Origin of the sequence: Motilimonas pumila (assembly GCF_003596335.1) — a bacterium.
In the GTDB taxonomy this organism is placed as follows: Bacteria; Pseudomonadota; Gammaproteobacteria; order Enterobacterales; family CBDFNC01; genus Motilimonas; species Motilimonas pumila.
This window is the reverse complement of the sequence record NZ_QZCH01000028.1, coordinates 1-55262: the sequence shown is the minus strand read 5'-3', so window position 1 is coordinate 55262 and position 55262 is coordinate 1. Positions and strand designations below refer to the sequence as shown.

General features: G+C 47.2%; 42 protein-coding genes and 1 pseudogene. 18 read left to right on the top strand and 25 right to left on the bottom strand.

Features of this window, described 5'->3' with window-relative positions:
* Nucleotides 1-74: 74 nt before the first annotated feature.
* The 6 genes from D1Z90_RS17135 to D1Z90_RS17110 all read right to left on the bottom strand — a co-directional run bounded on the left by D1Z90_RS17135 (nucleotide 75) and on the right by D1Z90_RS17110 (nucleotide 18320).
* Nucleotides 75-560 carry a hypothetical protein gene (locus D1Z90_RS17135; RefSeq protein ID WP_119912018.1) on the bottom strand — a complete coding sequence of 162 codons (486 nt, stop codon included), beginning with the start codon at nucleotides 558-560 and terminating at the stop codon, nucleotides 75-77.
* A gap of 379 nt (nucleotides 561-939) precedes the next feature.
* Entirely contained in the window at nucleotides 940-2475 is a 1536-nt protein-coding gene (locus tag D1Z90_RS17130) for a PfaD family polyunsaturated fatty acid/polyketide biosynthesis protein (protein WP_119912017.1), read from the bottom strand.
* A 5-nt stretch (nucleotides 2476-2480) separates the two neighbouring features.
* A complete protein-coding gene (locus D1Z90_RS17125; protein WP_119912016.1) occupies nucleotides 2481-7844 on the bottom strand; it encodes a hotdog fold thioesterase in 5364 nt (1787 codons plus the stop codon).
* A complete protein-coding gene (locus D1Z90_RS17120) occupies nucleotides 7841-9913 on the bottom strand; it encodes a PfaB family protein (RefSeq protein ID WP_119912015.1) in 2073 nt (690 codons plus the stop codon). Before D1Z90_RS17120 ends, D1Z90_RS17125 begins: the two co-directional genes overlap by 4 nt.
* Nucleotides 9914-10037: 124 nt before the next feature.
* Nucleotides 10038-17534, bottom strand: coding sequence for a type I polyketide synthase (locus D1Z90_RS17115; RefSeq protein ID WP_119912014.1), 7497 nt, complete (start codon nucleotides 17532-17534; stop codon nucleotides 10038-10040).
* A gap of 42 nt (nucleotides 17535-17576) precedes the next feature.
* Nucleotides 17577-18320, bottom strand: coding sequence for a phage terminase small subunit-related protein (locus tag D1Z90_RS17110; protein WP_119912013.1), 744 nt, complete (start codon nucleotides 18318-18320; stop codon nucleotides 17577-17579).
* A gap of 208 nt (nucleotides 18321-18528) precedes the next feature.
* Between D1Z90_RS17110 and D1Z90_RS17105 the strand changes: the two genes are divergently transcribed.
* A complete protein-coding gene (locus tag D1Z90_RS17105) occupies nucleotides 18529-19326 on the top strand; it encodes a 4'-phosphopantetheinyl transferase family protein (RefSeq protein ID WP_147378790.1) in 798 nt (265 codons plus the stop codon).
* 102 nt (nucleotides 19327-19428) lie between these two features.
* Here D1Z90_RS17105 and D1Z90_RS17100 read toward each other — a convergent pair whose 3' ends face one another.
* The gene (locus D1Z90_RS17100; protein WP_119912019.1) at nucleotides 19429-19845 is read right to left on the bottom strand and encodes a thioesterase family protein; all 417 of its coding nucleotides are present in this window, start codon (nucleotides 19843-19845) and stop codon (nucleotides 19429-19431) included.
* A gap of 238 nt (nucleotides 19846-20083) precedes the next feature.
* Between D1Z90_RS17100 and D1Z90_RS17095 the strand changes: the two genes are divergently transcribed.
* Genes D1Z90_RS17095 through D1Z90_RS17080 form a run of 4 tightly spaced genes read left to right on the top strand, consistent with a single transcriptional unit; the run spans nucleotide 20084 to nucleotide 24670 of the window.
* Nucleotides 20084-21133: a 3-oxoacyl-ACP synthase III gene (locus D1Z90_RS17095; protein ID WP_119912011.1), complete on the top strand. Its 1050-nt coding sequence runs from the start codon at nucleotides 20084-20086 to the stop codon at nucleotides 21131-21133.
* Complete coding sequence (locus D1Z90_RS17090; RefSeq protein WP_119912010.1) at nucleotides 21133-22017, top strand: alpha/beta fold hydrolase; 885 nt, start codon at nucleotides 21133-21135, stop codon at nucleotides 22015-22017. Before D1Z90_RS17095 ends, D1Z90_RS17090 begins: the two co-directional genes overlap by 1 nt.
* Nucleotides 22017-23678, top strand: a complete 1662-nt coding sequence (locus D1Z90_RS17085) for a fatty acid CoA ligase family protein (RefSeq protein WP_119912009.1) — start codon at nucleotides 22017-22019, stop codon at nucleotides 23676-23678. Before D1Z90_RS17090 ends, D1Z90_RS17085 begins: the two co-directional genes overlap by 1 nt.
* Nucleotides 23675-24670 carry an NAD-dependent epimerase/dehydratase family protein gene (locus D1Z90_RS17080; protein WP_119912008.1) on the top strand — a complete coding sequence of 332 codons (996 nt, stop codon included), beginning with the start codon at nucleotides 23675-23677 and terminating at the stop codon, nucleotides 24668-24670. Before D1Z90_RS17085 ends, D1Z90_RS17080 begins: the two co-directional genes overlap by 4 nt.
* An 86-nt stretch (nucleotides 24671-24756) precedes the next feature.
* Here the strand turns inward: D1Z90_RS17080 and D1Z90_RS17075 are convergent, their stop codons facing one another.
* Nucleotides 24757-25245, bottom strand: coding sequence for a hypothetical protein (locus D1Z90_RS17075; RefSeq protein WP_119912007.1), 489 nt, complete (start codon nucleotides 25243-25245; stop codon nucleotides 24757-24759).
* A gap of 270 nt (nucleotides 25246-25515) precedes the next feature.
* On the opposite strand from D1Z90_RS17075, the gene ccoN reads away from it, so the two are divergent.
* The 11 genes from ccoN to ttcA all read left to right on the top strand — a co-directional run bounded on the left by ccoN (nucleotide 25516) and on the right by ttcA (nucleotide 35470).
* Nucleotides 25516-26943, top strand: a complete 1428-nt coding sequence (gene ccoN / locus D1Z90_RS17070; protein WP_119912006.1) for a cytochrome-c oxidase, cbb3-type subunit I — start codon at nucleotides 25516-25518, stop codon at nucleotides 26941-26943.
* A gap of 12 nt (nucleotides 26944-26955) precedes the next feature.
* The gene (gene ccoO / locus D1Z90_RS17065; RefSeq protein WP_119912005.1) at nucleotides 26956-27558 is read left to right on the top strand and encodes a cytochrome-c oxidase, cbb3-type subunit II; all 603 of its coding nucleotides are present in this window, start codon (nucleotides 26956-26958) and stop codon (nucleotides 27556-27558) included.
* 11 nt (nucleotides 27559-27569) lie between these two features.
* Entirely contained in the window at nucleotides 27570-27755 is a 186-nt protein-coding gene (locus tag D1Z90_RS17060; RefSeq protein WP_119912004.1) for a cbb3-type cytochrome oxidase subunit 3, read from the top strand.
* Nucleotides 27755-28729: a cytochrome-c oxidase, cbb3-type subunit III gene (gene ccoP / locus D1Z90_RS17055; protein WP_119912003.1), complete on the top strand. Its 975-nt coding sequence runs from the start codon at nucleotides 27755-27757 to the stop codon at nucleotides 28727-28729. Before D1Z90_RS17060 ends, ccoP begins: the two co-directional genes overlap by 1 nt.
* Nucleotides 28730-28818: 89 nt before the next feature.
* Nucleotides 28819-29301: a FixH family protein gene (locus D1Z90_RS17050; protein WP_158587176.1), complete on the top strand. Its 483-nt coding sequence runs from the start codon at nucleotides 28819-28821 to the stop codon at nucleotides 29299-29301.
* Nucleotides 29288-31681 carry a heavy metal translocating P-type ATPase gene (locus D1Z90_RS17045; RefSeq protein WP_119912001.1) on the top strand — a complete coding sequence of 798 codons (2394 nt, stop codon included), beginning with the start codon at nucleotides 29288-29290 and terminating at the stop codon, nucleotides 31679-31681. The genes D1Z90_RS17050 and D1Z90_RS17045 overlap by 14 nt, the downstream gene beginning before the upstream one ends.
* Nucleotides 31678-31875 (top strand): cbb3-type cytochrome oxidase assembly protein CcoS, encoded by a 198-nt coding sequence (ccoS, locus tag D1Z90_RS17040; RefSeq protein WP_119912000.1) that lies wholly within the window; start codon nucleotides 31678-31680, stop codon nucleotides 31873-31875. The genes D1Z90_RS17045 and ccoS overlap by 4 nt, the downstream gene beginning before the upstream one ends.
* Nucleotides 31865-32566 carry a sulfite exporter TauE/SafE family protein gene (locus tag D1Z90_RS17035; RefSeq protein ID WP_119911999.1) on the top strand — a complete coding sequence of 234 codons (702 nt, stop codon included), beginning with the start codon at nucleotides 31865-31867 and terminating at the stop codon, nucleotides 32564-32566. Before ccoS ends, D1Z90_RS17035 begins: the two co-directional genes overlap by 11 nt.
* A gap of 64 nt (nucleotides 32567-32630) precedes the next feature.
* On the top strand, nucleotides 32631-33380 hold the full coding sequence (gene fnr / locus D1Z90_RS17030; protein WP_119911998.1) for a fumarate/nitrate reduction transcriptional regulator Fnr: 750 nt from the start codon (nucleotides 32631-32633) through the stop codon (nucleotides 33378-33380).
* 108 nt (nucleotides 33381-33488) lie between these two features.
* On the top strand, nucleotides 33489-34424 hold the full coding sequence (gene uspE / locus D1Z90_RS17025; RefSeq protein ID WP_119911997.1) for a universal stress protein UspE: 936 nt from the start codon (nucleotides 33489-33491) through the stop codon (nucleotides 34422-34424).
* A 122-nt stretch (nucleotides 34425-34546) separates the two neighbouring features.
* Entirely contained in the window at nucleotides 34547-35470 is a 924-nt protein-coding gene (gene ttcA / locus D1Z90_RS17020) for a tRNA 2-thiocytidine(32) synthetase TtcA (RefSeq protein ID WP_119911996.1), read from the top strand.
* A 100-nt stretch (nucleotides 35471-35570) separates the two neighbouring features.
* Here ttcA and D1Z90_RS17015 read toward each other — a convergent pair whose 3' ends face one another.
* From D1Z90_RS17015 to D1Z90_RS16960, 12 genes are all read right to left on the bottom strand, one after another.
* Nucleotides 35571-36212 (bottom strand): DUF2987 domain-containing protein, encoded by a 642-nt coding sequence (locus D1Z90_RS17015; RefSeq protein WP_158587175.1) that lies wholly within the window; start codon nucleotides 36210-36212, stop codon nucleotides 35571-35573.
* Nucleotides 36205-37056, bottom strand: coding sequence for a hypothetical protein (locus tag D1Z90_RS17010; protein WP_119911994.1), 852 nt, complete (start codon nucleotides 37054-37056; stop codon nucleotides 36205-36207). The genes D1Z90_RS17015 and D1Z90_RS17010 overlap by 8 nt, the downstream gene beginning before the upstream one ends.
* A 71-nt stretch (nucleotides 37057-37127) precedes the next feature.
* Nucleotides 37128-37844, bottom strand: a complete 717-nt coding sequence (gene cobB, locus D1Z90_RS17005; RefSeq protein WP_119911993.1) for a Sir2 family NAD+-dependent deacetylase — start codon at nucleotides 37842-37844, stop codon at nucleotides 37128-37130.
* Between the two features lie 184 nt (nucleotides 37845-38028).
* On the bottom strand, nucleotides 38029-38325 hold the full coding sequence (gene ihfA, locus D1Z90_RS17000) for an integration host factor subunit alpha (protein ID WP_119911992.1): 297 nt from the start codon (nucleotides 38323-38325) through the stop codon (nucleotides 38029-38031).
* Nucleotides 38326-38328: 3 nt separating this feature from the next.
* Nucleotides 38329-40716 (bottom strand): phenylalanine--tRNA ligase subunit beta, encoded by a 2388-nt coding sequence (pheT, locus tag D1Z90_RS16995; RefSeq protein WP_119911991.1) that lies wholly within the window; start codon nucleotides 40714-40716, stop codon nucleotides 38329-38331.
* 15 nt (nucleotides 40717-40731) lie between these two features.
* Nucleotides 40732-41712, bottom strand: coding sequence for a phenylalanine--tRNA ligase subunit alpha (pheS, locus tag D1Z90_RS16990; protein WP_119911990.1), 981 nt, complete (start codon nucleotides 41710-41712; stop codon nucleotides 40732-40734).
* Nucleotides 41713-41909: 197 nt separating this feature from the next.
* Complete coding sequence (locus D1Z90_RS16985; protein ID WP_119911989.1) at nucleotides 41910-44819, bottom strand: EAL domain-containing protein; 2910 nt, start codon at nucleotides 44817-44819, stop codon at nucleotides 41910-41912.
* A 128-nt stretch (nucleotides 44820-44947) separates the two neighbouring features.
* A complete protein-coding gene (gene rplT / locus D1Z90_RS16980; RefSeq protein WP_119911988.1) occupies nucleotides 44948-45307 on the bottom strand; it encodes a 50S ribosomal protein L20 in 360 nt (119 codons plus the stop codon).
* Between the two features lie 14 nt (nucleotides 45308-45321).
* Nucleotides 45322-45519, bottom strand: a complete 198-nt coding sequence (gene rpmI / locus D1Z90_RS16975; protein WP_119911987.1) for a 50S ribosomal protein L35 — start codon at nucleotides 45517-45519, stop codon at nucleotides 45322-45324.
* Between the two features lie 99 nt (nucleotides 45520-45618).
* A complete protein-coding gene (gene infC / locus D1Z90_RS16970) occupies nucleotides 45619-46161 on the bottom strand; it encodes a translation initiation factor IF-3 (protein ID WP_119911986.1) in 543 nt (180 codons plus the stop codon).
* 3 nt (nucleotides 46162-46164) lie between these two features.
* Nucleotides 46165-48090, bottom strand: a complete 1926-nt coding sequence (thrS, locus tag D1Z90_RS16965; protein WP_119911985.1) for a threonine--tRNA ligase — start codon at nucleotides 48088-48090, stop codon at nucleotides 46165-46167.
* Between the two features lie 160 nt (nucleotides 48091-48250).
* Nucleotides 48251-49945 carry a flagellar assembly protein A gene (locus tag D1Z90_RS16960; RefSeq protein WP_119911984.1) on the bottom strand — a complete coding sequence of 565 codons (1695 nt, stop codon included), beginning with the start codon at nucleotides 49943-49945 and terminating at the stop codon, nucleotides 48251-48253.
* Between the two features lie 155 nt (nucleotides 49946-50100).
* Here D1Z90_RS16960 and D1Z90_RS16955 point away from each other — a divergent pair, with 155 nt between their 5' ends.
* A complete protein-coding gene (locus D1Z90_RS16955) occupies nucleotides 50101-50505 on the top strand; it encodes a LexA family protein (RefSeq protein WP_119911983.1) in 405 nt (134 codons plus the stop codon).
* A 66-nt stretch (nucleotides 50506-50571) separates the two neighbouring features.
* Nucleotides 50572-51828: a Y-family DNA polymerase gene (locus D1Z90_RS16950; protein ID WP_119911982.1), complete on the top strand. Its 1257-nt coding sequence runs from the start codon at nucleotides 50572-50574 to the stop codon at nucleotides 51826-51828.
* Between the two features lie 143 nt (nucleotides 51829-51971).
* On the opposite strand, the gene D1Z90_RS16945 is transcribed toward D1Z90_RS16950, so the two are convergent.
* From D1Z90_RS16945 to D1Z90_RS21365, 5 genes and pseudogenes are all read right to left on the bottom strand, one after another.
* Nucleotides 51972-52478 carry a GNAT family N-acetyltransferase gene (locus D1Z90_RS16945; RefSeq protein WP_119911981.1) on the bottom strand — a complete coding sequence of 169 codons (507 nt, stop codon included), beginning with the start codon at nucleotides 52476-52478 and terminating at the stop codon, nucleotides 51972-51974.
* Nucleotides 52479-52604: 126 nt separating this feature from the next.
* Nucleotides 52605-53177: an elongation factor P-like protein EfpL gene (gene efpL, locus D1Z90_RS16940; protein ID WP_119911980.1), complete on the bottom strand. Its 573-nt coding sequence runs from the start codon at nucleotides 53175-53177 to the stop codon at nucleotides 52605-52607.
* Nucleotides 53178-53427: 250 nt separating this feature from the next.
* A complete protein-coding gene (locus D1Z90_RS16935) occupies nucleotides 53428-54408 on the bottom strand; it encodes a hypothetical protein (protein ID WP_119911979.1) in 981 nt (326 codons plus the stop codon).
* A gap of 38 nt (nucleotides 54409-54446) precedes the next feature.
* The gene (locus D1Z90_RS16930; RefSeq protein ID WP_119911702.1) at nucleotides 54447-54731 is read right to left on the bottom strand and encodes a type VI secretion system PAAR protein; all 285 of its coding nucleotides are present in this window, start codon (nucleotides 54729-54731) and stop codon (nucleotides 54447-54449) included.
* 22 nt (nucleotides 54732-54753) lie between these two features.
* Nucleotides 54754-55262: pseudogene (locus tag D1Z90_RS21365) on the bottom strand (hypothetical protein); the annotation flags it as partial.

Below are 55262 nucleotides of genomic sequence, written 5' to 3'. Positions count from 1 at the left end.
TTCAATGCTGCGGAATGGAGCGTTATGGGAAGCGCCAAAAGTGGTAAATTAACTATTGACGCCATAGTCTCTTGTTATGTTTCTGGCTCACTTTGAGCAAGATAAGTAATAACTACAAAACCGTCATGCTCAACAAAAAACAATACAGCTTCACACCCATTCTCATTTATGTACTCTAATAAAGTGTGTTTTTGGCTAATTAATCTATTCCAGGATCCACTTTCGTTCTCAGCTGTAGAAATTAGCCCATAGTGCTCAACTAAATTCCAATCAAGGTTATATAATTGCTCTTTATTAAGTTCACTTAGCTGATCATAGATAAAAGATTTAAAGAGGGTTTCAATGAAATTATAATCAACAACCTTCTGATTTTTAAATGTTCCTTTTTCTTTAATATAGTTGATTTGCTCTTCAATAATTATTTCTAAGCATTCACCATTTTTTGAAAAAATCGTGGCATCGAAATTACGATTTGGAATTCCAATAGAGCATCTCAGTGCATTGTAAAATCCACTTAATTCGTATCCATGAAACAATACTGACTGATTAATAGAATCCATGTAACAGAACACTCCAAAGAAACATAACAGCTTATTAGCGAGCATTCCGTCTATACACAAACCATGTTGACTGAAATTTTCACGCCTATTGCTAAAAAATGCATATAAATTTAACAGTTTAGGTTAATCGCTACAAACGCTGACGGCAAATTTTGTGGGGGAAAGCGAGAAAAGGTATTAAACGAGCATAAAGTTCTCGTTTAACACACAGGGGCAGAATCTTAACGCAATACTTTTCAATACCTTAGATAAGCACCATGTATTATTCGAGAATGGTATTAACGAGAATAAGCGAAGTAAATGTTTAAATCTTCATTATAACTGTATATGCATACAGTTATAATGATCATGTTAGAAGGTTAATAATTCGCGTGGTGAGTTAACTAATCTGGTACTGATTCAAGCGGCCTTCGCAATTCACTCCTTGGCTCTTGAGTAGTTGTATCCGCTGTAAATATGCCGCGCCATTAAGCAATTCACTTACAACGTGAACCACTTTTCTGTTCTGGTATTGTGCCAATGCACTGCCTTGCGTCCACGCATTAAATGCGCCGAGGGCTGGGCCTGCCCAGATTTGGTAGTCCATCTCTCGACCAACTTCGCCTTGGTTGGACCAACGGCTTGAAAGACCCAAATACCAGCGGAAAATCAGCGCCATTTTGCGTTTGCCGTTATTCTCCGCCCGCGTTATCTGCTTAGGGTCACGAGTATTAAAGTGGGCTACGGTATCTTGCCAAATTTGCGCTAACGGTTTTTTGAACACTTGGCTTTCCAGTTTTTCACGCTCTGCTTGAGGAATGGCATCAATGCTGTCGTATTGCATATACAAGTCATACAGTTTTTGCGCGCGCATCGGGAATAAAGTGCCTCGCTTAACAACTTGTAACTTGACGCCCATTTCAAACATATCAGCCGCGGGAGCCATGGTCACGTCTGCCATCTCCGTGGTTGCCAGTAGTTTTTTTGTATGCTCACTGGCTCCAGCTTCGATGCACGCTTGGTTAATTGAGCCTGTCACAATAAAGTCCGCACCCATTGCAAACGTCGCTAATGCCGCGCTGGGCGTACCAATACCTCCACCAGCACCCACTCTGACCTTTTTGCTGAATTGATATGCCTGTTGCTTTGCATCTCGCAGCTGCATTAAGGTGGGAAGTAAGGTAACCAAAGGGCGGTTATCAGTATGGCCACCTGAATCCGCTTCTGCGGTAATGTCATCGGCCATGGGCACTTGGCTAGCAAGTTTGGCTTGTAGCGCGCTAATTTGACCTTTTGCCACCAGCGCTTGAAGCATTTTTTCTGGCGCAGGAGATAAGAACTTATCCGCCACTTCCGTACGTGATACCTTGGCTATCACTTTGTTGCCAATGATAATGTTGCCTTGGTTGTCTTGACTGAGCCCCGCAGCACGATAGCGCACTATGTGTTCAGTAAGGCCCAAAAAAGCCGATGCCTCTACCGTGTGAACGCCTTTATCTAAATAAAGCTCTACGCAGCCTTGTTCGAGCGCTGGCTCACTTGGGCTGTGAATAAGGTTAAACGCATAAGGGCCGCTCGGAAGCGCTTGCTGTATGGTATCGATGGCTTTAGCCACTCGCGCTGGCACTAAGCCTGCCGCACCAAAAGAAGCTAAAAAACCGGCTTTTCCTAAGGCAATAACCATTTCTTCCGAGGCAATGCCGTTGGCCATGGCACCAGCGTAGTAAGCATACTGCACACCATGATCTGCTTTAAAAGCATTTGAACCGAGATCCTTGGCGTCACAGGCGGGGGCAAATGCCTTGATGTTTTCGGCTTTCGCTTTTGCAATATCATGGCTCAAGGTTAATTGCGCGTTATCACTTAACACAAAGCACGCTTGTTGCATTTGACTTAATGTTTGTTGGTGTTGGGGGTTATCATTCAATCTATTCATGTCTATTAAGCCTCGGTTTCGGTCTGCGCCGACTCTATTGCAATGGCAACGTCTGTTACTTCATAAATTCTTAAGCCGTCTTTTGATAGATCGGCATTGGCGATGAGCACAAAGTGATCATCGTGTTGTTGTATATCTGTAATGTGCACGTTCAAACTCATGGACTTATTCAGTGGGTTAATTTGACCACGGTATTTCCACTTAATGTTCGATAAAATTTGGCTAAACCTTGGTGCCGGCAATGATTGCCCTAGCCCACGTTGCAATGCATACACTTGCATAACTTCAATAATGGCTTCAACGCCAAGCGAGCCAGGCATAACTGGATCTTGATGAAAGTGGAACTGGAAGAACCAATCGGTCGGGTCAATTTGGCGTTCAGCATGCAAATACCCCAGCCCATGGCTCCCCCCCTCTGGGATCATAACCACCTTGTCGACAAAGTTTAATCTGCCCCCCGCTAAACGGTAATGAGGTTGCTGTTCGCTGGCTTGAAAGAGTGCATGGTTAGCATCGGTTAAATCAATGATTTGTTGCGGTAATTGGCTTTGCTGGTTGGCCGGCTGCAAATACCAAGGCTGCTGTGCTTGACCATTGTCTAAGCCCAGCTGATGAGTTAACGCCGCTTCTTTAAAGTATCCAAACACCGCTGAGCCTTTGTAGAAAGGTTCACCATCAGTCGACAGTACAAACTCAAAGGACTGAATGATATTGCTGCCGGCAATCACGGTAGACAATAGTAGCGATTCATTGGTAATGGTTTTGCCGGCCAGGTTCACCTTGCGCAGTAACTCTCCTTGACCGTCTAAGTTTCTAAAAAACAGCTCAGTACCAGGAAAGCCCAGGGTCGTGCCCATGTAACCTGAGATAAAGCCATTAGGCTGGAGCGATATTTCCATCAGCACGGAATAAGGCATAAGCTGGTCAAAGCTGTTTTCGTTAAAATACCAAGCACCGGTGGGCACGTCATATTCCGCCACACAGCTTGCGGTATTTTTTAAATCTCCGCGCTGGCCTTGTACGTCAATTACCCGAGTAGTTAATTGCAAATCACCACAAGGGGTACGTGGGGGGATCAAACCATCGTAAATGCGAAACTCTTCGCCAAAGCAGTTACATATGTCGCCAGTAGCAAATTCGAATAAATGATAAGGCGTAAACGGCAAGGTGTCTGGCACGCGGTTTTCATGGCTCATTGGCGCGGCAACGTGTTGCAGCGGTGTCACGCCTTTTATTTTCGCGGCTTGCGTATCAGGCACTTGTGCCATCAAAGGCGCAAGTCCAGGCAGGCGTTTCGGTTTGCCTTTAATGGTCACGCCAAGATTTTTAAAGTCCACCACGACTTTACCATTGAGTAGAATGTCGATATCCGCTTTCGCATAAGGCATGGGGCTTGTGCCAATTTCAGTAACTTGCATGCGATATACTAAAGTGCCAGTTTGTGGCAATACTTGGCCGCGACAGCGTACTTTCTGCGGCGCCCCCGCTAAAGGCTGGAATCGCCCTTCGTCGACCAAGGTATGTAAGCCTAAATACATCATGTAAAATTGTAATAGCTGACCACAGCCTTCCGCCATTAAAGAGCCAGCCATGACTTGATCATCTTTAAAGTGACACGGGAAATACCAATGGTCAGGCGCTAATTGCTTCTCGCCGACGAGTTCTCCCAAGCCCCACGCGCCGCCATTCACTTGGATGTTTTTCACTTGCTCTATCATTAAAAACTTGTCTGATGAAAAACACAGTGAAGACCCAGTATCGGTGGCATATTCGTCCCCAAAACAGCGATGAACGTCGCCGCTAATGAGGTGGCGAATTTGCGATGTGTCAAACGACGTGGCAGAGTGGCTTAACAGTGGCGTAAACTGCGTTTTATTGATCTTAGCCAAGGCGTCCAATTCATCTTGTGTTTTTATCACGCCTTTGCCATCAGCCAACTCTTGGTCGGTGAAAAAGCCGGCGCAACCGCCGTCCATTTTCAAAATCATTTCATCCCCCACAAAACACTCATAGGAGAAGAAAAACAATAAGGTGTCACCGTTCCGGGCAAAATGATTAATGCTAATGTCATAGCGCAGCGTTTCACCGCCTTTAGGTAAGTCACCCAGGAAAGTTAAGGTGCAATCTAGCAACCGGTAAACGCGCTCACCTTTGTTTTCAAAATCAATGCCCAAATAACTGATAAGCATTAAATCACACTGGCCAGACTCAACCGCAACAGCCCAAGGAATTTGACCGTCCACCAAATACGGCGCATCAACTGGAATGTCATATTCTGTGGTCATGGTTGAAGGCCGATATTGGTTTATCTCGGCGTCAAGTTTGGTCACCCTTGTAACCAGCAAGTAGTCAGTAGTGGGCAACCTCACGCGACGAGCATAACTGTCGATAATGGCATAGTCTGGGCCAAATACCTTGGCAATGCTGCCCTCAGAGTACTCGACTAAATCATCGTAGTCCCAGATCACTTGGCGTGGCTTAGGGACAGCTTGGCCGCTGCGGCTATTAGCGCCAAGCCAATGCCTGCACTGGCTGTCTTGTAACTGCTGCGCAAACACGCTCAGCGCTTCGCCACTGTCATGAGTTGGCTTATTTTGCTTGCGGGATGACAATAACAAAGCCGCTCCTTGTTCAATAATGGTTTGAGTGATGGCTGGGCCGCCTAATTGCACGGATTTAATCAAGCCTTGTGGCGCCATTTTGGCGCTGCTAATCGGTTTGCTTATCTTGGCGCTGCGCAGCGAAATATGGCTTTCACAACCGTCAACTGCTAATTGATGCACCGCGCCCATCAGGCCATTTGCCTTTGACGCTGGCAAAGCCGTTTCCCTTTGTAATTGAATAATAATATTGAGCAAGCTGGCCATGCCTGAGGCAGCATAGGTGTGCCCCAGCAAAGTGCTGATGTCATGGCGCTGGGACGAGGGCAACATTTGCTTCACGCTCTGGGTGATGCGTTGCTGCGCATCGTGATTATCGGCGCCTGCCACATCAATAAAATCGGGCTGTTGGCGGCTATCTTGGTAAAGCGCTGTCAGTAGCGGGCTAATGGCCGCGTCATTTGACGTCGAATCAGCTTTAAAGCGCAGGCCGTCAATCACCGCATAAGCCGCCGTCTCAGCAGTCAACTTGTCTTCATTTTCAGCATGACATGCTCGGGTCAATACTAGGGCCCCAGCGCCCTCGCCTACGCAGCCGTGGTAAGCCAGTCCGCGTTGCGCCGCCAGCTCTTGACGTAACAAGTAATTCTCGGCGCTGCCGGCTAAATCGACAGCGGCCACAACTACAGCATCCACTTCGCCATTGGTCAGCAGGTCCTGCGCAACTTGCAACGTATTAAACACCGCGTGCTCTTCAGCAGAGATGGTAAAAGCAGGCCCAGAGAAATCCCACAAAGACGACACTCGCGAAGCCATGATGTTACCAATAAAGCTGGTGTATTGGTTAAGTTTGGCTGCGCCAAGAACGCTATCCATGGCCATGCGTTGCAATGCTTGCTGTTCTTTTTCGGTTAACGAAATACCGGCTTTGGCTAGGCTGTTAGGTACTTGAGTTTGCAAGTTTACCCGGCCTCGAAATTGGTGGGTTTCAGCTTCGGCCGACATGGCCACCAATACGGCAACATTGCTACTGGCAGCAAGAGCGGCATCGCGAATGGCTTGGTCTGCCACTTTCATCAATAAAAGTTGCTGAGGAATTAAACGGTCATCTTCATTAGGCGGCACTTTAAAACGCATAAAGTCCAGCTCAAAGTGATCAATAAACCCACCGGTTATCGTCTTACCAGCATGATATTGCGGCGCCAATATCTGTTCTAAGCCTTTCCAGCGTTGCGCCGGTAATGGCCTTAACAAGGACGTATTGCTTTGCACCGCTTGTTGTAAACTTTGCAGGTTTTGCGCACCGGAAAAATGAGCACTGGCGCCAATGACATTCATCGCACACGGGGCCGCAAAAGCAGCAGCGGGTTGCTTGTGGTTACTGTCATGGCGCTCGCCTGACTGCTCATCATAAGCACGAATCAACAAATGGGCATTACAACCGCCAAAACCGAAGGCCGACACGCCTGCTAGCTTGTCACCTTGTGGCCATGGCGTATGCTGGGTTAATAATTGCTTTTCACCCCAACTGTTGTCCGCTGACGCAATGGCTTGCTGAATGCCTATGCTGGCCGGGATGCTGCCATGCTGCATCGCCATCACGGTTTTTAATATGCTTGGCATGCCTGCTGCGGTAAGTAAATGGCCAATATTGCCTTTTACCGAGCCAATTTTTGGGCTTTCTGCCGCGCTACCAAAAAATTGCGCCATGGAGTTAAGTTCAACTTTATCTCCTAACGGCGTCCCCGTGGCATGGCATTCAACGTATTGTACTTGGCTTTTATCAATCGCCGCTTCTTGATAAGCACGTTGATAGGCCAGCACTTGGCCTTTTGAATTTGGACTCAATACAAATTGGCCGCGGCCATCATTCGACAAACCTACGCCCTCAATGGTGGCGTAAATACGATCATTGTTTGCTTGAGCATCTTCAAGGCGCTTTAAAACCAACACTCCCGCGCCTTCACCGGCAAACAATCCTTGGCTTTGAGTATCAAACGGCGCCGACACGCCGTTTTCGGGATACGCTTGGAAAATCGAAAAGCCCATGTTGATAAAAAACGGATCTGAGCCTGACACCGCCGCCGCTAACATTATGTCGCTGCGACCCGCTTTTAGCGCATCACAAGCCAGTTTGACGCTGTATAACGACGACGCACACGCCGCATCTAGCGCGTAGTGACCTTGGCCTAAACCAAGGGCTTTTGCCACTAAACTGGCACCATAACCTGAAATCAGACCATTTTCTGGCCCGGCTGCGCGAAGCTGCTGAAAGTTATCCAGCGAAAACTTGTCGGATTCAATACAACCTTGCTGTTGCAGTACATGGGCAAGTCCTGCACTGACAGCTTGATGATACAAGGGCAAATACAGGTCATTTGAACGCTGTGTTGGGAAAGACAGTGCCCCAAGTACTAGCCCTGCTTGCGCCAATACGCGGTGTTGTAAGCCGATGTTAGCGTCCGCCAAAGCTTGCTGGCACACTTGAATAAGCCATTGCTGGTGACAATCTAACTGCTGCAACTGGTCGGCCGAAATGCCATAAGGGTGCGATTGCAGCGTAAAGTCTTCTATGTAGCCTCCGCGATGGCAATAGTGTTTATCGTTATCCCCTTTGTTGCCATCAAAATCATGGGGCTGGGCGTCTTGGCGCTCAGGCTTCACTTCACTGCGGTTATCTTGCTGGCGGGATAAGTTTTGCCAAAACTGCTCTGGCGTGTCACTGCCGGGGAATAAATTGGCTATCCCCACAATCGCAATTGCGGTCATTGCTGGTCCTGTTGTAATAAATAATTGGGAAATAAGACGCGAGTATCTGGCTTAAAGCCGTGGCACAAAAGTGCTGCAAACAACCCGAGATAATGCATGTGTTCACTGCGTTTTAACGCATCGAATGCCAACGCTAGGTGTGGTTTGGCGGCTAAAATTTTACCAATGTGACTGGTACAAGCTTGCCCCGGTCCTATCTCAATAAAATGCCGGCTGCCGGCGTCATAAGCCTGTTGAATGAGCCTAGCAAAATCGAGCGACTGGCAAAAACCGGTAGCCACGGCATCACCAATGGCCTTCGCTATACTGGCCTCACCATACACCAACTGGGATGACGATGACTCATGATGAGCACTTGAAAAATACTGGGTTTGACTAAGCAACCGCGGAGCTTCGTCTGAGGTGGCTAAGGTAAACAAGTCACTGATGTCTTGATGAGACAGCTGCGCCACTGGCGTGTGCATCGCGGTCACAAAAGGTATCTTAATGCCGCGAAGGTTATACTGGCCCATGATACTTTGGCATTGGGTATTGTCTCCGACGAGTACCCCGTTATCACCGTGGCTAATGGCTAACCAAGCGCGTGGAAAATCATTCGCAACTTGCTCAAAGTCAGCCCGAGATAGGCGCACAGCATAACTGCCCCACTCTATGTCCGTTTGTTGCCATAACGTTTGTGCATTGGTCAAAGAGCCCGTAATGCCATGACGAAAAATATAAGATTGTTGCAGTTTTTGCGCCAATAACTCAGGCGTTTGCCAGCAGCCACTGCTAGCCCACATACTTACCTCACCCATGCTGTAACCCAGAGCGGCATCTTTTGGCAGCTTTAAGCCTTGTTGCCAAACCTGACTAACGAGCCAACTTGCGCCAACACCGGCCACAGCTAACTCCGTCAGCGTCATAGCATCGCCGCGCCTTAGCGCATCATGGGCTAACAAGGGTTTTAACTGGCCATGCTTATCCAGTCTTTGGTAAATCGCAGGAAAAAAGCGAGCAAGCTGCTGAAACTGTGTGGCGTGGCTGGTGCCCACACCTGGGTAGACCAAACAGCTCGTACCCTGGGGGATGGGTTTTGCTAACTGGTAACACGAGCCAAGCTGCGTTTTGAAAAAGTTTTGCTGCGGATCTTGCTTGAATTTACTAATTAACCATTGAATTTCTTGGTTAAACTGCGTGCTATTTGGCTGCCAAATGATAATAGCTTTACAGCCACTTTGCTGTTGCCAATGCGCCAGACTGGCTGGCGTCACACTAAAGGAGTCCCAAGCTTCGTTTTGAGCGAGGGATAACTGACGGTATAAATCAACGGGCGTGTCAGCGACAAAAAGCGCCATTTTATGTTGACCATCAAGTAAAGGCTGATGGTTTGGCGTAAGGTTGCCTTCACTCAATAACCATTGATCGACTTTGATGCACCGGGCAACCTCATGCGAGCTAAACCAGTAATCGCCATCGACAAAACGCTGCTTTAACGCCAATAAACTCAGTAACATGGCTTGATGAAAAGGCTCAGAAAATGTTTGGGCTTGTGACAGTAATACACCATCAGTTTTCGCTAGCCATTTGCAAAAAAAGCGTTTTTTGTCTGCCAATGCTTGTGGCATGGCCATTATCTCTAGCTCAAGCGCGGCGCCGGTTAAACCAAAAGTCACGGATGCTACTTGCTGCTTGTCTGGCGACACTGGCGAAAAACTGAGTGGCAACACACACACATTACTTGTCATGGCATTTTGCTGGCAATGTCGAAATAGATGATCGGGTGACAAAATACGCTCAGCGCCCGCGGCTAATAGCTCAGTTTCAAGCTTGGCGACGCCTTCTTCAATTGCCACATCCAGTTCGCTATGGCGAGCGTCTGCAAAGGAGCTGCCACAGCGCAATACCAGCATATTTGCGCTCGGCTGCCACGACTGTAATGAGCGACCATGGTGCTCAAACAGCTGTATTTCTTGTAGGATCTCAGTCAGGTTGAGCGCCGCAGAGTGCTCCAGTGACCACGCTCGCCACCCCCCCGTACAAGGCAAAATAATTTTTGCCGACACTAAGGCTAAATTAACCCACGCCATTACTGCTGGCCCTGAGGTGCAAGGCGCTCACAGCCATTATTGCAGGCTATGAACGCATCGATTTCTGGCAAACTCGACCATAAACACCGGCAGTGATGAGGGTTGAAAAGCTTCTGGGCTGCAATCAAACCTTCACCACCGTTTGCTTGGCCTTGGGTTGACTTATTTGGTCTTGCATTAAGACCACTTTGGCGTGTTTCATCACCAATAAAGCTTGCCCTTTAGGCGTTAACAAGCGGATATCTGCAATCACCTCAAATTGATTGTGCTGTTTGATACGTGTAACCAGCACGCATTCCGCGCCAGAAGCCACATAATCCGTTAGGCCAACAACATCTTTCGCCTGCGGCGCGTAAAGTATCTCACCGCAACCGGCTGGCAAGCTTTGCTTGCCAAGCTGGCGATAAACCCAAACCAACAAGCTTTGGTACATGGCATCTTCTGCCAACACGCTAGCACTGGTTGCGGTCATGTCTTGGCTGAATTGTCCAAAAAAGTCAGCGCTTAGGTTTGCAACAGACATGCTTTGGATTAACACATCTTGATCGCAACAAAGATCTTGCTGTAATAAGCAAAACTCCCCCTGATGAAACAAGCTTCCGTCTTGATAACAAGTACTTGGCTGTCCCTGTGCTAACCAAGCCGTTACTTGCGCTTCACTTTCACCGTCTTGCACTATCTCCGCCATTTCTGCGTATTGGTTTGCAGTGTTAGCAGCTGCCGTGTTCACGGGCACCCTGACATGCAGCACCGCGCCATAATGCAGGCGTTCGCGGTTATTCTCTTGCGAGCTTATGCGGGCTTTAATTTGCCAGTGCGTACCACCTTGGCTTAACACTTCAAAAGCTAAGGTTAACCTCACCGAGTCTGCCTCAGGAGTGAACACTATACCTTTGTAAAGCTGATAGTCCACCACCTGCTGACAAGACGCCGCCGGCAACAGTTGAGTAATGCCTTGGCGCATCCACGCGGTCGCGACCACAGTCGGAAGCACCGCATTCCCCGCGATCCGGTGCAGCTGTAAAAAGCCATTTTCAGCCAGGTTCAGCGTCTTATTAAGACGCTGAGCCAGAGACTTTTTTACCTTCGCAATCTCCTCTGCTTGAGAAGTTTGACCCGCCATGTCAGTGCCAACAATTACCTGAACCTGCTTAGCGTCACCGGCCAGCATTTGCTGCCTAAAGAGTTGCGCACCGCCCGTAACGGGGATCACATAGACACCGCGCTGTTCAAACATGCGTTTCAGCTCAGGCGTGACCATGCCACCGTCCCACGGGCCCCAGTTAAAGCTTAACACCCGGCATTGCGGCCGATCTTGGCCTAACGTTATAGCCGTTTTATTGAGCACCTCGTTAGCCATGGCATAATCAGACTGACCTTTATTGCCATAAAACCCGGCAGCGGATGAAAACACCGCGATGTGGCTTAATTGGCAGTCTTTGGTGGCGTGCAGCAAGGCTTGCAGACCTGAAACCTTGGTCGCAAACACCCGCTGATAATCTTCTAGCTGTTTGTTTTCAATCAATCCATCAGCCAATACGCCAGCTCCGTGCACCAAGGCTGTAATGGCACCTTGAGTTTGTTGCACGCTCGCGACTAGCTCAGTTAATGCCGCTTCATCGGTCACATCAACCGCCGCATAATGAGCCCGGCCACCCGCCTCGGTGATAGCTTCAATGCCCTGATTAATCTCAAGTTGCGATAAAATCGGTGCGATCATTTTCGATAAACTGGCGGGGGTTGGTTTTTCCCCTTGCTGTTGACAATAAGCCAGCGCAGCACTTTGCAACGAGGCTTTATCGTTCAAGCCTTGAGCCCATGAAGGGATCGCGACAGCTGCAGAGCGACCTAACAAAATAAAACTGGCTTTGCTGTGCGCCGCAAGCTCAGCAACGCAAGCATTCGTCACGCCCTTAGCACCGCCACTCACCAACACCACATCTTGGCAGCTAAGCGGAAAGTGACTTAAAGTATGATCAGAAGACTCATGGCTTGCTTGCGCCACAATGGCCATCCGCTCACCTTGATGGTACGCCACTTCTGCTGCCTCTTGCTGTGGTGCGAGTAGCTCTGCGACAACAGTCTGAGCGAAGCTTGGCTTATCCGAGCCGGCAATATCCAGTGCTCGGCAAACTGCTTCAGGCCATTCTTGCGCTAGGGTTTTGGTTAAACCTGCAAACGCGGCGCTGTACTGCAGCCCTTGGCTCAAACCTTGACGCAAGCCAAAACCACCGTCCAGCTCGCCGGCGCTAAGATATCGGCTTCCAGCTTGAGATAAACGCGGTTGTAAGTGCTTGGCAAATAATAACGCCATTGCTGTTACTTGCAGTAAAGCGGACGCTGGCAGCTCACTGTCGAATAACTGAACAAAAGCCAATGGTTCTACATTCGTTGCTAGCCAGTGCTGACAAAACTCAGCGATACTGGCTTCGTTGTCGTCGACTAAAATATGGCGCGTAATATCACTACTGACGGTTGAAGCCGCACAAATATGATCCGGTAACACCACTAACTCTGGTTGCAGTCCCTGTTGTAATAACTTCTCAGCAACCAATCCACCGCAGCGGCCGTCGTCGAAAATGATAACTTGGCCCTGATAAGCCTGACCACCCCTAAGCGGGGCAAGTGGTCTCATCAGGGCATATTGAAAAGGGACGTCGGTGCCCTCCTGCCCGCTTGCTGGCGCTATATTACTATTGTCAACGCCGCTCGCCGCGTTTGAGTTCGCGGCTAATTGGGCTTCCATATAATGGATAATTTCACCCAAAGTCCGTAGCTCAGCTAAATCTTCAGGGTTAAGGGCGGGCAAACTTGGCAATGTGTCTTGCACCGTACCAAGAATTTCAACGCGCTTGATGGAATCAATGCCCAGATCTGCTTCAAGATCCATGGTTAACTCAAGCATTTCTGCCGGGTATCCGGTTTTATCGGCGACCACACTTAGCATGGCTTGTTGAATTTCTGCCGCCGCTGGCACTAGGGTTTGAGTATTGATCACAGCTTCGCTTTGCGTGCTCGCAACATCATTACTCTGGGGTAATTGTGCATTCATGTATTGCACTATCTCGGCCAATGTTCTCAGTTCCGCTAAATCTTCCGGGTTTAAAGCGGGTAAAGCCGGTAATTGATCTTGCACTGTGCCTAAGATTTCGACCCGTTTGATAGAGTCGATGCCTAAATCGGCTTCCAAATCCATGGTAAGTTCAAGCATCTCTGTTGGATATCCGGTCTTGTCTGCCACTACTTCCAGCATGGCCTGCTGAACTTGCGCCGGCGTTAGCCCCCCACTGTTTTCGGTCGCCGAAGAAGCAACGCTAGGCGCTGCATCTTGGCTAAATTGTGCGTTCATGTATTGCACAATTTCGCCGAGGGTTCTTAACTCGGCCAAGTCCTCGGGGTTGAGCGCTGGCAACGCAGGTAATTGATCTTGTACCGTGCCTAATATCTCAACGCGTTTGATAGAATCAATGCCCAAATCGGCCTCAAGATCCATCGTCAGTTCTAACATTTCAGCAGGGTAACCGGTTTTATCTGCCACCACTTGTAGCATTACTTGCTGCACTTGCTGCGCGCTTTGCTCAACATTTGCCGCTTGTGCTTGTTGTGGCAACGCACTCGCTGCTAACTGGCCATCTTGCTGGTTAATGTAATCGACAATTTCACCTAAAGTACGAAGCTCGGCCAAGTCCTCTGGGTTTAGCGCAGGAAGCTGTGGCAGTTGATCTTGCACTGTGCCCAGTATTTCGACGCGTTTAATCGAGTCGATGCCTAGATCTGCTTCTAAATCCATTGACAGCTCAAGCATTTCCGATGGGTAACCGGTTTTATCCGCCACCACACTCATCATTACGCTTTGTACGCTCACGGAAGCAGTAGCAGTAGCCGCATTGACGGCCGCCTCAGCTTGAGGTTGCGACGCGGGGCTTAGTTGGCTTTGCATGTATGCCACAATTTCAGCCAGGGTTCTTAACTCAGCCAAATCTTCCGGATTCAGTGCCGGCAGCTGCGGTAAGTTGTCTTGTACCGTACCCAAAATTTCAACGCGTTTAATCGAGTCGATACCAAGATCAGCTTCTAAGTCCATGCCAAGCTCAAGCATTTCAGCGGGGTAGCCCGTCTTCTCAGCCACCACACTCAACATGACTTGCTGAACTTGCTCGCTGCTCAGTGCGGAATTTGCCGCTGTGGATGCTGAGGCAAGTGCCTGCTCTGCAGTGTCATTCACGCTTGGGTAATCAATGGACGTAGCGTCAAACGTATTGCTCGCAGTCGACGCCATCGGCGACTCATTGGCAACAAGAGGCTCTTCCGCGCGAGTTGATGGCGCCAAGCTAGCTTGTGGTTGTGGTTGAGCCATTTGTGATGGCGCTTGCGGTGATGGCTGTAGACCAGGTTGCACTTGCGACTGAACTGCTGTTGCCGGGGCGATGTTTGCCGTCGGTGTTTGGCCGGCCATAAGCTGCAGCAGTTGCTGGCTAAGCTGTGCATTTTGTTGAATAAAGTTTTGTTGCAGTTCAATCGACTGGTTTTGCTGCTGTTGGAACATCGCCATGCTTTGTGCCAAAGCGGTTTGTTGCTGTTGGAGTAGCTGGGCGAGTTCAGACGGTGGGTTCACTGCAGATGGCGCATGTTGGCTCATAGCTTGAGGCTCACTTAGTGGTGTTGAGTCGTTGTGTGTGGCTGTTACAGGAACATGTTTAACGACTTCTTTAATAATTTCTTTTTCAATAATTTGCGGCTCGGACACGGTAACGTGACCTTGCTGTAAGGCTTGTTGCATTTTGTCTTTAGTCGCAGGGCTCAGGTAGTTTTGCCCGCCCAGCGAAATGGTCAAAGGGGAGCCTTTTGCTTTAACTGGCTTAGCGGCCAGTTGATAACGGTCAAAATCGCTCAGCTCAATACCTAATACAGCCAGCTCAATCAAGGCTTGTTTTAGCTGGCTGTCACTGTCTTGTTTGGCATTACCATTAACGGCAACTGTGACCACGTCTTGATATTTCAAGGTGTCTTTTATCAAGCGCGACAGAATACTTTTTGGGCCAAACTCAACAAATACTCGCGCCCCGGCTTGATACATATTTTCCAGCTGGTCGGCAAATTTCACTTCGCTCAGCATGTGCTGTTGAAAGCTTTGTTTAACGCTTTTTGCGGTTTTACCATAAGGCTGCGCGGTAATGTTGCTAAATACTTGCTGCTTATTGGCTTTAAACTTAGTCGCTTCAATGGCTTTAGCAAAAGGTAACTGAGCAAACTCAACAAGTGGGGTATGAAAAGCGGCAGAAACCGGTAAATGGACGGTTTTAATGCCTTGTGCTTTTAGCGCGTTAGCTAATGATGCAAGGCTGTCAGCGGTACCCGCTAATACCAATTGAGTCGGTGAATTATCGTTTGCCAGCCATGCGTTAGCTTGCTGCTCAAGCAAGGTCATCAAGCCTTCTCGTTGGCTTTTATCGTTTAATACCACCGCCATCATGGCGCCGCAGTCTTGTCCTGCAGGCACGTCGGCCATGGCGCAGCCTCTTTGTACACAAAGGTTTAAGTAGGCCGCGTCATCAATTAATTCGGCTGCTGCCAATGCGGTTAATTCGCCAAAGCTGTGGCCGGCAAAAAAGTCTGCTTGCAAGCCCGCTTGCTGCATCAATTGATAACTTGATAAGCTAAATGCGCCTATGGCAGGTTGCGCATAGCGAGTATTTTGCATTGCCTGTTGCTGTTCTTTCCGCTGCGCTTGGGTGAACGCAGGAATAGGATAAAGCACCTGGCTTAATGGCGTTTGCCCTTGCTGGCCCAGCAATTCGTCTAAGCGTGCAACGTGCTCACGCATGACAGGGTACGCATTAGCAAGCTCAAGGCCCATATTGACGTATTGGCTCCCTTGGCCCGCAAATAATGCGGCCACTTTGCCGTTCGTGTTGATGGCTTGGGGCTGAAAGCTGACACCCGCATTTTGCCACGCCGACGTTGAATTTTGCTGCAGTTGGTTAACGGCTTCAGTTAACAAAGATTTGGCAGCCGCGCTGGTTTCTGCAACAAAGCCCAGGCGAGCAGATTCTGGGGTAAGGGGTTGCACCTTATATTGGCCGCGAAAACGGCGAAAGTCTTCGTCACTGACTAGCTCTTGTTGCCAAGTTTGACACAGTTGTAATAATTGCTCAGGTGTCTCAGCGGCCATTAAAATAGGCGCGGCATTGGCGTTAAAGCGATAGGCTTGCGCTGATTCGCCTTGATACTCTTCTAACACCACGTGATAGTTGGTACCGCCAAAACCGAACGAGCTAATGCCTGCTCGTCTTGGTACACCTTGGCTGATCCAAGGACGCGTTTCTGTATTGATATAAAACGGCGAGTCAGCAATCGCCATTTTAGGGTTGGGCTCGTTGACGTTAATGGTAGGCGGCAACACTTTATGGTGCAGCGCCAAAGCAGCTTTGATAAAGCCTGCCGTGCCCGCAGTGGATTTGGTATGGCCGATTTGCGATTTCACGCTGCCAAGGGCAATATGTTGCTTTTGAGGGTTATCAAGGGCAAACACTTGCTTTAAGCCCTCAAACTCAGCCACGTCTCCCGCTGCCGTACCCGTACCATGCGCTTCGACTAAGCCAACCGTATGCGGCGCAAAACCAGCATCTTGATAAGCGCGATTGAGGGCTTTTGCTTGGCCTTCTGGGCGCGGCGCGTAAATACTTTTGAATTTGCCGTCAGACGAGGTACCTACGCCCTTAACTACGGCATAAATGCGGTCACCATCGCGCTCAGCGTCAGCCAAACGTTTGAGTGCGACCATGCCTATGCCCTCACCTATCATCATGCCTTTAGAGTCTTTGTCAAAAGGCTGGATAACATGGTTGTCGGTAAAAGCAGGGGTTTTCGAAAAGCTCATATACATTTGCGGTGAATTGTCGGTGCACACGCCGCCCGTTAACATCACGTCTGCGCGCCCTTCCCACAATTCAGACAGCGCCATTTTGGTGGCGGCCAACGAGCCGGCACACGCCGCGTCAACCACGCAGTTCATACCGCCTAAGTCAAAACGGTTAGCGATGCGCCCTGCAATCACGTTACCCAAAGAGCCAGGAAATGAGTTTTCTTCCCAATGCACGTATTGGCTTTTGAATTTTTCAACGATCATGTCCGCGTCCCCAGCGGGAACGCCACTATTGAGCAGTACTTTCTTTAAAACCGGATAATGCAAACGCGCGTTCAAGCTGTGGTTGATTTTTTGACCACCGCCGACACCTAGCACCACGCCAATGCGGTTTCGCTGCTCTGCACTTGCGTCACTGAGTCCCGCGTCTTGCAGCGCATCTTGGGCCACCACTAATGACAAAAGTTGCGACGTGTCGGTCAACTCTAAGATATTGGGCGGTAGGCCAAAGGCCATGGGATCGAAATCGATGTCAGGAATAAAGCCGCCTCGGCGACAATAGACTTTATCGGCAGCAGATTTGTCTTCATCAAAATAATCATCAAGGTGCCAGCGACTCGCCGGCACATCGATAATGGCGTCAACTTTGTTTCTGATCAGTTCCCAATAGGCATCTAAATTGTTTGACTCTGCAAACAAGGAAGCCATGCCAACAATGGCAATATCAGGCTTAGATTGATCTGGTTTATCCGACATGATGTTCTCTTTTTGCTTAAATACGGGAGCGAAAGCCACTGACTAGGGCGTTAGCTCAAAAACGGTTTGCGAGCCAAATTTTTTACGAAATACGTCATAGTTATTGGCAAGGGTGCGTCGCATATGAAAAGGCGCGTGATTTAATACGTAACGCATGTAACGGGTGGACGCCGCTTTGGCGCTGTCACGATAAATGTCAACGTATGCCCAGTCTGTCGTTGGGTCACTGGCAACAAACATAAACGTCTTTTCGCCCTGGCAATGCTGCGGAGGAATTTGCTTGGCCAACACTTGCACCACAGCTTGTTTATTATCTGTGCTGAGTTGTAAAGCATCCGCGAGGGTATGTTGGTTGATTGAAAAGTGTTGACAATCGTGTTCGTCTTGGCCGATGTGTAACTCATCGAAACGACCCGTTGCTAATGGCTCTGGCGACTGGGCATCAAGTTGCGATACACCATGGCGTTTGAGGCAACGAGCCAGTGCCGAACGCGACATTTGTGGGTGAATGTGCGTACGGGTCACACTTAACAGTTTGTTTAAACTGAAATGTAAAATGATTTTTAATTGAACCACCACATATTCTTGCTCAGGGCATAATGTGGTATTAAGTCTTACGGGCTTGGTGGAAACGTCTTCAACATTGTCGCGTTTTTTCCACTTTCGCACTGTGGACTCGCTGATGTTGAGAATTTTAGCTAACTTGGCAACCGGTAAATCAGACTGTTGAATAAATTCACGCATCTCTAAAGTCGTGGTAGCATTAGCATGGCGTTTATGAGTCATGTATTGATCTCACACAAAGATGCGGTACGAATTGATGTTTTTGATACATTTAGTTCTTTTTTACTAGTAAAAGTCTGATAAATTGCCACCAAAATACAGGCAAGAATTAAATCGAGGCTAGGATACCTGAGTCTCTATTTCGATACAACGTGCCGGAACAGCAAGCAGTGCCTAATATAGCTAATTCCGAGAGGTGTATGTAACTATCGTGCAAAAACATGATCTAGATCTATCAAATGTCGCAGTGATTTATACTGATATCAACATGCTGACAGAACTTTCTTTTACTTCTTTAAGTAAACATTGGTCTACACCAGAAGAAATAGAGCTGTTAAGTCAAAGCCAGAACGAAGAAAAGAACCTTTCTCGCATTTATGCGCGTATTCTTATTCGTCAAGCTTTGTTTAAATTGGCCCCTCACATTGAGCCCGTCGATTGGATCATCGAGCATAATGACGCGGGACAGCCAACGTTAAGCTGCAGTCACTACAATTTTGTCGACAAAATAATGCCTCACATCAGCATTTCGTATAGCTATCCTTATGTGGCCGTAGCGCTACATAACGAACCTTTGGGTTTGGACTTGGAAAAGCACGACTTAAGCCTGAATTACCTCACCATAGTTAAAAACTACTTTGGGCCGGGTGAAGAAGCAGATATTCAAACGTTAGAAAAACAGCACCGTCGTCACTACTTTTACCGTTTATGGACGTTAAAAGAAGCCACTGGCAAGCTATTAGGCACAGGCCTTAGGATTAAACTGGAAGACATTCGAATTGACCAAGATTACCAAGAGTTGCTCACGGACTATGGTAATGGCCAAATTCGTGTCAATCGCACCACGGTCAGCCAGCAATCTCACCCAGACTCGCTAGGTCGTCAATTGGCGTCAACCAAAAACATCCAAGATGTTTACGGCCAATGGTTTTCGGTTGAACCGGGATTACACATGGCGTTGTCACAACAAACGGCCACGCCCTTGACCATAGAACAAGCCATTTTATAATGCCGAAATGGCTTTATCTTACCCATAAAGCCATACTCAAAGCTGTCAACTTGCATTTTTACTAGGATGGCTAGCGCGCTGTCTTGCTGTTTTTAGCCGCGCTTATTGGCCTAACAATGCCAATACATCCGCTGGAAGTGGGCACAGCTGTTTGTCTTTGTTCATCGACACCATTTCTATTTCAGCTTTCACTGCCGCCTTGCTCGCACCTGGGCGCCAAACTTCTTGCAACCACACGCTTCGGTATGGGCCATCAAAATAAAACTGAGTGCGTATATCTACCACATCGGCAAACTCGACCCCTTCAAAGCAACCCATATCGGCCCGATAAACGGCAAAGCCAATTCCCTGCTCTTGCCACAGTTGTTGCAACTTTTGCGCGCCTATCACATGCTCCCTGGCCCGTTCAAAGTACTTGAGGAAGTTTGGGTGATACACCACCCCAGAGAAATCAGTATCTTCATAATAGATTTGCACGGGAAAGTGAAATGTTTGACTCAAGTTTGTCTGCGCAGACATAAGCATACTCATGGCGAAATAAGAAAAAGCTGTTATATATTACATGGCCTTATTACATCAATCTTTACCGCGTAATATGTCCAATAGATGTCGGTAAATGGTGAAAATATCAACAAACAGCCAAAGAATGAAGCAACAGGTAGAAAATTCATTGAGTAGTTATTGCATCTTAAATTTTTTCTTGTTCCAATGAGCCATTTTTTTACGACCCTAGATCTTATAAGGCTAAAATCAGTCAATGAATTACAGCAACGTCTTCGTTAATAGTATCGCCTATGAATTAGCGCCTATACCGGTCACCAGTGCCAGTTTAGAAGCGCGGCTAGCGCCCTTATACGAAAAATTTCGTATCCCAAGTGGCCAATTGGCAGCATTAACAGGCATTGAAGAGCGTCGCTGGTGGCCAAACAACACCTTAGTCAGTGATGGGGCCATTGCCGCAGCTAAAAAAACCCTCGCCGAAACACAGGTGGATACTAAAGACATTGGCGCGGTGGTGTACACTGGCGTATGTCGTGATCAGCATGAGCCAGCCACCGCATGTCGCATAGCGGCTGAGCTGGGCATTAAGCAACAAGCCAGTATCTACGACATTAGCAACGCCTGCTTGGGTGTTTTGTCAGGTATGTTAGATATTGCCAACCGGATACAATTGGGTCAGATTAAAGCAGGTTTAGTGGTGTCGTGTGAGTCAGCCAGAGACATTGTTGACACCACGATCCAAAAGATGACCACGAACCCTAGCATGCAAAATTTTGCATCTTGCTTGGCAACTTTGACCGGCGGCTCAGGCGCGGTAGCCGTGCTGCTCACGGACGGCAGCTTGCCCCTTGCCAACCAACGTGCGCACAAACTCGAATGCGCCGCGACATTAGCCGCACCAGAGCATTATGATTTATGTTACTGGGGATTAGAAGAAATCAGCAAAGGCACCTTTAAAGAAACCATGCGTACTGACGCGGTTTCCTTGCTAAAACATGGCGTGGCATTGGCTCAACAAACTTGGGGCCAACTGCTGCAAACCAGTGGATGGCAAGCACAGCAAGTGGACAAAGTGATTTGTCACCAGGTTGGCTCCGCCAATCGCAAAAATGTGCTTGAAGCGTTATCGATTCCGGCCATAAAAGAATACCCTAGCTACCAAAAGCTGGGTAATATGGGCACGGTTTCTCTACCCGCAACTGCCGCGATGGCGCACGAACAAGGCTTTCTAAAGCCGGGTGACAAAGTCGGATTTTTAGGTATTGGCAGCGGTCTAAATTGCATGATGTTGGGATTAACTTGGTAATGAAAACAGCAGCAGAGTATTCTCCTTATAAACCGAATTACCTGACCATAAATGGCCATCAATATCATTATATTAATGAAGGTGAAGGCGATCCTGTCGTCATGGTGCACGGTAACCCCAGCTGGAGCTTTTACTACCGCAACTTGGTAGCGCAATTAAAAGCCGACCATCAAACCATAGTGCCAGATCATATCGGCATGGGTTTGTCAGATAAGCCCAGCGATAAGCATTACAACTACACCTTAGAGCAACGCATAGACGATTTATCGGCCTTGCTTAAACACTTAGGTATTAACAAAAACATCACCTTAGTGGTGCACGATTGGGGTGGCATGATAGGCATGGGGTACGCGGCGCGCCACCCTCAGCAAATCAAGCAAATTGTGGCCCTTAATACTGCGGCGTTCCATTTGCCTAACAGCAAGCGTTTACCCAAACGCTTGTGGCTTGGCCGCAATACTTTTGTCGGCGAATGCATGATCCGTGGCATCAACGCCTTCAGTAGCTTAGCGTCTCATATTGGCGTCAAACGCAAACCGATGGACGCAGAAATTCGCCAGGCTTATGTGGCGCCATACAATAATTGGAAAAACCGAATTGCCACCGTGCGATTTGTACAAGACATTCCATTAAAACCGGGCGATAAGGCTTACCCAATTGTCTCTAGCATAGAGTCAAGCTTACAGCAGTTTAAAAACATCCCGGTATTTCTTGGTTGGGGCATGTTGGACTTTGTATTTGATCAACATTTCTTACACCGTTGGCAAGCGCATTTTCCACAAGCACAGGTCCATAAGTACCCAGACTGTGGCCATTACGTGTTAGAAGACGCGCAAGAAGAATTAGTGCCCCTTATTTGTAAGTTTATTCGGCAACACCCGTGATGCGTGATCCGCAAAATATAGCCAATCACCTCGCCCATATGGCCAAAGCGCAGCCGAGCGCTTTGGCAGTTGCCATCCAACATCACCTCGGTTTTAGCCGACAAGCCTCCTTTACCGAATTAAGTTTTAGTCAGCTCGATCAAGAGTGTGATCATGCCTGCTGGGCATTGCAAGGGTTTGGCATTAAGGCCACGGATAAAGTGGTATTAATGGTCACCCCAAGCGTCGACTTTTTTGCCCTTACCTTCGCCCTGTTTCGCTTAGGTGCGGTGCCAATTTTTGTCGACCCAGGCATGGGCATTAATAACCTCAAGCAATGTTTTGAAGAAGCCAAGCCCGATCATTTTATTGGCATTAGTAAAGCCCATATTGCCAGGGTATTATTTGGCTGGGGTAAAACGTCGATAAAAAGTCACTTAGCTGTGGCCAAACATAGCTGGTTAACCACCTTTGCAGGCATTAAACGAACATACCCCAATCAAGGCAGCTTTGTGGCGCCCGCTCATGAAGCCAATGCCATGGCCGCGATCCTGTTCACCAGTGGCAGCACAGGTACACCAAAAGGCGTGGTCTACAGTCATGAAATGTTTAATGCACAAATTGCCGCCTTGCGAGACGATTACGGTATTCGCCCGGGTGAGCGCGATTTAGCAACATTTCCATTGTTTGCGTTATTTGGGCCCGCGCTTGGCATGGCGTCCATTATCCCAGACATGGATGCCAGTAAACCCATCACGGCGAACCCTGATTATATCAAGCACGCCATTGATCATTACCAATGTTCTAATTTATTTGCTAACCCGGCGTTACTGAATATTTTAGGCCAAGCAGGTAACACGCAACATTGGCAGCTCAAGAGTATCAAACGGGTTATCTCTGCCGGCGCGCCCGCAACGCCTGAATCCATTGAATTATTTCAATCTATGCTCATGCCCAAGGTTGAAATCTGGACCTCGTACGGCGCGACCGAGTCACTGCCAATCAGCAAAATAGGCAGTCATGAGCTGCTCCGTGATACGCAGCAACACACTCGAGAAGGTGGTGGTATTTGTGTCGGTTATCCTATCGCCGATGTCACCATCGACATCATTGCGATTACGGATGAGCCTATCGCTCTGCTTAGCCAAGCCCAGCTGTTAAAGGAAGGCCAAATTGGTGAAATCATTGTCAAAGGCGCTGTGGTCTCTCGTCAGTATTACCATCGTGATAACGCAACGTTAAGTTCAAAAATTGACGACGATATACAAGGTGGCCACTACCATCGCATGGGTGATTTAGGCTATCTTGATGATGCCGGAAAATTGTGGATGTGCGGACGAAAATCTCACCGCGTAAGCTTACCAAGCGGCGACCTATTTACCCTTTGCTGCGAACGTATTTTTAATGAGCACACCAAGGTGAGTCGCACTGCGTTGGTAGAAGTCAGCGTTGGCCAAACAGCCCAAGCGGCCCTTTGTATTGAAGCCAATACTCCGCTCGATACGCAACAAAAAGCGCAGGTCATTGCTGAATTACAACAACTGGCGGCTCAGCAAGCGCACACCAAGCAAATACAACACTTTTTTTTCCACCGCGCTTTTCCGGTAGACGTCAGGCATAACGCCAAAATTTTTCGAGAGAAACTCAGCGTCTGGGCCCAACAAGAATTAGAGAAACAATGATGCAACAAGTCATGATCACTGGAGCAAGGGGCTTCCTTGGATTGAGCCTGGTGCGTTTATTGCGCCAACACAATATAGCAGTCAACGCGCTAGTGCGTGGTCCACACCCTGAGTTATCTCGCTTAGGCGTGAACGTGATTATTGGCAACCTAGCCGACAAAGTCGCGATATCCACAGCCATGGAGAATTGCGATACGGTTTTCCACGTAGCCTCCAAAGCCGGCGTATGGGGCGATGAACAAGAGTACATCGACACTAATGTTACCGGTAATCAAAATATCATTGATGCTTGCCAAAGCTTAGGGATCAAGCATTTGGTCTATACCAGTACGCCAAGTGTAATATTTTCTGGCAAAGATGAAGATGGCGTTGATGAATCAACGCCTTATTGCAGCCACCCCCTGAATGCTTACACCCGCACCAAGATTATTGCCGAGCGCGCTGTCTTAGCGGCAAATAGCCCACAACTTAAAACCTGCGCCATTCGACCACACCTCATTTGGGGACCGGGCGACCCCCACCTGATCCCCCGAGTGATCGCCAAAGCAAAAGCAGGCAAGCTGGCGCTAGTGGGTAAAGAAGATAAGCTAGTAGACACTGTGTACGTGGAAAACGCCGCGCTCGCCCACTTTTTGGCAGCACAAGAATTACACCAAGATGGCAAGTGCGCGGGCAAAGCCTACTTCATCAGTAATGATGAGCCTATTACCATGGCCGCAATGCTCAACCACATTTTAGCGGCGGCGCAGCTACCCGCCGTCAGTAAACGTGTGCCCGCCTCTTTGGCATATGGCATTGGCGCAGCGCTCGAGACCGTTTATCGTTTTGCATCATTGCAGCAAGAGCCTGCCATGACACGCTTTGTTGCGAAGCAATTATCAACCAGTCACTGGTTTGACATTAGCGCGGCGAAGCGCGATTTTGGCTATCATGCGCCTATTACCATTGCCCAAGGTATGGCGCAGTTAAAGCAGTCTTTTAATCAGTCCTGATCGCTGTGCATGTTAAGACTGACACAAAAAAGCCTGAGTTTAACTCAGGCTTTTTTGTGTCAGCAAATACTGATTGAGCGTCATTATTAGTAATGACGCTCAATCTCAAACACAAATTGTTTGGCGATCAGCTCGCCTTGCACCGGTTGAATTTCAAGGGCTAAATTCCAGCGCATTCGCTCAGTAACACAAGCGCCAACCATGGCTTCGGCGAGATACTGTTGGTTGTTTTCTAACTTGTTAAATTTAACCGGAATTTTTCCCATAAACATATCATGGCCAGTGATGTTAGCCGATTTCAACTGCGCGCCTTCTGGTAAAGTTAACGTCAAGTTAAAAGGTGTTTCTGCTAACACCTCATTGCCAGCTTGTAACTGAGCGCTAATATCGCCGGCGGCATCATGGATCACGCATCCTTTGGCAAAGTCGCACAAAGCAACCTCAGGCATTGGCTCAGAGTTAGATTCTGGCTGATCAGATACCGGCTCTCCTTGGTAGGTGCGGTAGATAAATGCAGCACCTAAAATCGTTAAAACAAATAAAATCTGTAAAATACGCTTTAGTTCTAATTTCATTTCATTTTTCTCAATAACCCTATTTTGAGTAGGTTTTATACAATTGCTCAAACTTTTGGCGTTTAAGTTAACAAAATTCTTGGCATATAAGAATTTAGCCCCGAGTCTGACTGTTATTGTAACGTGAACTGGAGTAGAATTCGCACCGAATATTTACGTCTTACATTCCAATCCAGATTGGGTAGCCAATGTAAATTGATGTAAATGTTTGCTAATTGTTCTGTGAGCCCTTTCACAAATTAACAATGGACAGCAGCGGAAGCAAAAATAATGACGAGCCAAATAGAAACTCAACCCGATTACAACTATGCAGTTGTACGCCAATTTACCGTGATGACTATCATCTGGGGTATTGTTGGTATGGGTGTTGGTGTATTAATTGCGGCCCAGTTAATCTGGCCAGCTTTAAACTTCGACACTCCCTGGCTAACTTATAGCCGTTTACGCCCTCTTCACACTAATGCCGTAATTTTTGCCTTCGGTACGTGTGCTTTGATGGCAACCTCCTTTTACGTTGTTCAACGTACCTGTCAAACAAAACTGTTTGGTGGTCCTCTGGCACAAGTTGTGTTCTGGGGCTGGCAATTAGTCATTCTATCGGCAGCGATCACTCTCCCACTGGGTTATACCACTTCTAAAGAGTATGCCGAGCTAGAGTGGCCAATCGATATTTTGATTGCCGTGGTATGGGTGATTTACGCCATTGTCTTTTTTGGCACAATCGTAAAACGTAAGACATCGCATATTTATGTAGCTAACTGGTTCTTCGGTGGCTTCATTATCACTGTTGCGGTTCTTCATATAGTTAACAGCGCTGCGGTGCCTGTTGCCATGATGAAGTCCTATTCAGTCTATGCCGGTGCTGTCGATGCGATGGTGCAATGGTGGTATGGCCACAACGCCGTAGGTTTCCTACTGACTGCAGGTTTCTTGGGTATGATGTATTACTTCGTACCAAAGCAAGCGGGTCGTCCGGTTTATTCTTACCGTTTGTCTATCGTTCACTTTTGGGCGTTAACATCGGTTTATATCTGGGCCGGTCCTCATCACCTTCACTACACAGCTTTGCCTGATTGGGCACAGTCGCTGGGTATGGTGATGTCATTGATTCTATTCGCACCTTCTTGGGGTGGCATGATCAATGGTATTATGACGCTGTCTGGTGCATGGCATAAACTTCGCTATGACCCTATTCTTCGTTTCTTAATTGTTTCTTTGTCGTTCTACGGTATGTCTACTTTCGAAGGCCCGATGATGGCAATTAAAACGGTTAACGCCTTATCACACTACACTGACTGGACCGTAGGTCACGTTCACTCTGGTGCCCTAGGTTGGGTTGCCATGGTTTCTATCGGTGCGGTTTACCACTTGATCCCTAACCTATTTGGCCAAGGTGCGATGTACAGTACTCGCCTTATCAATGTGCATTTCTGGTTAGCGACTGTGGGCACAGTACTTTACATTGTCGCAATGTGGATTTCAGGTGTTATGCAAGGTCTAATGTGGCGCGCGGTTAACTCTGACGGCACCTTGACTTACAGCTTTGTAGAGTCACTACAAGCTTCATACCCGTTCTACTTTGTACGTTTCTTAGGTGGTGCGATCTTCCTAACCGGTATGCTTATCATGGCATACAACGCTTATAAGACCATAGTTGCACCAAAAGGCTCGCTGCAGCCAGAAGTGCAAGAAGCATAAGGAATCGCGATAATGAAACATGAAAAGGTAGAAAAGAATATTGGCCTGCTTGCGATCCTTGTAGTGGTTGCAATCAGCTTCGGTGGTCTAGCGGAAATTACCCCGCTTCTGTTCCAAAAAGAAACCACTGAGCCAATCGAAGGTTTACGCCCTTACACGGCGTTAGAAATGGAAGGTCGTGATATTTATATCCGTGAAGGTTGTAGCGTTTGTCACAGCCAGATGATCCGTCCATTTAGAAGTGAGACTGAGCGTTACGGCCACTACTCAGTAGCCGGTGAGCACGTATGGGAGCATCCGTTCCTGTGGGGCTCTAAGCGAACAGGTCCGGATCTGGCACGTGTCGGTCAACGTTATTCTGATGACTGGCACCGCGCGCACTTAATCGATCCTCGTTCTGTTGTTCCTGAGTCAAACATGCCTGGTTTCCCATGGCTTGAGACGACGGAACTGGACGGCAAGTTAACGGCTAAAAAGCTGTCTACTTTCCGTGACTATTTCAACGTACCGTACAGTGATGAAGACATCGCTGGCGCTGAAGCTGCAGTGGCAGGCAAAACCGAAATGGATGCCCTCATTGCTTACCTTCAATCGTTAGGTCATGCACTTAAATAAGGGGTTTTAATATGGATTACGGCACTTTCAGTGGCCTTTACACAGGTTTTTTAATTGTAATCTTTATTGGAATTATTGCCTGGGCATACAGCAGCAAGCGCAAAGCGTCTTTTGAGCAAGCTGCTAATCTCGTGTTCGCAGATGACGAACAAGCCCTCAAAGCAAGTGCAGAAGACAAGAACGCAGGAGCGAAATAATGAGCACTTTTTGGAGCGTATGGATCACCGTAATTACGTTAATCGTAATTTTTGGGTGTGCCATTCTTTTGTACTGGTGTGCAAAAGATAAAATGGGTGTTGAAGAAGGTAAGTCCATGGGACATAGCTTCGACGGCATCGAAGAGTTAAATACCGATTTGCCTAAATGGTGGGTAGGCTTATTTGCCTTTACCATCGTTGGCTCTTTGATTTATGTACTGTTGTTTCCATCGTTTGGTGGCTTCGGCAATGGTCTATTAGGTTGGACCAGTGCCGATTACGATATCACTTCTAAAGCTGAATCGGTCGAGCGTGCAAAAGAGTCTAACTCTCAGTACCAACGTGAAGTAAACGCAGCGGAAGAGAAGTACGGTGAAGTATTTAAAGCCCTCGCCTACGGCGACGACGGTAAATACTTGCCTATCGAAGAAATCTCTCATAACCCTGAAGCGGTAAAAGTAGGCCAACGCTTATTCTTACAAAACTGTGCCCAGTGTCATGGCTCAGACGCGAAAGGTGCCACCGGCTTCCCTAACCTAACCGATAACGATTGGCTATATGGCGGCAGCGGCGACAAGATCAAAGAAACGCTAATGGAAGGTCGCGTAGGGCTGATGCCTGTTCGTGGTCTACTGAGCGAAGAGCAGCTGGCTGGCGAAGGCATGCAAAACTTGGTGTCTTATGTTTTGAGCCTCAGCGGTCGTAAAGTCAACGCGATTGAAGCGCAAAAAGGCAAAGAGCTTTTTGGTGCTTGTATGGCCTGTCACGGTGTTGACGGTAAAGGTAACCAAGCATTGGGTGCACCTAATCTGACTGACAACATCTGGTTATACGGCGGCTCACGTAAAGCGGTTGAAGCCACTCTGCGTCACGGCCGTAATGGTGTAATGCCAGCATGGAAAGACATCTTAGGCGAAGATAAAATACAAATTATCTCTGCTTACGTTTACTCCTTGTCGAACGAAAAAGAATAGTATTATATTCTGATAAAAAGCCCCGATTTTTCGGGGCTTTTTTTTGCCTTTTTGTTACACTGCGCACTGCAATTTTAAGGAGTGTGCAAGTGAAAAATAAATGGTTCCACCAAAGCCCTGTTTGGCTAATCATCTTATTACCTTTAGCCGCTGTGATTGCCGGCATCACCACTGTCATCATCGCTCATGACAACAAAGTCGACCTGGTAGCGGAAGACTATTACAAAACCGGTAAAGCAATTAATGCTGACTTATCTAAGCTCCAAACCGCACTCGACGCTAACATCACCCTCAATGTTTCTCTTGAAAATGATCAAGGTGAAGTTTCATTTGCCTCTGGTGGAGACAATCACCAAGGCGCGCTTAAATTCAATTTGTACCACCCGACTCTGGCCAAGCAAGACATTGCCCTGATGCTGAGTGCCGACTCCAATGGGGTATACCGTTTTGATCTGCCACAGCCTATCCAAGGTAAATGGAGCGTGCGGGTTGAACCTTTTGACGGTAGCTGGCGCGTGCAAGAAGACATAGAATTTCCGGCACAAAAGGCATTACTAGATGGCAAGCAGTAAACGCGCTTGTTTTCATTGTGGTGAAGCGGTTCCCGCCAATAGTCAATTCCAAGTTGACATTGACGGTGCGCCTCGCCAGATGTGTTGCCCGGGTTGTGAAGCCGTTGCTCAGACGATTGTCGACAGCGGCCTCACATCTTATTATCAGCACCGCACAGAAACCGCCAGTCGGTTTGATAATTTAGTCCCCGAAGCACTGCAACAGCTTGACCTGTACGATGTGGCAGAAGTAGAAAACGATTTTGTACAACAAGACAAACAGCACAAACAGGTATTGCTTTCTATTGACGGTATCACTTGCGCCGCGTGTGCTTGGTTAATCGAAAAACAACTGCGTACCCTGCCCGGCCTCGATTTTATCAACGTCAACACTACCTTACACCGCGCCACTGTGCGCTGGCACGGCGAGCAGCTTAAACTCAGCGAAATCCTCGCAAACATTGCCAAGGTCGGTTATCAAGCGCACCCGTTTGAGCCTGACGAACAAGAAAAAATATACAAACAGCAAGTCAAAGCTTACATGCGTAGAATTGGTTTGGCTGGTATCGCCACCATGCAAGTGATGATGTTTGCTGTAGCCCTTTACGCAGACTTATTCACCGGCATGGAAGAAGAGTTTCGCCAGTATTTCCGCTGGGTAAGCTTATTATTGGCGACGCCTGTATTGCTGTACAGTGCGCAGCCGTTTTACTTCAACGCCCTTCGCAATATTCGAAATCGCACCTTAGGCATGGACATTCCTGTGTCTATCGCCCTGTTAGGCGCGTTTATCGCCTCCACTTACGCCACCATCATGGGCACAGGTGAAGTATATTTTGAGTCTATCTCAATGTTTACCTTCTTCTTGTTATTGGGTCGAATGCTTGAGCTTAGAGCTCGGCGAAAAGCAGCTGAAAGCGGCAATAACCTGGCTAAACTGATGCCGAAAATGGCATGGCTGGTTGACAATGAACAAGTCACTCATGTCCCTGCGAAGCAGTTACAAGCAGGCCAAGTTATTCTTGTGAAACCGGGAGAAACCCTGCCTGCAGATGGCCATATCATTGAAGGTAAGTCCAGCTTTGAAGAGTCGATGCTCACCGGCGAACACATGCCTTTGCTCAAGACGGTTGCAGACACGGTTTTTGCTGGCACCATCAATATTGATAGTCCAGTGAAAGTGGCGTTGGATAAAGTGGGCCAACACACCTTAATTTCAGACATCATGCGCTTACAAGACTCTGCCCAAGCCGACAAACCAAAAATTGAGATTGTGGCAGATCACATCTCGCGTTATTTTGTGGGCGTTTTGTTAATCGTATCAGTGGTCACCTACGTCAGTTGGTATGTCATTGCCCCTGAACACGCTTTTTGGGTTACTTTATCTGTGCTTGTGGCAACCTGTCCTTGCGCCCTTTCTTTAGCTACGCCTACTGCGCTGACCTGCGCGACTGCGCACCTTAATCGCATGGGCGTTTTGGTACGAAAGGGGCACGTGTTAGAAACCCTCGCCAAAGTTGATCACTTTTTATTTGATAAAACCGGCACCCTGACCCGCGGTGAATTTCAAGTGGTTAATACTAACGCTTATGAAGGCTGGCAAACCGCACAAGTATTAAGCCTTGCCAGCGCGCTAGAGCAACACTCAGAACACCCTATTAGCTTAGCCTTTAAGCCCTATTTAGACGCCAGCCAAACGGTCACGGGTGTGAACAACCACCCCGGTGAAGGCATTGAAGGGCAATATCAAAACCAACGCCTTACGCTTGGCACTGCCGCATTTTGCAAACATAACCCCGGTCCGATACAAAGCGATAATTTAGTGGTGTATATGTGCTTGCAAGGCAAGCTTATTGCGGAGTTTGAGTTAGCCGATAAAATTCGCGAAGACGCACAGGCCAGTTTACAAACGCTACACGATGCAGGCATAGAAACCAGTCTACTAACCGGTGACAGCTCAGCTCAAGGCAACATAGTGGCGACTCAACTTGGCCTGCATCATGTTCACACCGGATTAACACCGGCGCAAAAGCAGCAACAAGTGCAAGGCTTGCAACAACAAGGTCAGTTAACCTTAATGGTGGGTGATGGCATCAATGATGCCCCCGTGCTTTCTCAAGCCCATGTCTCTGTCGCGATTGGCAGTGGCAGTGATATCGCAAAGAACTCTGCCGATGTAATTTTACTCGGTGAACGGCTGAACAAGCTGCAACAAACCCGTGATTTAGCCATTAAAACCAAACGCATTATTTGGCAAAACTTAGCCTGGTCTTTGGGGTATAATATTTCGATTGTGCCTTTGGCAGCAACGGGCCACGTGCCGCCTTATATCGCGGTGTTGGGTATGTCACTGAGCTCAGTTATTGTCGTCAGTAATTCTTTGAGGCTATTAAAGTCATGAGCATTATTTATATCCTGATCCCTATTGCCATCATTTTTGTCACTGTTGCCGTGGTATTGTTTTTCTGGGCGGTAAAATCTGATCAATTTGAAGACTTAGACCGCGAAGGCGTCAACATTTTATTTGACGAAGACCAACCTAAGTCTGGCACCAAACCACAGATAAAATCTAAACCCTCATCTCATGTGGAGTGACTTTTTTGCAGCTGCGCTAATTGGCCTGCTAGGCGCCGGCCATTGTTTAATGATGTGCGGTGGCCTCGCCAGCGCACTGTCTTATAACGTTGCGCCAACTCAAGTAGGACAGTCTCCCCAACCTCCGAGTCGATTCAATACTTGGTTAAGCTTGATTTTGTATAACCTAGGCCGGGGGTTGAGCTATTGCCTGATAGGCTTACTTTTTGCGGCCACCACCAAAGAACTCAGCCAGTTTTTCGATGCCAAATTTGGCCTGCTTGTATTGCGATTGCTGGCGGCTTTGATGATGCTCATGCTGGCTTTGTATATTAGCCGCCTGTGGCAAGGTTTAACCATAGTAGAGCGCGCCGGGCAAAAAGTGTGGCGACACGTTCAGCCACTAGCAAAACAATTTATGCCGCTGCGCAGCCCTTGGCATGCATTACCTTTTGGTTTGCTTTGGGGTTGGTTGCCTTGTGGTTTGGTCTACTCTACTTTAGCTTGGGCCGCGGTCAGTGGTAGCGCTTTTAACGGTTTAGTCATTATGGCGGGTTTTGCTGTCGGTACCTTTCCAGCCATGATCAGTTTAGGCGTTGCGACGCAAACCTTAAAGCGCTGGTTAAATGCAGTGTATTTTCGCTATTTTGCCGGCTTATTGATTGCTTTATTCGCTTTTCACTCAATTTATCTTGTTTTTCTACAAATCTAAACTACCTATATTGTACCCATAAATGTTACAATCTTGACCTAAGTCAAGAATAGAAATAGTGCTTATGAAGTCGGAAAACCCTTCCCTAAAACGTGTGCAATCTGGCGGTTGTGAAATCCATTGTCAGGATTGCAGTATTAGCCAATTATGTATCCCGGTCAGCTTAAATGAAACTGAGTTGGATCAGCTTGATAGCATCATTGAGCGTAAAAAACCGATCCAAAAAGGCGAAGAGTTATTCAAGGCTGGCGAGGAGCTAAAAGCGCTCTATGCTATTCGCTCTGGTACCGTAAAGTCTTACACTATTACTGAGCAGGGTGATGAGCAAATTACAGGTTTCCACCTGGCGGGTGACTTAGTCGGTTTTGACGGCATTAACACCGGCGAACACCCTAGTTTTGCACAAGCATTAGAAACCTCGATGATTTGTGAAATTCCTTACGATGTCCTGGATGATCTCTCCGGTCAAATGCCGAAACTGCGTCAACAAATCATGCGCATGATGAGCAACGAAATCGTGGGTGACCAGGAAATGATATTATTGCTGTCGAAGAAGAACGCCGAGGAACGCTTAGGTGCATTCATTTACAGCTTGTCACAACGCTTCTCAGAGCGCGGGTTTTCGCCTAGAGAGTTCCGTTTGTCGATGACACGTGGCGACATAGGTAACTACTTAGGGCTAACAGTTGAAACGATCAGCCGCTTGTTGGGTCGTTTCCAAAAAAGTGACATGATTGCGGTAAAAGGCAAATACATTACCATTAAAGATCATGACAAACTGGCAGAAGTTGCTGGCGCAGTAAAACCAGAATAATGCTCTAAATATTGATAATACTTCAATAAATTGATCTAACTCCCCCACGTAATTGGCATTTTGAACTAGATTATAACTAGTCCTACAAAACGCCAAGTTGGGGGAATCATGATTAAATACCGCAATATCTTAGTGGTCATCGACCCTACCAAAGAACAACAACACGCCCTGTCTCGCGCCGCATTTATCGCGCAACACGAAGATGTATGTAAACTTAAACTGTTTCTGTCTATTTATGACTTTTCATTTGAAATGACCACCATGTTGTCGGCCGACGAACGTGAGGCCATGCGCGCCAGCGTAATAGAACAACAACAAGAATGGCTCAATGAATTGGCCACCCCTTATCGTCAAAAAGGGCTCAACATTGAAGTTAAAGTAATTTGGCACAATCGCCCGTTTGAAAGCGTCATTCAAGAAACCTTAGACTTTGGCCACGATCTTGTCGTCAAAGGCACCCACGCCCATCCGAAATTACAGTCGGTCATATTTACCCCAACAGACTGGCATTTGCTGCGTAAATGCCCCGAGCCACTGCTTTTAGTTAAAGATCACGCGTGGCCAGAAGGCGGCAATATCGTTGCCGCTATCCATGCGACCGCAGAAGACGATGAGCACCTGGCACTCAATGATAAAATTACCCAAGAAAGTGTCGACATCGCGGCCATGATTGGCGCCAGTGTTCATCTTGTCAATGCGTTTCCAAGTACCCCGGTTAACATTGCTGTTGAGCTACCGGACTTCAACCCCGTTGAATACAACGATGCGATCAAAGAACGTCATATTAAAATGACCATTGAGCATGGCGAGCAACATGGTATTGCTGAAAACCAACTTCATGTAAAAGAAGGTTTAGCGGAAGAAGTTATCCCTCAATTGGCCGCCGAATTAGAGGCTAAATTAGTGGTGCTTGGTACCATAGGGCGAACCGGTATCAGTGCAGCGTTAATTGGCAACACGGCGGAACACGTGATTGATATGCTTGATTGCGACTTGTTAGCACTTAAACCTTTAGATTACGTCTCGCCCCTCGCGCAACCCTAGTTCCTCGTCTTCCCTTAGATTAACGCCGTCGCTTAGCTTCGGCGTTTTTTGCTGCCATTCAGCCCTTGCCTGATAACGCGTCGCGGTTATAATACCGCGACCCATTTTGACGAGATTACAGCATGAGCCAATCCCCCGAGGCGAAAGCCAAATACAACCAAAACAAACTGTTTAAACGCCTTCGCCGTGAAACAGGTAAAGCCATTGCTGATTTCAACATGATTGAACACGGCGATAAAATCATGGTGTGCTTATCTGGCGGTAAAGACAGTTTCGCCATGTTAGACATTTTATTGCATTTACAAGCGCATGCGCCGATTGATTTTTCGTTGGTTGCGGTCAACCTGGACCAAAAGCAGCCAGGTTTTCCAGAGCACGTATTACCTGAGTACCTCAAAGCGCTGGGTGTTGACTATGAAATCGTCGAAGAAGACACCTACTCTATCGTGATGGATAAGATCCCAGAAGGTAAAACCACCTGCTCTTTATGCTCACGCTTACGTCGCGGTATTTTATACTCTACGGCGACCCGGCTAGGTGCAACCAAAATTGCGTTGGGCCACCACCGTGATGACATTTTAGAAACCTTACTGCTTAATATGTTTCATGGCGGTAAGCTTAAATCGATGCCACCTAAACTGGTCAGCGATGATGGCCAACACGTCGTGATCCGTCCTTTGGCATATTGTAAAGAAGCGGACATTGAACACTTCGCAGAGATAAAGCAATTTCCCATCATTCCGTGCAACTTATGCGGAAGCCAAGAAAACCTGCAGCGTAAAATGATCAAAGAAATGCTACAAGGCTGGGAAAAGCGTTACCCGGGGCGTATCGAAAGCATGTTCCGCAGCGTGCAGAACATTGTGCCGTCTCATTTAATGGATCATGAATTGTTTGACTTTAAGTCTGTTAGCAAAGAAAGCGGCGTGATTGCCGGTGGCGATACCGCGTTTGACCATGAAGACGTAGCCGATGAGCAAGAGCAGCGCCGTCTGGCACAACACCAGCCCAGTGAGGCCGTGGTACAAGTAGTAGAGCTCAGTTAATCGTTAACGTAGGCTAACCGCCCGCGTTAAACTACCTTACATGAAGAACAAAAAAGCGAAGTGGTGCACTGCGCTTTTTTTATAACTATGGCTAATAAGTTTATTGCGCTGCTAACCAAGGCTTAATGGTCTTAATATCCGCGTCAAAACTGACATTTTGCTCCGCCATTAATGCAATTTCGGCGCTGCTCAAGGTTAATCGTCCGGCTTGTAATCGGTCGATAAACTCTTGCGGCAAGTCGCGAATACCTTGCTTATCAAATTCAATATTTAGGCCCAAATACTCAGGAATAAACATCCTTCCCCAAAAGCCCGCATTGCTGTTGATCAGGGTGTGCATTTCAGTGTTGATGTCCATCAACAAACTCGTATTGAGGCGACCTTCGGATACGGGTCTGGCAAGGGTTTGAATAGACAAGCGACAATCAGACACTTGATCAAAAGTCATAATAAAATCGGCTTTATCTTGTTTCAATTTTGGCGACAATGGCATTAAAATCTCGCCGCTTTTTGCCTGCAATACCGCCACTTGCTCTTTATTCGTCAGTAACTGGCCTTGTTGGTAAAAGCAAGCCTGCTCACTGTCGGCTTGAAACAAGTAAAACGCCGTGTAGACCAAGCTAAGTTGCTCTTTCTCGATGGCAGCAAGACGCTTATAAAATTCGCTGTATTTAAGTTTAGACTCAGCAGCAAAGGCGCTACTGCTGACAAGTAAACATAAACCAATCACTACTTTATGCACTGAACTGCCCCTTATCTTGATCATCGTCATCACTTGAATTTGATGTGCCTGGCTTATCGCTATCTTGGTTAACCTCAACCCGTAAGCGAATACCACAGACTTCACGGTAAATAACCGCCTGTAAGGTAAATGCGAAAGGTGCGGCAAAAGCGATGCCGACTAAAGTGACGATACCAAACAACATGGCAAAATTGATAATGGCGTGCAAAATAAATAACTGACCAATATTTTTATGGGCCAGTTTAGCCGCCAGTGGCAAAGCCTGAAACACAGGGATCTTACGCTCCAACATCAATGGCATGGTAAAGGCAAACACGGCGCTTATATATATAGACGGAATGTACACTAAACTGCCTAAACTCACCCCGGTGATCATGTCTTGATTCATTATCAAACCGGATAACAAATTCGGCACAATAAAAGCGGTTGCCAAAGGTAGCGTCAGTTTATAAAAATCAAATACCATGGTGGCTTTGCTTTTTAAGCCTACAACATGGTTAATAGCCATCATGGTAAAGCCAGCCGTCAGTGGCGGCAGTGCAAACAAACCAATCAATAGCGCAACCACCATCATCGGCTTAGTAAAAATGACGGGGTTACCTTCTTCGTCAAGCTGCTCCGGCATAAAGCCCATGCTCTCGGCGAATGAGATAGCTAAACTGCTCACTAGCATCATCAAGCCTAGCGCAGCAATCCCTGCCAGTAACATGACACCGAGGTTTTTTACTGTGAGTTGCAATGACTCAGACAACACCTTCTTCAGGTCTAAACGAAACCCTTGCTCTAATGATTTTTGTAAATTGCCGCCGACTTCGATTTGAGGGAGCTTTTGCGGTTGGTTCATAATGCACTCATCTATCCGTTAGTGGGTGCATTTTAAGAGCTATGGCCAAGATGTTAAAGCAAAATGATGAATTAGTTTGCCAATAACTCTGCCACTAAAGCAGGCACCAATTCCCCCGCGGAGCCTTGGCGTATTTCTTTAAACTGGTGACTGATTTCACTGGCTTGCAAATTCACTTCAATGGTGTGAGCTCCATTGCTAGCGGCTTCTTGTACAAAGCCAGCTGCGGGATAAACGCTGCCCGAAGTGCCAATAGAAATAAACAAATCGGTTTGCGATAGTTGATGATAAATGCGGTCTAAATACAGCGGCATTTCGCCAAACCACACCACATGAGGCCTCAAAGGCTCAGGAAACTGACAACAATTACATAAATCGGCTGCGCTCACGTCCTCACGCCAATCTAACGTTTGCTGCGTATGCGGACAGCGCACTTTTAGTAATTCACCGTGCATGTGAATGATGTCGCTCACTCCAGCGCGCTCGTGTAAATCATCAATGTTTTGCGTCACAATCGTGACATTGCCAGTGAAATGTTGGCTTAAGTTCGCCAGTGCTTCATGGGCAGGATTAGGCTGAATATAAGGTTGTTGCAACTGATGGCGGCGGTGGTTGTAAAACTCATGCACCAATTTAGGATCGCGCTGATAGCCCTCGGGCGTGGCGACATCTTCAATGTTGTGATTTTCCCACAGACCATCATCGGCACGAAAAGTGCGAATGCCAGACTCGGCTGAGATGCCGGCGCCAGTGAGAATAACGATATTTTGGTAAGCTTTGCTCTGCATCGGGATACTGATTTATTTGTGCTTATAATGAAGCAAAAATAGCAAGGTTAAAAAAATATTAATATGCCACTATGGTCGAACTGTGAGGCGGGTTAAGGTTTCTTATTGAGGCGACAGTTTAGGTCGAATTAAACCTTCTAACTGATTGATTAAAAATAAAAAACCGCCATTAAGGCGGTTTTTATTATTTCTTCTCTAGGCCATCTTCAACCCGGGTTTTCAGTTTTTGACCAGGTCTGAAAGTGACAACCCTACGCGCGCTGATAGGAATATCTTCGCCCGTTTTCGGGTTACGTCCTGGACGTTCATTTTTGTCTCTAAGGTCAAAGTTGCCAAAGCCTGAGAGCTTAACTTGCTCCCCAGCTTCTAACGACTTCTTGATCTCTTCGAAAAATGATTCGACCATTTCTTTCGACTCTCGTTTACTCAAACCAACATCGGTAAACAGGCGTTCTGCAATCTCGGCTTTTGTAAGCGCCATAGATCAATCCCTCAAGGATGCGTTGAACTCTGATTTAACCGCCGAAACAATGTTGTCTACCGCATCGGCGATCTCTTTATCTTCCAGAGTACGATCGGTATCTTGAAGTACCAAATTAATGGCGAGGCTCTTAGACCCTTCAACGACACCTTGACCCTGGTATACATCGAACAAGTTTACGCCAACTATCTGATTTCCGCCAATTTTTTGGATAAATTTGATAATTTTCCCAGATTCTATGGCTTCATCTACCACTAAAGCTATATCTCTGCTGTTGGCAGGATACTTAGATATAGTTTTAGCCGCAGGTAGTTGACGACTAACAACTTTATCTAACTCTAGTTCAAAAACTAAGGTTCTACCATTCAAACCTAATTTTTTCTCAAACTGCGGGTGGATTGCACCAATCACGCCTACATACTCATCGTTACGATAAATCGCAGCAGACTGCCCCGGGTGCAGCGCACTGTGTTCAGTGGCTTCAAAACGGAAACTATCTACGTCAACCGTGACCGCCAGCAATGACTCTAAATCACCCTTTAGGTCAAAGAAATCAACGTTACGATTGCTTAAGTCCCAATGCTCTTCGCTGACTTTACCCGTGATAACACCTGCAAACATGGCTTGCTGGCGCACGCCGTTTTCTGCATCTTGATCAGGAATAAAGCGCAGCCCCGTTTCAAATAAACGTACACGGTTTTGCTGACGGTTTAAGTTGTATGACACCGCATCTAACAAACCTGTCCATAAGCTCACGCGCATCGCCGACATGTCTTTTGAGATAGGGTTTGGCAGAATTAACGCCTCCGCTTGTGGGAATAATAGGGCTTGCCTATCAGGATCCACAAAGCTGTAAGTAATGGCTTCTTGGTAGTCCAAGTCCACTAACACATTACGTAAACGTGACAGTGGCAATTGTGATTCTTGGTGCTCCCCCATCGAAAGGCTGCCCACAGGTGCCACGTTAGGGATGTTGTTATAACCAAATACGCGCGCGACTTCTTCAATCAGATCTTCTTCGATCGCCATATCAAAGCGGTAAGTTGGCGTAGTGACTAACCAGTCGTCCGCTTGTTTTTCGACGCTGAAACCAAGGCGAGCTAGGATCTCATCTACCGTTGCGGTTTCAATATGAATGCCAATGATTTTATCAAGCTTACTGCGGCGTAATAAAATAGTGGCAGGTTGAGGCAGGTGCTGCGGCGCTTCCGCCACAGTAACAGGGCCAGCTTGACCACCACAAATGTCGACCAATAGCGCGGTTGCTCGCTCCATTGCTGTCGCTTGTAATTCAGGGTCAACGCCGCGCTCATAGCGATGCGAGGCATCTGTGTGTAACCCATAAGCACGAGCTCGGCCCGTAATTGCCAGCGGCGCAAAAAATGCACTTTCTAGAAATACGTCTTGCGTGGCGCTGGTTACACCTGAGCCTTCACCACCGAAAATACCGGCCATGGCTAACGCCTTCGCTTCATCTGCGATGACTAATGTATCACTGTTTAATTTAACTTCGTTACCATCTAGTAGCGTCAATGGTTCATCTTGCTTGGCTAAACGCACTTTCACGCCGCCAGCAATTTTAGATAAATCAAACGCGTGCATGGGATGGCCAAGTTCTAATAGAACGTAGTTAGTAATATCCACCACAGCATCGATGCTGCGAACGCCACAGCGGCGCAGTTTCTCAACCATCCACAATGGAGTGGATGCGCTCACATCTACACCCTTCACTACTCGGCCAAGATATTTTGGACACGCTTCTGCGTCGATAAGCTCGATGCTGAGCTCGTCATTAATACTTGGCGCCACAGTGACAATGTTTGGTTCAGTCACGTCAAGGTTGTTTAATACACCAACTTCACGGGCTAAACCTTTAATGCCTAAACAGTCCGCACGGTTTGGCGTAAGGTCAACGTCAATGGTGACGTCATTAAGGGCAAGGTAATCACGGATATCGCTGCCAATTGGCGCGTCTTGAGGCAACTCAATGATGCCATCAGCAGATTCCGCCATGCCAAGTTCAGACTCAGAACACAACATACCAAACGAAGGTTGACCACGTAATTTGGCCTTTTTGATTTTAAAATCGCCCGGTAATACCGCGCCCACCATGGCCACTGCCACTTTTAGGCCTTGGCGACAGTTCGCCGCGCCACAAACGATGTCGATTAATTCTTCGGCGCCAACATCAATTTTGGTGACTTGTAATTTATCGGCTTCTGGGTGCTTACCACATTCCACTACATGGCCCACAACCACTTTAGAAAAGTCTTTAGCTACTGGCTCTACGTCATCAACTTCTAAGCCGGCCATGGTAATTTGTTCGGCCAGCGCAGCAGTATCAATGTTAGGGTTGACCCACTCTCTTAACCAGGATTCACTGAATTTCATGCTTGTCCTTTATTCTTATTTAAACTGTTTCAGGAAACGTAGGTCATTCTCAAAGAATGAACGCAGGTCGTTCACGCCATAACGCAACATGGTTAAGCGCTCAACGCCAATACCAAAAGCAAAGCCTGAGTAGACTTCTGGGTCGATGCCCACCGACTTCAATACATTCGGGTGCACCATGCCACAGCCTAAAATCTCTAACCAACCATTTTTGCCCAATACGTCAACCTCTGCAGACGGCTCGGTGAACGGGAAATAAGAAGGACGGAAGCGAATTTCTAAATCTTCTTCGAAGAAATTCTTTAAGAAATCGTGCAAGATGCCTTTTAATTCAGTAAAGCTGACCTTTTCTGCCACCAACAAACCTTCCACTTGATGGAACATTGGCGTATGCGTTTGGTCATAATCATTACGGTAAACGCGTCCAGGAGAGATGATACGAAACGGCGGTTTCTCTACTTCCATGGTGCGAATTTGCACTCCGGAAGTTTGCGTTCTCAACACCAATTTCGGGTTGAAGTAGAAAGTATCATGATCTGCGCGCGCAGGGTGATGAGCAGGAATGTTTAAGGCGTCAAAGTTGTGGTAGTCGTCTTCCACTTCAGGGCCAGACTTTACTTCAAAACCAAGCTCACCGAAAAACTCAGTGATACGCTCGATGGTACGCGTTACTGGGTGAATGCCGCCCGGTAAGTTATTGCGCCCCGGAAGCGTCACGTCGATTTTTTCTGCGGCCAATTGTTGGTTCAACGCAGCAAGTTCCATCACTTGTTTACGCTCACCCAAGTGCTTTTGAATCGCTTGTTTGGCTTGGTTAATGGCTTGACCTGCGGCCGGCTTTTCTTCCTTTGGCAAAGAGCCAAGCTGTTTCATTTGCTCGGTCATTACGCCTTTTTTGCCTAAGTATTCGACCCGTATTTGGTCAAGCTCGGCGGCATCGTTTGCTGCATCAATGGCTGTTTTAGCCTTTGCAATCAGTTCTTCAAGGTGTTGCATCAGTTCCTATTCACCCTAGGCTGCTTATGATAATTCAAAGGCAAAATAGTACTGAAAAGTGGCCCATATAGCCAGTAATGATCTGGCTTTGCACGCCATTATCTAAGAAAAATCGGCTATTAGATCAAGGACTCAGGCTGCCGCTGTTCGATCTTAGCCAGAAACCTGAAAATTGATGGTTAAATTGATGTCTCGCGTTACCGCTGCCAATCCTTTTGTTTCAACAAGATGGGTTTCTCTATGCCAAAACCTTGCATGTAATCCACGCCAATCGTCAGTAGCTTATCCGCGATCGCCTCACTCTCTACAAACTCGGCAATGGTTTTCACCCCAACAGCGCGAGCCAGCTCGGTGAATGACTTCACCATGGCAAAATCCGTTTCATCGTCGAGGATGTCGCGAACAAATGAGCCGTCCAATTTCAAATAGTCGATGGGTAAACGCTTCAGGTATGAATATGAACAAAAACCGGCGCCAAAGTCATCCAAAGCAAATTGGCAACCTAACTCACGGAAAGTATTCATAAAGTCGAGGGTACGGTCTAAATCGCGAATGGCTTGACCTTCCGTGACTTCAAAACAGATGATTTGCGGATTAATGTGGTAACGCTCAAAACACGCCAGAATGTGTTTTTTCACGTCCCTGTCTGTCATCGACTGGCCCGACAGGTTAATACTGGCTTTTGCCACCCGCTGATAACTTTTAGGGTTTGCCGCCAGCCAAGCAAAGAAGTGTTCAACCACCCACTTATCCACCTGAGTGATTAAGTTGTAGGTTTCTGCTGCAGGTAAAAATTCGGTCGGTGAGATCAGCTCACCTTCTTCGTCACGTAAACGCAGTAACACTTCAAAGTGCTCGCCGTCGTCATTACTGGTAATCGGCTTAATGGTCTGGCACGCCAATTCAAAATGGTTTTGCGCCAAAGCGTCATTCAGCTTGGCGACCCAGCTCATTTCATTTTGATACTTGCTCAGCAGCGCGTTAGCTTCCGAGTAAAAATAGATCCTATTTCGGCCTTGCTCTTTGGCGGTAAAACAGGCGGTATCGGCTAAGCTCAATACTTCGGCAAAGGTTTTCATATTGGACTCAATGGCCACGATACCTATGCTAATGCCTAAGCTAAATACTTGTTCGCCCCACACAAAGCGGAAATCCTGTACCACTTGGCGCAGTTTCTCTGCCAACTCAATGGCTTCATTCACATAAGCATTGCTGAGCATAATGCCAAATTCATCGCCGCCCAAGCGGGCCAATATTTGATTATTGGGGATCTCTGCCACTAATAACTTAGACAAAGATTGTAATAACTTATCACCTGCGGTGTGACCGCAAGTATCATTGACAACCTTGAACTGGTCTAAGTCCAAGTAGAAAATAATATTCTGGCCGTGTCCTTTTTCCTCAAGCTCAATGACCTGCGTCACGCAATCTTCGAACTTGCGGCGGTTATACAGGCCAGTTAACTGATCGTGCTGGGCCATGTATCGCAGTTTTAACTCTTGTTTTTTACGCTCAGAAATGTCGACAATAGAGCCGTCAATGATCCTGTCTTCATCATGATAGAAGTGGGATAAACGCAGGTTTAACAAAGCCCAGAAGATACTGCCGTCAGCACGGACTACCTTAATTTCTTTATTGGTGACGGCGCCGGTTTCCAGCATCTCTGCGATCAAGTCTTCACGGCTGTTTTCGGCGTGATAAAAGCGTGCCATGTCGCCGCCATACATCAGGCGCATGTCTTCAAAGTTGGTGAAACCAAAGCTGAGACACAAGGCTTCATTGGCAGACAAAACTTCCCCTGACAGCGTACTGGTAAATAAACCCTCTGGCGCATTTTGGAAGATATCAAAGTAACGTTCATTGCTGACTTCAGCGCGCTCTTGGGCGTCTTGTTTTTCTTGCTTTTCTTGGGAGGTGCGATAAGCAATGCCCAACGCTAAAAATATTAACCCTAAAAATGCAGATGCCGCCACAAACTGTTCGGTAAAATCGTTACGAGGAATAAACGCAAAACGGTTAAGCAGTAACAAGCCCATGCCAAGAATAAACAATAACCAAGAACTGGCAAACAAGCGTACAATATTATTGCCACGCAACCAGAAATAGATGACTTCAATCAAGGCAATAATGGCCATAAATGCCACCACGACGCCAAGGAAATACAAGGCAAAATGGTAGCTGACCAGCAACGGAGAAACGATAAGCGCGATGCATGAACCAATCAGACTTTTATTGAGCAAGCTGATGATGCGGTTTTCTTTTAATAATTGTAAGCCTTGCCCAAAAGCGCTCAGTACTAAGCACAAGCTGCCCACGGCAAAAATCAATAAGTTGTCGTGCAACACGGTAAGCCCTTGCCCCACAAACATGCCGGCATAGCCTTTTAGGATCCAGAATGTCGCGACAAAACACACACAAAAACTGCTGTAAAAGAAAAAGCGCAGCTCTTTCATCATCACAAACAAAAACATGCTGTAACATGCCATCAGCAAGAAAATACCGGTTAACAAGCCGGCCATCAACTTATTAAACAGTTGCTCACTGACGTAATATTTCATTTCCCACAGGGTCATCGGCATTTGCAAAAAGCCGTTATTTTGCGCCTTGATATACACAGTAAAAGTACGCCCTGCTGGCAGCTCAATGGGCACGCCAAAGGCACGGCTAGGAAACGGTTTATTGCTAAATGGGCGATCGGTACCAAGGTCAAACTGGTACATCAATAGATTGTTTTCAACGATATACACGTCTAAATAGTTGGTCAGGGAGTAACCTAACTCAAGCAAGGTACGAATATCGGTGATTGAGTGATTTTCGAGGTTAAATTTAAACCAGTAAGGGTGTGACGTCACGCCAAAGCTGATAACGTCTTGTTGGCTCACTTGCCAAGTGTCTTGGTATTCGCCGAGCAGAAGCTGCTTGATGTCAATGGCATTAACACTATCGGCCTGATATTTTACGCCTTGACCAATGGAAAATTGTTGAAAAGCGGGGGTGATCTCTACGTTATTCGCGGTGGCACTTGAAAGGCTTAATAGAAAGCAAATACAGATACCAATAAAGTATTGATTAACTTGCGAAATGATACGAGAGACAGGTTTTAACATCCATTTACCCAGTAATACTACTTTTAATTACCTCAATGCGATGCGCTAGATTATATCCATCGCCAGCCACATGTCAGCTTATTTTAGGTAAAAAAAAAGGAGGCCAGAGCCTCCTTTTTATCGGCTAATTACTTAGCCAGTGCGCCTTTAGCAGTTTCAACTAGTACACTGAATGTGTTCTTGTCGAATACTGCGATGTCTGCAAGGATCTTACGATCGATTTCAACAGACGCTTTCTTCAGACCGTCAATGAAACGGCTGTAAGACAGACCGTTTTGACGAGATGCAGCGTTAATACGCGCAATCCATAGTTGACGGAACTGACGCTTACGTTGACGACGGTCACGGTAAGCGTATTGACCAGCTTTAGTTACTGCTTGTACCGCTACGCGATAAACACGTGAACGAGCACCGTAATAACCTTTAGCTTGTTTTAAAATCTTCTTGTGGCGAGCGCGAGCTACTACACCGCGTTTTACTCTTGGCATTTTTCAGTCTCCGATTAAGCGAATGGCAACATACGATTTACAGCTGCAACATCAGATGCTGCAACCATGCTTTTCGCACGTAGATGACGTTTACGCTTAGTGCTCTTCTTAGTCAGAATGTGACGAAGGTGAGACTGTTTGCATTTGAAACCGCCAGAAGCAGTTTTCTTAAAGCGCTTTGCAGCGCCTTTGTTGGTCTTCATTTTTGGCATTGCGAACTCCGCATTGTTAAGTTAGCCAATTACATATGCAGCAAGGCGAATAAAACAGGCCGGATATACCGGCCTACATTATTACTTGATGAGCCTTAACTACTTCTTTTTAGGGCCAAGCACCATGATCATTTGGCGACCTTCCATTTTCGGGAATGCCTCCACTACTGAGATTTCAGCTAAATCGCCTTTAATGCGATTCAGTAAGTCCATGCCCAGCTCTTGGTGTGCCATTTCACGACCACGAAAACGTAGCGTGATTTTGGCTTTGTTGCCCTCTTCTAAAAAGCGAGTCAGGTTGCGCAGTTTTACCTGATAGTCGCCTATATCAGTTCCAGGACGGAATTTAACTTCCTTCACTTGGATCTGTTTCTGCTTCTTCCGCTGGTCCTTAGCGGATTTGCTTTTTTCGTAGAGGAATTTGCCGTAATCCATGATACGACAAACAGGTGGCTCAGCATTAGGACTGATTTCAACAAGATCCAGTTGCGCTTCCGCTGCTTGGTTCATTGCCTCAGCTAAAGACACAATACCGATTGGTTCGCCGTCAGCACTCGCTAGACGAACTTCTTGTAGGCCTTTAATCTCATCGTTAATACGATTCTTGTTGCCCGACTGTTGGGGCTTTCTTCCACCTTTTATAGCTTATTCCTCCGAATTGATTTGAGTTCGGTCGGCAATCTCTTGTGTTAATTTGGTAATCAAGTCTTCGACTTTGAATTTACCGAGATCGTCGCCCTTTCGTGTCCTTACCGCTACTTCGCCAGCTTCGACTTCTTTGTCGCCGATAACCAACATATAAGGTACACGCTTTAAAGTATGCTCGCGGATTTTAAAGCCTATCTTCTCATTTCTCAAGTCTGCATTTGCTCTAATGCCCGCTTTTTTCATCTTTTTCACAACTTCTTGCGCAAAATCGGCTTGTTTGTCAGTAATATTCATGACTACCGCTTGCACTGGTGATAACCAAGTTGGGAAAAATCCTGCGTAATCTTCGGTTAAAATGCCGATGAAACGCTCTAATGAGCCTAAAATTGCACGGTGAATCATCACAGGTACATGACGTTCGTTGTCTTCACCTACGTAAGAAGCACCAAGGCGGCCCGGCATAGAGAAGTCAAGCTGAACCGTACCACACTGCCACGCACGGTCAAGACAATCATACAAGGTGAATTCAATCTTAGGACCGTAAAACGCTCCCTCACCTGGCAAGTATTGGAATGTTAAGTCTTTCGAGTCTAACGCATCTGCCAACGCCTTCTCGGCTTTGTCCCATATTGCGTCTTCACCTACACGCTTTTCAGGGCGCGTAGACAGCTTAATTTCAATGTCAGTGAAACCGAATGTCTTATAGGTTTCAAATACCATGTCAATACAGCTCGACACTTCTTCAAGAATTTGATCTTCGGTACAGAAAATATGCGCATCATCTTGCGTGAAACCACGTACACGCATCAAGCCGTGCAGTGAACCAGACGGCTCATTACGGTGACAAGAGCCAAACTCGGCCATACGCAGCGGTAAGTCGCGGTACGATTTCAAACCTTGGTTAAAGATTTGCACGTGACCTGGACAGTTCATCGGCTTAATCGCGTATTCACGGTTTTCGCTGCAAGTACAGAACATACCGTCAGCGTACTTGTCCCAGTGACCCGATTTTTCCCATAACGATTTGTCCAGAATTTGTGGACCTTTCACTTCTTGGTAATCGTATTCCACTAGTTTTTCACGTACAAAGCTTTCTAGCTCACGGAATATTGTCCAACCCGCGTCATGCCAGAACACCATACCCGGCGCTTCTTCTTGCATGTGGTAAAGGTCAAGTTGCTTACCAATTTTACGGTGATCACGCTTGGCCGCTTCTTCTAAACGTTTTAAGTAACCCTTAAGCTGCTTTTTGTCAGCCCAAGCAGTGCCGTAAATGCGCTGTAACATCTTGTTGTTTGAATCACCACGCCAGTAAGCACCGGCCACTTTCATCAGTTTAAAGTGGTGACAAAATTTCATGTTTGGCACGTGTGGGCCACGACACATGTCAACGTATTCTTCATGATGATATAAGCCAGGGCGAGCGCCCGCTTCAATGCCTTCAATGATTTCAAGCTTGTAGCTCTCACCGCGGCTTTTGAATACTTCAGCGGCTTCTTCAAGGCTGACTTTCTTTTTCACAACGTCATAGTTGGTTTTTGCCAACTCAAGCATGCGCTTTTCAAGCTTGGCAAGATCATCTTCAGATAACGGCTCTTCCATTTCAACGTCGTAGTAAAAACCGTTGTCGATAGTAGGACCGATGGCCATCTTGGTGTTTGGCCATAGTTGCTTAATAGCATGACCAATTAAGTGCGCACAAGAATGGCGAATAATTTCAAGGCCTTCTTCATCTTTCGCAGTGATGATAGAAACATTGACATCCTTATCAATGGGATCACACGCATCAACCAATACGCCGTCAACGCGACCGGCAATACAGGCTTTGGCTAGACCAGGACCGATGTCCTTGGCAATCTCCATTACGCTTGTAGTGTTATCGAATTGGCGTTGGCTGCCATCAGGAAGTGTAATTAAAGGCATGGTTTTTCCTTAAGTCACAGTGGTGACGCATACCAAGCGCCACTTGAAAAAAAACTTTCGACAGGTCGAAAGTGAATGAGCAGGGAATATTAGTCAAAATTGGCCATCAAATCAACGCCACACGCAAGGAAATCCCTTGCGTGTATAGGACTGGGTAAAATTAATTGGCGTGGCAGATTAGCTCACCCTCTTGCATTTTTATTTCGCTGTTTTGCTGGCGGTGTTGCGTGATCATTTGCGCCTGTGCCAAATTCACTTTCACACCCGAGTAAATAACTTGTTTCGCCACTAATTTCGCTTCCGCAAGGTAGGCTTTTATTTCCTCTTCCACTTTTACGATTAACTGCTCATCGGCTTTGATTTTTTCTTGTTCGTGACGCTCATTAAGGGCCAGGCGCTGCACGATACCTTGCTTTTTCTCCCCCTCTGGCATGACTTTTAATTTCAGCTTTACCGCGATGATTTCACTCAGCTTGTCATGGCTTTTATCAATATCTTGTTGCAGGACTTTTAGCTCTAGTTGTTTTGCTTCTAGCTCACCGATAAATTCAACCTCGGTACGGGTTCCAGCTTCTGCACCAATATTCACGCAATGCACGCCTTGGCGGGCACGGATATGGCCACCGAGTATTAAACCGCGTCGTTGCGGCTCGTCCATCACGCTGACTCGGCCGTAGCACGTCACGTCACAGTGGTTCAACTGGCTAGTAAAGTGGATATCGTCGTTGGCTTCCATTTGGGTATATTGAGCAAAGACGCCGTCAATTTTGCCACCTGCATACAACTCGCAGCTATAGTGATGATCTTCATCTTCACTCTGATGACCAATAATGCCTTTTGCTACATGAATATTGCCGCCCGCTTTTACCTCAGCAGACTCTATTAAACCGGCGACAGAAATATCACCAGTGGCTTCCACCTTCATGCCTTCACAAATATCGCCTTCAATGATCAAGCTGCCATCAAAGTTGACGTTGCCGTATTTCACGTCAACATTTTTTATCACCAGCACATCGTCGACTATCATGCCCCGCTCAATCTCTATGGGCATGCCGGTGGCGGTTGCCACTAAATAGTGCGCATTTTTAGGACTGATTTGGGTATTTTTACCGGCGTCAAATTCCAGCTCTTCACCTTCGGTATGCTCAAGCACTTCGCCCGTCACCGTGAAACCATCATGGCCTAAGGTGCGATCGTGTTTACGCATTATGGGTTTGCCCGCAGACACGGTAACAATATCCCCTAAATCGCGCATGTCTACCTTGCCGCCCTCAAGCTCTTTCGGCTTTAATACTCGTTCACGCATGGTTTCTACCAAACGCTCAAAACGTGTATCTTTACCATTCTCGGCCGGTTTACCCTTTGCCACTGGTACCTTTAACGCTTGCCCCGGAGCACTGTTGCGACCGGTTTGCACCAAAGCTTGAATGTTTTTCGAGATAATGCCTTGTACTACGCCGGTTTCTTCTAGTGCCGCGCTTACCGCTTCTTCGGTAACGCTTTTACCAGCCCACGACGCAGTCAACGTGGCGTGGGCCACCATTTTGTCGTCACTGATAGCAATCGCCAAGGTCGCATCAACCCGCTGAGCAATAAGAATATTGTTCGCCTCTGGCGTACTCGTATCAGCGTTCACTGTGCCTGCTTCAGTCGCTGCCGTTACCGCGGCTTTGATACTGGCAATCAGCTTTTCAACCTCAGCCAAACCCACTTGGCTCAACTTAAAACGTTTAAATTCAGTTTCAGCCAATAATGTGCGCACTTGCTGAGTATTGGCCTCGCCATCAAGGTCTGCCGCCTGTAAAAACAAGTCTCTATTATTCTTATCCAGTAAAAAACTGCTTTGGCTTAACATTACAGCTCCTAGTATGACGACGTAATCACTAATATCTCATAACTAACAAGTAGATCAAACTAAAACTACCCGGTCAAATCAGGAGATATGTCTATCTTTTGACTTTTACTGTAAATCGCCACATAATACTGTTTATTTATACAGTATTCGATATTATGAAAGTGATACCTATTGCTGCTAGTGCAGGCATTATTGGCTTTGAGTCTCCTGCGCAAGAGTACACCCAGTTAACCCTTAGTTTAGATGAGTTATTAATCGAGCATCCCAATGCTACCTTCATTGGTCGTGCGTATGGCGAGTCAATGCAAGGTGTGGGGATCTTCAGTGGTGATATCCTAATTGTGGACCGTCACATTAAAGCCCAACAAGGGGATGTGATCGTGGCCAATTTTAACGGTGAGTTTGTGTGTAAGTTACTCGATTGCAAAGGGCGGCGTTTGCTGTCAGCTAATGATGCTTGGCCGCCTGTGCAATTACAAGAAGCCGATACTTTTACCCTTGAAGGCGTAGTGATCCGATCGATTCGGTGCCACTACCCCAGCCACTTATTAGTCAGCTAACGCATTAACACAATTGCGCGTTCACTCCCTTACCTATACCCACTTACCAACGGGAATCAATCCACCATGTATGCGTTAGTCGATGCCAACAGCTTTTATTGCAGCGCAGAGCAGGTTTTTCGGCCCCAATGGCGCGGCCGCCCAGTGATTGTTTTGTCGAATAACGACGGCATGATAGTCGCAGCAAACCGGCAAGCTAAAGCCCTAGGCGTGCCTAAATTTCAACCCTTTTTCAAGATTCAACAGCAATGCCAACAGCTGGGCATTATCGCGTGCTCTTCCAACTATGAATTGTATGCCGATTTGTCAGCCAAAATGATGCAAGTTATTGGTCAATTTGCGCCTGAACAACACATTTACAGCATTGATGAATGCTTCTTACGTCTACACCACTGCGGTCACGCCATTCGTGATTTCAACTTACACGGCCAGCAGCTGCGCCGCACCGTATGGCAAACTTGTCGTTTGCCAGTATGTGTGGGTATCGCGCCCACACTAACGCTTGCAAAAGCGGCCAACCATGCCGCCAAGAAACAGCCACAATACCAAGGCGTGTGCGTGCTTGAGCAAGCCTCAGCGTATCGACACGTATTAAGTCATATGGCAGTAGAAGACGTTTGGGGCATCGGCCGGCGATTGGCCGCCAAACTTAAACTTCTCAATATTCACAACGCGTTGGCGTTAGCCGACTACGCCCCAGCATTAGCCAAACGCCAATTTAGCGTAGAAGTGGAGCGTTGTATTCGCGAATTAAATGGCCAGCCCTGTATTGCTTGGCAAAGCAATCGCGCCGACAAACAGCAAATATTCTCAACCCGCAGCATGGGGCAACGGATCACAGATAAAACCTCACTGCAACAAGCCTTGAGTAAACACGCCAGCATTGCTGCCTACAAAGCCCGCCAGCAGCATTCAGCTTGCCAACTATTAATGTGTTTTGCCAGTAACTCCGCTTACGATGAACACCCAGTGAGCTTTAAACGTTTATTGCGTTTTAGCCAGCCCTGTAATGACACTCAAGTGATCATTAGCGCGACTCGCCAGTTAAGCCATCAGCTCTATCAAGATGGCGTGCAATATTACAAAGTGGGCGTAGGATTATTGGACTTATCCAGTACCACCCAGCAGCAATTGGACTGGCTTAGCGAGCCTGCTGGTAACCCCGAATTAATGCAAACCTTAGACACCATTAACCAAAAATACGGGACTGACACCCTGTTTGTGGCCGCCCAAGGCATAGAACAAAAATGGGCCATGCGCAGACAACTGCTAACCCCCCAATACACCACGCGCTGGCGCGACCTGCCACACATAAAATGTTAACGGCGAACCGTTACTGCGACCATGCAGTATTGCCTAGCCATTGCTAAAATCATCAAAACCAAGCATGCAAAGCGCGGCCAAAAATGCCCTCTTTGGAAATCCAATCATGGCCACTCATCAGCAGTAACATCGTCCGCCTCACGTTATAAGCCGGCTTCAGATTCGGGTAAGGTTTGATACAAGTGGAAGCCTCTCGCTTGATAATTGGCCAATGCGCTGGGGTGATCCAGTGAGCAGGTGTGCACCCACACCCGCCGGGTGGTCGCTACCTGCCACGCCTGAGTAAGGGCTTGAGACAAAAGATAGCCGCCCATACCTCGACCAATAAACTCCGGCGCTAAGCCAAAATACTTAATCTCAGTGTCACCATTGGCGGCAAAGTGCAGCTCAAAATAGCCCGCGATACTGCCTTGATAATAAGCCGCCCAAGTGCGCAAATCTGAGTCTTGCACATAGTCTTGCCACTGCTGCTGCGACCAATCAAGCTTGTCGGTCCATTGCCAAGCATGACCCACCAGTTGGTATAAAAACTGATTAAATCGCCACTGGTCAATTTGCGCTTCAATAACAGACAAACCTTGGCACGGCAAACTGGCTTGCAGCTGCTCCGGCTCGGTCATTTCAAGAAAGTAGATCTGGGTTTCACTCATTATGCTGACAACCTTGTTGGGCATAGGCTAAAAACAACAGCATAACAGGCTAGAAAAGAAAGGAAATGATGGCAAACAACAAACGCTCACCATCATTGAAGCAACTTAAAGCTGCTTTACGTAAGATTATTTATCCGCGCGGCTGGTGAACTTACGCTCTTCCACGTTGATTTTGATCTTGTCGCCTTGGGCAATATGCTCAGGCACTTGCACAACCAAGCCCGTTGATAAAGTGGCAGGTTTAGTGCGCGCCGTTGCCGAGCCGCCTTTCAGTGATGGCTCAGTTTCGGTGATCACCAGCTCGACACTGCTTGGCAGGTCAATGGCTACCGGCGCGTCGTTCACCATGATAGCTTGCACGCCAGTCGTGTCTTCATTGATGAACAATAGCTCTTCTTCAATGGCTGCTTTATCAAAGCTGTAAGGCGTGTAATCGTCATTGTCCATAAACACATACTCGTCACCGTCTGAGTATGAGAAGGTTACTGGACGACGCGTTAAATCTGCCAACGTAAGCATTTCTGAATCTTTGAACGATTGATCTACCTTGTGGTTAGTACCCACGCTGTACATGCGCATACGATAGATACTGCCACCTGCACGGCCTTGTGGCACAGAGCGTTCAATGTCACGTACGATGTAGGTATCGCCATTAAACTCAATCGCGGTGTTCTTTTTAATTTCACTTGCCTTAGGCATCTTAGCAACTCCAAAAATATAAATTTAGCGCTATATTAATCACGAAATGGCTTTGTGGGTATTTATTTGTGACAGTTTTAGCAAGATTTTCACGGTTAGATGACTTCAAATGGCATTTTCAGTCGATTGGCTTATCTCACCACGACAAAGGGCACAGGTACCCCCGAGTAAAAAGAAGGCATAAAAAGATAAGAAACTCAGACATAAGCCAGCCTCTAATGGCTCGGCAAGCCAGTCTCCTAAAAAATGTTCATACGACGCCCGTTTCAGCTTGGTTAAATGCACTCTGGTGCCACTTCTTTTTAAATAGCTGCCATTTATTGTATTGCTGCCAATAATCTTCTTGGCGGCCGCTGGCTTGGTCGGCGGCAATGCTGGCAGGGTCGATTTTACGCCAGATTTCAAGTTGCGGAATATCCGGTAAAGCTTGACTGGTGTCCATGTAGCACTGAATAAAGTTCCACAGGGCGTAAGCGTCCGATAGCGTGCGGTCGTTCCCCAATTGGGCAGCGTTAAACTCATACCATGTTGATTTATAGTGACGAATGTAGACTTCATTACGCACCACAATGCCTTGGTGGCTTAATTTAGGGTGAATTTCTGCCACAAACTCACGAAAGGGTAAGCTGGCTTCCACGGCCTCGGTTTCTTCGTGGTAAAAAATGACTTGGCCGGTTTGGCGATTCAGCTCAAAGTGGCGCTTGGCAATCACCGGGTCTTTTTTGGCTTGATAGTATTGGTAGAGTTTGGCTATTTGCCCCATGATAAAGCAGGGGAGAGTAATAATTGAATGAGAAAAAATAAGGGCATTAAAATAGGCCTGTATATAAGTAACATCATCGCCAGCTTTGATATCCAAATAAGCAATTAAAAAACATACCAAAGTAATAAATGGGAAAAGCGCATATTTTGCTCCCCAACCAAATGCCCATAGGGTTAATATCAGAGCATTCATGCCGCCACCGCCATTGATATAATGGGGTATGCGTAGCATTTCCGCGTCAAACCGCAGGGCTGCGCTTTGGTATTCAGGCTTGGCAAATTGCGCGGTAAATTTGGGCGTGGCTTTATCAAAAAAACGGTGGTCAAACCAGCGGCTAGGGGCAGATAAATTCAGCGTTTGCTGTTTTTGTTTTAGCACACCGCCAAACAACGGCTTTTCTGCCGCTAAATCTTGGGCTTGTTTGGCGCGGTAAGCATCTGGGCCGTATTTGAGTATTTTGTTTAACATGTGGTTTTATCAGGACTGAATGCATCTAGCCTTAGCATCTATCCTACGTTCACCGTGCCGCCGCCGATGACGACACCGCCACAGCTGACCGCATCGCCGGTTTTTGCGACCGGTTTACCGTCGGCAAATACGGTACCTGAGCCACCCGATATACTGCGACCGTGTGGCGGGTGTTTAGGTTTTGAGTGAGGCGCCAAGGGGTCACCTTTTCGCGCCAGTGGAATACCGTCTACTTTTACCGTGCCAGAGCCAGCGGTAATCGGTGTAGGCGGAAAGCCATCGTGAGCGGTGCCGATATCACCGAGTTTTGCTGCGTTTCCCATGTTTTTTCCTTTATTAGAAGATTTACTCGGGCGGTAACTCGCCAATATCCAGTAATATTTTGGTGCTTATCTCAAATCGGCCTTCCGCTTGCCATTGCTGATATACTGCCAGCGGAATGTGGGGCGGCTTTGGGTACATTGCGCCACTGGAAATCTTTCGGTGCGCTTCTTCTAGCAATACCAAGTCACAATCTTTGTCTCGAGCATGCACATCATGTAGAAAGTTTTTCCAGTGAGAAAAGTAGCTACTGTTGTACAAGTCATACCAATAGTCTAACTGGGTGAGGTCTTGATACTGCTTGTCATACGCAGCCGTTGTGGGGTCTAGATGGCGAAAGGGGGCTAAGTCTGGCACGTTCGGCAAAGGCTCTTCGATATCCATAAAACGCAATAACATTTCCCATGCCCGGCGACATTCATCCACGTTCGCGCCGCCTTGAAATACTAAGAGTGACACCTTGGCGTTTAATCTGTGTTGCATCACCAAGTTAAAATGGCACATGCCATTGGTCATGGGCGCACGCTCCACGA

Coding starts and splice junctions, on each gene's coding strand:
- D1Z90_RS17110 (WP_119912013.1), bottom strand. CDS start 18,320: ATGACTCATAAACGCCATGCTAATGCTACCACGACTTTAGAGATGCGT.
- D1Z90_RS16935 (WP_119911979.1), bottom strand. CDS start 54,408: ATGTTAAACAAAATACTCAAATACGGCCCAGATGCTTACCGCGCCAAA.
- D1Z90_RS17010 (WP_119911994.1), bottom strand. CDS start 37,056: ATGAACCAACCGCAAAAGCTCCCTCAAATCGAAGTCGGCGGCAATTTA.
- pheT (WP_119911991.1), bottom strand. CDS start 40,716: ATGAAATTCAGTGAATCCTGGTTAAGAGAGTGGGTCAACCCTAACATT.
- D1Z90_RS17100 (WP_119912019.1), bottom strand. CDS start 19,845: ATGTCTGCGCAGACAAACTTGAGTCAAACATTTCACTTTCCCGTGCAA.
- D1Z90_RS17090 (WP_119912010.1), top strand. CDS start 21,133: ATGAAAACAGCAGCAGAGTATTCTCCTTATAAACCGAATTACCTGACC.
- D1Z90_RS17045 (WP_119912001.1), top strand. CDS start 29,288: ATGGCAAGCAGTAAACGCGCTTGTTTTCATTGTGGTGAAGCGGTTCCC.
- D1Z90_RS16945 (WP_119911981.1), bottom strand. CDS start 52,478: ATGAGTGAAACCCAGATCTACTTTCTTGAAATGACCGAGCCGGAGCAG.
- D1Z90_RS17085 (WP_119912009.1), top strand. CDS start 22,017: ATGCGTGATCCGCAAAATATAGCCAATCACCTCGCCCATATGGCCAAA.
- rpmI (WP_119911987.1), bottom strand. CDS start 45,519: ATGCCAAAAATGAAGACCAACAAAGGCGCTGCAAAGCGCTTTAAGAAA.
- D1Z90_RS17080 (WP_119912008.1), top strand. CDS start 23,675: ATGATGCAACAAGTCATGATCACTGGAGCAAGGGGCTTCCTTGGATTG.
- D1Z90_RS17125 (WP_119912016.1), bottom strand. CDS start 7,844: ATGACCGCAATTGCGATTGTGGGGATAGCCAATTTATTCCCCGGCAGT.
- cobB (WP_119911993.1), bottom strand. CDS start 37,844: ATGCAGAGCAAAGCTTACCAAAATATCGTTATTCTCACTGGCGCCGGC.
- D1Z90_RS16985 (WP_119911989.1), bottom strand. CDS start 44,819: ATGTTAAAACCTGTCTCTCGTATCATTTCGCAAGTTAATCAATACTTT.
- thrS (WP_119911985.1), bottom strand. CDS start 48,090: ATGCCTTTAATTACACTTCCTGATGGCAGCCAACGCCAATTCGATAAC.
- D1Z90_RS17095 (WP_119912011.1), top strand. CDS start 20,084: ATGAATTACAGCAACGTCTTCGTTAATAGTATCGCCTATGAATTAGCG.
- ccoO (WP_119912005.1), top strand. CDS start 26,956: ATGAAACATGAAAAGGTAGAAAAGAATATTGGCCTGCTTGCGATCCTT.
- D1Z90_RS16955 (WP_119911983.1), top strand. CDS start 50,101: ATGAAAGTGATACCTATTGCTGCTAGTGCAGGCATTATTGGCTTTGAG.
- pheS (WP_119911990.1), bottom strand. CDS start 41,712: ATGCAACACCTTGAAGAACTGATTGCAAAGGCTAAAACAGCCATTGAT.
- ihfA (WP_119911992.1), bottom strand. CDS start 38,325: ATGGCGCTTACAAAAGCCGAGATTGCAGAACGCCTGTTTACCGATGTT.
- fnr (WP_119911998.1), top strand. CDS start 32,631: ATGAAGTCGGAAAACCCTTCCCTAAAACGTGTGCAATCTGGCGGTTGT.
- D1Z90_RS16950 (WP_119911982.1), top strand. CDS start 50,572: ATGTATGCGTTAGTCGATGCCAACAGCTTTTATTGCAGCGCAGAGCAG.
- ccoN (WP_119912006.1), top strand. CDS start 25,516: ATGACGAGCCAAATAGAAACTCAACCCGATTACAACTATGCAGTTGTA.
- efpL (WP_119911980.1), bottom strand. CDS start 53,177: ATGCCTAAGGCAAGTGAAATTAAAAAGAACACCGCGATTGAGTTTAAT.
- ccoS (WP_119912000.1), top strand. CDS start 31,678: ATGAGCATTATTTATATCCTGATCCCTATTGCCATCATTTTTGTCACT.
- D1Z90_RS17060 (WP_119912004.1), top strand. CDS start 27,570: ATGGATTACGGCACTTTCAGTGGCCTTTACACAGGTTTTTTAATTGTA.
- ttcA (WP_119911996.1), top strand. CDS start 34,547: ATGAGCCAATCCCCCGAGGCGAAAGCCAAATACAACCAAAACAAACTG.
- D1Z90_RS16960 (WP_119911984.1), bottom strand. CDS start 49,945: ATGTTAAGCCAAAGCAGTTTTTTACTGGATAAGAATAATAGAGACTTG.
- uspE (WP_119911997.1), top strand. CDS start 33,489: ATGATTAAATACCGCAATATCTTAGTGGTCATCGACCCTACCAAAGAA.
- D1Z90_RS17115 (WP_119912014.1), bottom strand. CDS start 17,534: ATGTCGGATAAACCAGATCAATCTAAGCCTGATATTGCCATTGTTGGC.
- D1Z90_RS17075 (WP_119912007.1), bottom strand. CDS start 25,245: ATGAAATTAGAACTAAAGCGTATTTTACAGATTTTATTTGTTTTAACG.
- ccoP (WP_119912003.1), top strand. CDS start 27,755: ATGAGCACTTTTTGGAGCGTATGGATCACCGTAATTACGTTAATCGTA.
- D1Z90_RS17135 (WP_119912018.1), bottom strand. CDS start 560: ATGGATTCTATTAATCAGTCAGTATTGTTTCATGGATACGAATTAAGT.
- D1Z90_RS17130 (WP_119912017.1), bottom strand. CDS start 2,475: ATGAATAGATTGAATGATAACCCCCAACACCAACAAACATTAAGTCAA.
- D1Z90_RS16930 (WP_119911702.1), bottom strand. CDS start 54,731: ATGGGAAACGCAGCAAAACTCGGTGATATCGGCACCGCTCACGATGGC.
- D1Z90_RS17035 (WP_119911999.1), top strand. CDS start 31,865: ATGTGGAGTGACTTTTTTGCAGCTGCGCTAATTGGCCTGCTAGGCGCC.
- D1Z90_RS17120 (WP_119912015.1), bottom strand. CDS start 9,913: ATGGCGTGGGTTAATTTAGCCTTAGTGTCGGCAAAAATTATTTTGCCT.
- rplT (WP_119911988.1), bottom strand. CDS start 45,307: ATGCCAAGAGTAAAACGCGGTGTAGTAGCTCGCGCTCGCCACAAGAAG.